Genomic DNA, 57,671 nt, shown 5'->3' with positions numbered 1-57,671 from the left:
TTAACCTTTGTTATTGGTGGGAGTTTAGGGCTCTCTCATCAAGTAAAAAAGCGTGCGAATCTATTTCTTAGCTTTGGTCGTTTAACTCTCCCACATCAATTAATGCGCCTCGTTCTTATAGAGCAAATATACCGAGCTTTTACTATCCAACAAGGTTCTCCATATCATAAATAGGATTGACTATTCTCGATTATTTTGATAAGATAAACTAGTTAGGTCTCATAGCTCAGCTGGATAGAGCATTCGCCTTCTAAGCGAACGGTCGCAGGTTCGAATCCTGCTGGGATCATACACTAGATGTAACGCTGGGGCAACCCAGCGTTTTTTGTAAAAAATGACAGTTCAGGTACAAAAATGTACAGTTGAGAATGAATTGTTTTAAAACAAACTCTGTTTTGTATAATAGGCTTGTAAGTTAATTTACAAGAAAAAAACAATAAAGGAGAATTTAATATGGAAAAAACAGTTAAATTAGAACAGTTCAAAAAACTTACAGAAAAAGAATTACAGGAAATTCAAGGTGGGGATAAAAGATTAACTTACTTTATTACTAACCTTTTTCCTAAAAGGAAAAAATAGAAAACATTGTAGATTATAGGGAGACATAATGGATTTATTAAAAATATTCATAGTTATTCTTCATATTTTTATTTTAACAAATAGCTATAAACTAATTTGTAGAGCAACAAAAAAAGAAAGATTTCTATTCATATGTTGGATTTTTATATTGCAGTCCATAGTTGAAATTTTCTTTTATTTTGTTTTTTTACATGGTTTAGGTTTAGAAAAACTAATGTTTCCCTTTATTATATATGTTTATCTAATAGGAATAAAAAAGTATGATAAGTACAAGGCTATTTTTATCAGTCTACTATTGTCTTTACTATATCATAGTACTCATACTTTTATAGCAGTAATCATATCCTCTATAACAGGTGATTCTTTTGTAACAAAATATGAAGCTCTCTTTTTTGTAGTAGTTTTATTGCTAACTTATTTTGTAATAAAAAAAATTATTACTTATTTTCACCTTGAACTTAATTATTTTGACAAAGACTACCTCTATCCATTTCTTAAGAAAGTTATACTTGCTTTCTTTGCTTTACATGTTCTATCATTCATTTCAGATATGGTGAGCACTCATACGCATTTTAACAGTTTTGGTAGTATTTTAGCAACAATTGTCTTTATTTGTTTACTGCTAATCTTCTTCGCAATGAATTCTCATAAGGTAGGAGTTGAAAAAGAAATAGCCCTAAAACAGAAAAAATTTGAACAAGAACATTTACAGACTTATACAGATGAAATTGTTGGTTTGTACAATGAAATCCGTGGATTTCGTCATGATTATGCAGGTATGCTTGTCAGTATGCAAATGGCTATTGACAGTAGAGATTTACAGGAAATTGACAGAGTTTACAATGAAGTTCTAGTTAAAGCTAATCAAAAATTACGTTCAGATAAGTATACATACTTTGATTTAAACAACATAGAAGATTCAGCTTTAAGAAGTTTAATTGCGCAATCTATTGTATATGCACGAAATAAGAACGTAGAGTTTACACTAGAAGTAAAGGACACTATCACAAAATTGTCAATCGATTTACTTGATCTTGTTCGTATGATGAGTGTTTTGTTGAACAATGCTGTTGAAGGTGCTGCAGAAAGTTATTTGAAACAAATGGAAGTTGCAGTGATTAAGATGGATTTGGAAACAGTTATCGTGATTCAAAATTCGTGTAAAATTACCATGACACCTTCAGAAGATTTGTTTGAACTAGGTTTTTCTACTAAAGGGAGAAATAGAGGAATAGGGCTTAATAATGTTAAAGAAATTTTAGGTAAGTATGAAAATATAATTTTAGAAACAGAGATGGAAGATAGTACGTTTAGACAGATTATTAGACTTAAGAGAGAGTTTGAATGAAAGTATTAATTTTAGAAGATGTTATTCAACATCAAGTCAGATTAGAAAGAACCTTGGATGAAATTTCAAAGGAATTAAATATTCCTATTTCTTATAAAACAACAGGTAAAGAACGAGAATTTAAGGAATATATCGAAAATGATGAATTAAACCAGCTTTATTTTCTAGATATTGATATTCATGGAGTTGAGAAAAAAGGATTTGAAGTCGCACAGTTTATTCGTCACCACAATCCCTATGCAATTATCGTATTTATCACTAGTAGATCAGAATTTGCTACCTTAACTTACAAATATCAAGTATCAGCCTTGGATTTTGTTGACAAAGATATCAATGATGAATTATTTAAGAAACGTATTGAACAGAGTATCTTATATACCAAGAATATGTTACTTGAAAATAAAGATGTTGTGGATTATTTTGACTATAACTACAAGGGAAATGATTTGAAAATTCCCTACCATGATATTTTGTATATTGAAACAACAGGAGTATCTCATAAGTTAAAGATTATTGGTAAGAATTTTGCCAAAGAATTTTATGGGACTATGGCGGATATTCAAGAAAAAGACAAAGATACGCAAAGATTTTATTCCGCTCATAAGTCATTTCTTGTCAATGTAGGAAATATTAGGGAAATTGATCGAAAAAATTTAGAAGTGGTTTTTTATGAAGATCATCGTTGTCCGATTACCCGTCTCAAGGTTCGGAAATTAAGAGATATTCTGGAGAAAAAATCTAAAAAGTGATTGACAATTAGTAAGAAATTGATATAATGGTTATATCTGCTACAGATAGATGGTCCGTTGGTCAAGGGGTTAAGACACCGCCTTTTCACGGCGGTAACACGGGTTCGAATCCCGTACGGACTATATTATCCGCCATAGCTCAGTTGGTAGTAGCGCATGACTGTTAATCATGATGTCGTAGGTTCGAGTCCTACTGGCGGAGTCAAATAAAAAAGAACACCAATGGTGTTCTTTTTTGTCTCTAGTTTGAATCTCCTAACATTTTCATAAGAAAGTCTGTTATTTCTTGCGGGCTTTCTTTTTTTCCATGAGCAATCCAAGTTTGGCATACACCAAATAGTGCATTTGTTAGATAGATACTACTATACTCTAACTCAATCTCGTTTAAATTTAATTGCATAAATCGTTTCTGGAGATCAGTACTGAGCAGAATGTGCAGTTTATTTCTCAGGAAATTTTGTATTTCTTTTGTACCATTTTCAGATAGAAGAGCAGCTAGTAGCGGTTCAGATTCTAAGTATTCAAATACTTCTAGGATAGCATCTCTTTTATGATTTGCGTGTTTTTGGAAAATGTACTCAAAAGTATGAAATAGCTTACTTTGGTAGTGTTCAATCATATCATACTTATCTTTATAGTGGGTATAAAAGCTAGAACGACTAATTCCGGCTTTTTCTGCTAGTTTAACAGTGCTAATTTGATCAAATGGCTGTTCAGTTAATAATTGAACCATGGCGTTCTCAATAGTACGTTTGGTTTTTAAGCGTTTGTTGCTCTCTTTCATATTTCCTCCTTATGAACAAAAATAGACAATGTGTCCAAATATAATTATTTTGACTTGTAAATCAGATTTTTTAATGTATAATCTATTATATCAAAATTTTAGACAATATGTGTAAAAAAGGAGACAATATGTTTAAAGAATGGAAAGCAATTTTTAAAAAACCAACCTTTATCATTGTAATGATAGGGATTTCTCTTATTCCTGCTTTATACAACATCATATTTTTATCATCTATGTGGGATCCATATGGGCAATTATCTGAGTTGCCTGTAGCGGTTGTTAATAATGATAAGGAAGCTTCTTACAATGGAACTACAATGACCATTGGAGAAGACATGGTGTCCAATTTAAAGGAAAATAAATCATTAGATTTTCATTTTGTCAATGAAGAAGAAGGTCAGAAAGGTCTAGAAGACGGTGCTTACTATATGGTAGTAACTTTGCCAAGTGACTTATCTGAAAAAGCAGCTTCTGTTCTAACAGACCACCCGGAACAAATGACCATTAACTATCAAACTTCTAGTGGGCATAGCTTCATCGCAAGTAAGATGAGTGACTCTGCCATGACACAGTTAAAACAGACTGTTTCTGCTAATGTAACCGAAACCTATACGAAAGCTTTATTTCAAAAGATGGGAGATTTAAAATCTGGTTTAACGAAGGCTGCAGATGGCAGTGAACAATTGGCCAACGGTGCTAGTCAGTTAGCTGTTGGAAGTCAGACATTATCTTCAAATCTTGATACTTTAGCCAACTCAAGTTTAACTTTTTCTAATGGCAGTGAACAATTTACAAAAGGGTTGACAACATATGTCACAGGAGTAAACCAACTAAATGTTGGGTTAGGAACATTTAATGATGGTTTACAGAACTATACAAGTGGAGTTTCACAGGTTGATAGTGGACTTAATCAATTATCTTCAAAAACTCCTGAACTAGTAGATGGTGTCAATCAGCTAAATACAGGAATGAAGACATATGCAGGAGGGGTTTCGCAACTGAATACAGGTCTCAATCAATTTTCAGTTGGTGTCAATGCATATACAAGTGGTGTTGACAAACTATCTGTTGGGACAAATCAATTATCTAGTCAATCAGATTCATTAAGAGATGGTATTACTCAATTAAATAAAGGGATAAAAGAAATTTCTACTCAATTGAATACGACATCTCAACAAAAAGAAGATATAACCCAGTTAACTACTAGTTTAGATGAGTTGAATAAAGCACTTCAAGCTGTAACTATATCAGATAATACTGAACTTAAAACGACAATATCTAATGACTTAGCAACTATATCTACTCTCGCTCAAACTATTGTAACTAATAGTCAATCAGAACAAGCGAGAACTCTTACCAATCTCCAAGCAACAGCAACTTATCAAACTCTCACTGACACTCAGAAAAAAGAATTGACTGAAGCTGTTTTAAATAATTCTAATTCTACGATTGATTCAGCAAAAGAAATTTTAACATCAGTAGGAAACTTAAAAGTAAGTTTGGAAAGTGTAAACCAACCAGTCTCCAACCTTTCTACTTTACAGACGAAAGCAAATCAAGTATTGCCTGTGGCTTCAAGTTCTTTGACATCGATGTCAAGTGGATTTACACAGTTGCAAAATGCTGTTGACAATCAGTTGGTTCCTGGAAGTCAATCAATTGAAAATGGAGTTAATGAGTATACTAAAGGGTTGGATACTATCTCTTTAGGTGTAAACCAACTAAGTGAAAAGAATACAACTTTAACAACAAGTTTAGATCAATTGGTTTCTGGATCAACCAAGTTGACAGAAAATTCTTCAACATTGACAACTGGTTTGGATTCGCTAGCTGGAAAAACTCCAGAATTAGTAATAGGTATTGAAAAACTCTCATTTGGTTCTAGTCAATTAAACAGTAAGAGTTCAGACTTAATTGCAGGTCTTGATAAAATACAGTTAGGTTCTAATCAATTAACAGATAAATCAAATCAATTACTTTCAGCTAGCTCTCAATTAGGAAGTGGTGCAGAAAAAATTGCAGACGGTGGTAGGAAATTAGCAGATGGCGGTGTAACTTTAACTGCTGGTATAGAAAGTTTACAAGTAGGAGCTACAGAGCTAGGAAAAGGATTAAGTAATGCTAGCAATCAACTAAAATCAGCATCAACAGAGTCCAATAATGCAGAAATATTATCTGAGCCTTTGAGTCTTTCAAAAACAGATAATGATCAAGTTCCTGTAAATGGAATTGCTATGGCTCCTTATATGATATCAGTCGCCCTCTTTGTTGCTGCATTATCAACAAATATGATTTTTGCTAAATTACCTTCAGGTCGTCATCCTGAAAGTCGCTGGGCTTGGTTTAAATCACGCTTTGAAATAAATGGAGTCATTGCTGTGTTAGCAGCTGTCTTAGTCTATGGAGGAGTTCATCTTATAGGTCTAACGGCAAATCATGAAATGAGAACCTTATTCTTAATCATTATCGCAAGTTTGACCTTTATGTCGATGGTAACTGCTTTAACGACATGGAATAGTCGTTTAGGTGCTTTTTTCTCTCTTATTTTGTTATTATTGCAATTAGCATCAAGTGCAGGAACTTATCCACTTGCTTTGACAAATGATTTCTTTAAAGCGGTCAATCCTTGGTTGCCAATGAGTTATTCAGTTTCAGGATTGAGACAAACCATTTCTATGACAGGAAATATTCATCATCAGGTAATTTTCCTTCTCGTAACTTTGGTTTTATTCATAGGATTAGGCATGTTAGCTTATCAACCTAAAAAAATGGATGAAGATTAAAAAAGTTTCACGTGAAACAATGAATGATTTACAAGTAATTAATAAAAAAACTCAGTTGGTTTAACCAACTGAGTTTTTTAAAGTTATACTTAATCTTTCCAAAGTTCTTTGACTTTCGCTTGAACTTCTTCATTTTCAAGGAATTCATCGTAGGTTTCATCGATACGGTCGATTACACCGTTTTTAGATAAGACAATGATATGGTTAGCCAAAGTTTGAATAAACTCATGGTCGTGACTGGCAAAGATGATCGATTCTTTGAAGTTTTTTAATCCATCGTTCAAGCTTGAAATAGATTCCAAATCCAAGTGATTTGTAGGATCGTCAAGTACAAGAACGTTTGATTTCAAAAGCATGAGTTTTGAAAGCATCACGCGCACCTTTTCTCCCCCTGACAAGACGTTTACAGGCTTGTTAACCTCGTCTCCAGAAAAGAGCATGCGGCCTAGGAAACCACGTAGGAAGGTATTATCATCTTCTTCTTTACTCGCAAATTGACGCAACCAGTCGAGGATTGATTCGCTACCAGCAAAATCAGCTGAATTGTCTTTTGGCAAGTAAGAGCGACTAGTTGTAACTCCCCACTTGACAGTCCCTTCATAGTCAATTTCACCCATAATGGCGCGAATCAAGGCAGTTGTTTGGATGTCGTTTTGTCCGATAAGAGCTGTCTTGTCACCTGGACGCAAGATGAAGCTGATGTTGTCAAGAATAGTTTCACCGTCAATCTTTACAGATAGATTTTCTACTGTCAAGAGATCATTACCGATTTCTCGTTCTGCTTTAAAGTTGATAAATGGGTATTTACGACTAGAAGGTACAATTTCCTCTAATTCAATCTTATCAAGCATTTTCTTACGTGAAGTTGCTTGTCTTGATTTAGAAGCATTGGCAGAGAAACGAGCAACGAATTCTTGAAGTTGTTTGATTTTTTCTTCTGCTTTAGCATTACGGTCTGCTAGCAATTTAGCAGCAAGCTCAGAAGACTCCTTCCAGAAATCGTAGTTTCCGACATAGAGTTTGATTTTTCCAAAGTCAAGGTCGGCCATGTGTGTACATACTTTGTTCAAGAAGTGACGGTCATGGGATACGACAATAACGGTGTTATCAAAGTCAATTAAGAAATCTTCTAACCAAGTAATAGATTGGATATCAAGACCGTTGGTAGGCTCGTCTAGAAGAAGAACATCTGGTTTACCGAAGAGGGCTTTAGCAAGGAGAACCTTTACTTTGTCACCATTTGCTAGTTCACTCATATTTTGGTAATGAAGTTCTTCTGGAATATTCAAGTTTTGTAAAAGTTGTGAAGCTTCACTCTCAGCTTCCCAACCACCTAGTTCAGCGAATTCTCCTTCAAGTTCAGCTGCACGAACACCATCTTCATCTGAAAAATCTTCTTTCATATAAATGGCGTCTTTTTCTTTCATGATGTTGTATAATTTTTCATTACCCATGATAACAACATCAATAACACGCTCATCTTCGTAGTCAAAGTGATTTTGACGAAGTACTGAAAGACGTTCGTCTGGTCCAAGAGAGATATGGCCAGTTGTCGGTTCAATATCACCAGCTAAAATTTTTAAAAAGGTTGATTTTCCAGCACCGTTGGCACCAATCAAACCATAGGTATTTCCTTCTGTAAATTTGATGTTGACATCATCAAAAAGTTTACGATCACTAAAACGTAGTGAAACATCAGATACTGTTAGCAAAGTTTTTCTCCTATTATATGTAATACTCTAATTCTACTAGAAAATCACTAAATATTCAAATTTTTATTTGTCAATTCTTTGTAAAGAAAGTTTACAAATGATTTACAGTTGAAAGGGGTAACAAGTCTATTGTTTGAATAAAAAAATTATCTGTCTTTTTATTAAAAAAATGCTATAATTGAAAGGACCATATCAAAGGAGAATCAAATGAATAAACCCATTATTTTAACAGGAGATCGTCCAACGGGGAAATTACATATTGGGCACTACGTTGGGAGCTTAAAAAATCGTGTCTTACTACAGGAAGAAAATAAATATGACATGTTTGTCTTTTTAGCTGACCAACAAGCCTTAACTGACCATGCAAAAGATCCTCAAACAATAGTAGAGTCTATTGGGAATGTCGCTTTGGACTATCTTGCAGTGGGGTTAGATCCTAATAAATCAACGATTTTCATCCAAAGTCAGATACCAGAATTGGCAGAACTTTCCATGTATTACATGAATTTGGTTTCTTTGGCCCGTTTGGAACGAAACCCAACTGTCAAAACAGAAATTGCTCAGAAAGGTTTTGGAGAAAGTATCCCAACAGGATTTTTGGTTTATCCAGTTGCGCAAGCTGCGGATATTACAGCATTTAAGGCTAACTTGGTTCCAGTAGGGAATGACCAAAAGCCGATGATTGAACAAACACGTGAAATTGTTCGTTCTTTTAACCATGCCTACAATTGTGATGTTTTAGTGGAGCCAGAAGGAATTTATCCTGAGCATGAAGGTGCAGGACGTTTGCCAGGTTTAGATGGTAATGCCAAAATGTCGAAATCACTTAATAATGGTATTTACCTAGCTGACGATGCGGATACTTTACGCAAAAAAGTGATGAGTATGTATACTGATCCAGATCATATTCGTGTTGAAGATCCAGGTAAGATTGAAGGTAATATGGTTTTCCATTACTTAGATGTTTTTGGTCGCCCAGAGGATGCACAAGAAATTGCTGAAATGAAAGAGCATTACCAACGTGGAGGTCTTGGTGATGTTAAGACCAAGCGTTATCTCCTTGAAATCCTAGAACGTGAACTTGGTCCAATTCGTGAACGTCGTATTGAATTTGCTAAAGATATGGGTGAAGTCTATAACATGCTTCAAAAAGGCAGTGAAAAAGCTCGAGAAGTTGCTGGTCAAACACTCTCTGAGGTCAAAACAGCAATGGGTCTGAATTATTTTCAATAATGGATAAAATATGAACTATAAAACTATTTCTTCTTTTAAATGAGAGAGATAGTTTTTTATTTGTTCTCTTATAAATTTAATTGACAAATTTTCATAGAATGGTATGATAGATACAATACAAAAAGCGTTAAGCTCAATAAAGAAAGAAAAGAGGAAACTTCAATGTCTAATTGGGACACTAAATTTTTGAAAAAAGGTTTTACCTTTGATGATGTATTGCTTATCCCAGCAGAGAGTCATGTGTTGCCTAATGATGCGGATTTAACAACGAAATTGGCAGACAATTTGACTTTAAATATCCCAATTATTACAGCTGCGATGGACACAGTAACAGAGAGCCAAATGGCGATTGCAATCGCGCGTGCAGGTGGACTTGGAGTTATCCATAAAAACATGTCTATTGAGCAACAAGCTGACGAAGTTCGCAAGGTAAAACGTTCTGAGAATGGTGTTATTATTGATCCATTCTTCTTGACTCCAGAACATACAATTGAGGAAGCAGACGAATTGATGGGTCGCTACCGTATCAGTGGTGTTCCAGTGGTTGAAACTCTCGAAAACCGTAAATTAATTGGTATCTTGACTAACCGAGACCTTCGTTTTATTTCTGACTATAACCAACCAATTTCAAAACACATGACTAGTGAAAACTTGGTTACTGCACCGGTTGGTACAGATTTAAAAACAGCGGAGAGTATTCTACAAGAACACCGCATTGAAAAACTACCTCTGGTTGATGAAGAAGGTCGCCTTTCTGGCTTGATCACAATCAAAGATATTGAAAAAGTAATTGAATTTCCAAATGCAGCAAAAGATGAGTTTGGTCGTCTTCTAGTTGCTGGTGCAGTGGGTGTTACTTCTGACACCTTTGAACGCGCTGAAGCCCTCTTTGAAGCAGGAGCAGATGCGATTGTTATCGACACTGCCCACGGACACTCTGCAGGAGTTCTCCGCAAAATCGCTGAAATCCGTGCACACTTCCCAGACCGTACATTGATTGCCGGAAATATCGCTACTGCTGAAGGAGCACGTGCCCTTTATGACGCAGGAGTTGATGTTGTTAAAGTTGGTATTGGTCCAGGTTCAATCTGTACAACTCGTGTGATTGCAGGTGTTGGTGTTCCACAAGTTACAGCAATTTACGATGCTGCAGCAGTTGCGCGTGAATATGGTAAAACGATTATTGCCGACGGTGGAATCAAGTATTCTGGAGATATTGTTAAAGCCCTTGCTGCTGGTGGAAATGCAGTAATGCTTGGATCAATGTTTGCAGGAACAGATGAAGCTCCAGGTGAAACTGAAATCTTCCAAGGACGTAAGTTCAAGACTTACCGTGGCATGGGTTCAATTGCTGCTATGAAGAAGGGGTCAAGCGACCGTTACTTCCAAGGTTCAGTTAATGAAGCAAACAAACTGGTTCCAGAAGGAATTGAAGGTCGTGTTGCTTATAAAGGTGCAGCGGCTGACATCGTCTTCCAAATGATTGGTGGTATTCGTTCTGGTATGGGTTACTGTGGTGCTGCGAATCTTAAAGAATTGCATGATAATGCTCAGTTTATCGAAATGTCTGGTGCAGGTCTAAAAGAAAGTCATCCGCATGATGTGCAAATTACTAACGAAGCACCAAATTACTCAATGTAATTAAAAAAAGCTCCTGTTTAACAGGAGCTTTTTTGTTTTAATATGCATGTAAAGTTTAGTTTACAGATAGTTGACCATCATTTACTGTAAAGACGCTTAGGTTATCAGGCAAGTTTTGAAGGTGGTCTAAACTTGTAGTTGTTATAAAGGTTTGAATGTTATGAGAGATAGTCTCTAATAATTTAAGTTGACGATTATTGTCAAGTTCACTCATAACATCGTCAAGTAAAAGAATGGGAGATTCCTTGGTAATGCTTTCCATCAACTCGATTTCAGCAAGTTTGATGGAAAGAACGAGGCTACGATGCTGTCCTTGACTGCCAAAACTTGCTTCTATACCGTTGATTAAGAAAACCATATCATCTCGATGAGGACCAACTCCCGTGTTCTTTTTAAATAAATCTCTAGATTTACTCTTTTGAAGTGCTATATAAAAAGAATCAGCTAAATGTTCTTTGTCAACAAAGTTTACAGAAGGTTGATAGCGTATTGACAGTTCTTCTAATTGGTCTGAAATATCAAAATGTTTCTTTTGACCAAAGAAATCCATTTTCTGTATAAAGTCAGCCCTGTGAATCATTACACGACATCCATATTCAACAAGTTGATCATCAAGAACGGATAAAAATGTTTCATCAATGTTTTGTGTAGTTTTTAGATAGGTATTTCTCTGTTTAAGAATATGGTTATAGCTTGACAAGTCTGACAAGTAAATCGGTTTGATCTGTCCCAACTCCATGTCAATGAATTTACGTCGAATGGCTGGCGCACCTTTGACAAGTTGTAAATCTTCTGGAGCAAACAAGACAACATTCATATGTCCAATATAATCAGAAAGACGAGCCTGTTTTAAATGATTCACTTTAGTAATCCGACCTTTTTGTGTTAAGTCGATTTCAAGTGGGATAGTTGCTGTTTTCTTCTGCAACAGTCCAGAAACTTGTAGTTGTTCTTCTTCAAACTGAATTAAATTTTTGTCTGTCTTTGTTCGATGACTTCTTGTTAAGGCTAAAAAGTAAATACTTTCCAGAAGATTCGTTTTTCCTTGAGCGTTTCGGCCAACAAATACATTTAATTTTGGATTAAAATCAACTTCGATATTATGATAGTTACGAAATTGTTTAATGGATAAGTTTTTCAACCACATGATTATCTACCTGGGAAACGTGGTGCAGGTTTTGTATTTGTTGGTTGAGCTTTTTTTGTAGATTTTTTTTGAACTTTCTTATTCATTTCCTTTACAAGCTTAGCTACACGTTCTTTCTCAAGTTTTTCTAGATGAAACTCTTCTAGTTCTTCTGGGGTTGGTTGAACTAGAACGATCTTGGTTTTTAAATCAGGGATTTCAATAGAATCCCCGATTCTAATTTTCTTGCCTCGACGATTTTCTAATTCTCCATTAAAATATACAAGGTGGTTAGATAAAAAAGATTTAATAGCACCGCCACTTTGTATGATTCCAAGGTCTTTCAAAAGAGATTGGAGAGTAATAAATTCTTCAAATAATTTGTATTCCATAGTTCACCTCAATCTTTGGTATTATACCATAATTTGCTCAAAATAGTTGAGAAGAAACCACTGATATGAAAACGATTTTAATTTTAAAAGAGTCAAAGAGAACAAGAAAAATTTTCGTTTTCATGGTATAATAGAACTCTATGTAAAAGGAGGTAAAAGATGGAGTTATTCCCTGGAATTGCAGTGCATTTTATCCAATCTAAAAAGTTTAAGACTAATAAAATAACCATGCGTTTCACAGCTCCATTATCTCTGGATTTAATTTCAGGTCGCATGTTAAGCGCTAGTATGCTTGAAACAGCTAATAAAAGTTATCCAACTGCTCAGATTCTTAGAAAACATTTAGCAGCATTGTATGGAGCGGACTTATCGACTCATGCATATAGAAGAGGACAAAGCCATATTGTAGATGTCAGTTTAACGTATGTTCGAGATGAATTCTTAAGTAAGAAAAATGTGCTAACTTCTCAAATTTTAGAATTATTGTATCAAGTCATATTTAATCCCTTGTTAGATGAGGAAGGATTTGAAAAGAACGCCTTTGAAATTGAGAAAAAACAACTCTTGGCAAGACTGAAATCAGAATTAGAGGATCCTTTCTTCTTTGCGCATAAAGAATTAGATCATTTGTTTTTCCAAGAAGAATCCATGCAGTTAGTCCCTAAAGATTTGATTTCCAGAATTTCTGAAGAGACTTCTAAAACTTGTTATTCAAGTTTCCAAAAAATGCTGAAAGAAGATAGGATTGATTTATTCTTTTTAGGGGACTTTAATGAAATTGAAGTTATAGAAAACCTGAAGAAATTGAACTTGACAGGTCGTAAAGTAACTGTAAACATTCAGTATCGACAAGAATATTCAAATGTACTTAGGGAAGGAATTGACAGGAAAAACCTAGGGCAGTCTATTCTAGAAATGGGCTATCATAGCACAATTGGTTATGGGGATGATCAAAAAATGGCTTTACTACTTGTAAACGGTCTGCTTGGAGCTTTCCCTCACTCTAAATTGTTTACTCAAGTAAGGGAAAAGGAAGGGCTGGCTTATACTGTATCCAGTCACCTAGATCTTTTTAGTGGATTTTTGCGATTGTTTGCTGGAATTAATCGTCAGAACCGAAACAAGGCAAGAAAATTGATGAATGATCAATTACTCAATATCAAAAATGGTAGATTTACAGATATTGAAGTTAATCAAACTAAGGAAATGATTCGTAGGACGATGTTGTTGAGTCAGGATAATCAAGATTCGATTATTGACAGAGAATACTTAAGCATCTTTTTGGGTAAATCGGTTTTAGACCTGGATACTTTGATAGAGACACTAGAGCAAGTTGACAAGGAGACAATCTGTAGGGCTGCGTCTAGCCTGAAATTGCAAGCTATCTATTTTATGGAAGGAGCAGAATGACTAGAGTTACTTTTGACGAGAAATACTATCCAGCTGTAAAGGAAACTCTTTATCAAGCAACATTAGAAAATGGCTTGACAGTTACTTTACTTCCAAAAAATGACTTTAACGAAGTTTACGGTGTAGTCACTGTTCAAATTGGTTCAGTTGACACAGAGTTTACAGTAAGAGATGGAAAAAGAAAAATATATCCAAAAGGGATTGCTCATTTTTTAGAACATAAACTTTTTGAAAGAGAAAATTCTGAAGATATCATGGCTGCTTTTACTGAATTAGGTGCAGATAGTAATGCCTTTACAAGCTTTACAAGTACAAGTTATCTTTTTTCAACGTCTGACCATGTTACTGAGTGTTTGGACCTGCTTGACGAGCTAGTTACAAGCTTTAATATTACTGAAGAATCTGTTGAACGCGAAAAGGATATCATTCAGCAAGAACGCGAAATGTTCCAAGACGATCCGGATTCCTGCTTATTCTTTAAAACACTTGCAAATCTATATCCAGAAAGTCCTCTGGCTTCAGATATTGTTGGAACTGAAGATTCGATAGAAAATATTAGATTAGAGGATTTACGAGACAATTTTGAAGAATTTTACACTCCTGTCAATAGTCATATTTTCCTTGTTGGGAACTTTGATTTAGAACTGATACAGAATTATTTCAGACAAAAGGATGTTGGAGACTGGATAGAAGAAACTTCGAGAGAAACAATCGCTTTAAACCCTGTAAAGAAGGTTGATAGCAGTCGTATGGATGTCGCCTCTCCTAAATTAGCTATTGGTGTTCGAACAAATTCCAATATGAGTAATCAGGATTGTTACCAATATAGTATTTTGCTAAGAGCTTTATTTACGATGATGTTTGGTTGGACTTCTAATAGATTTCAGAGTTTGTATGAAACTGGGAAATTAGATGCTTCATTAGCTTTAGAAGTTGAAATCAATCGACGGTTTAACTTTTTGATGCTGACAATGGAGACGAAGGAGCCTGTTGCAATTTCGCACCAATTTCGAAAGGCGATTCAGAACTTTGTGACTGATGCAGATGTTTCGGAAGAACATCTTGATTTAATAAAAAGTGAAATTTATGGAGAGTTTATCCATAACATGAATTCTTTAGAATTTATTGCGACTCAATATCAGTCGCATATTGAGGGATCAACCCTATTTGATTTGCCAAAGATTATACAGGAAATGACCTTGGAAGATGTTCTTGAGGTAGGACATCATTTTATCGACAATAGTGAAATCGTTGAATTTACGATTTTTCCACTATAGTCATTCAAGTAAAATAGACTAGAAAGAAGGAATGGTAAGTATGAGAAAAAAAACAATTGGTGAAGTTTTACGTTTAGCAAGAATTAATCAAGGTTTGAGTTTGGAGGAATTGCAACGTAAAACGGACATCCAACTTGATATGCTAGAAGCCTTAGAATCAGATGATTTTGATAAATTGCCTAGTCCCTTTTATGCTCGTTCTTTTTTGAGGAAATATGCTTGGGCAGTTGAGTTGGATGAAAACATTGTTTTAGACGCATATGATTCAGGGAGTATGATTACCTATGAGGAAGTTGATGTTGATGAGATAGAACTAACAGGTCGTAGACGTTCCAATCGTAAGAAGCGTTCCTTGCTTCCACTTTTTTACTTTGTTCTATTTTCCCTATCAATTTTAATTTTCGTAACCTGCTATGTTTGGAATTATATTCAAACACAGCCAACAGAAACAACTTCAGCTAACTATAATATTGTGACTACAACTACAAATGCACCAAGTAGTGAAACAACCAGTAGTAATCAAACCACTAATCCATCAAGTTCGACTGAAGCCTCAACTGTGACAGTCACAGGGCAAGGAGATGTCATATCAGTGGAATATAAAACTCCTAAAGAAACTGCCGAACTTCAATTATCTGTAACGGATGCAACAAGTTGGGTTAGCGTTTCAGATACTGATTTGGCTGGAGGGGCAACTCTAGATCCAAATAATAAAACAGTTAAAACAACAATTTCTAAAGGATCTCCAGTAACTATCACATTAGGTGTTGTTAAAGGTGTGAAAATAAAAATCGATAATCAGGAAATCGATACTTCGAAATTAACAGGCCAAACTGGTTGGATTACAATGAATTTGAGTTCAAATTAAATTAAGGAAGGATAATATGAAAAAAGAGAATATTCCTAACATACTTACGCTGGGTAGAATTGTATTTATTCCGATTTTTATCCTCCTTTTATCATTCGGGTCGTCTCCTTTATTGCATAAAATGGCGGCTGTTGTTTTTGCTATTGCTAGTATCACTGATTATCTAGATGGTTATTTAGCTAGAAAATGGCAAGTGGTTAGTAATTTTGGTAAATTTGCAGATCCGATGGCTGATAAGTTGTTGGTCATGTCAGCCTTCATCATGTTGGTTGGTTTAAACATGGCTCCAGCCTGGCTAGTTGCTGTTATCATTTGTCGTGAACTTGCAGTTACTGGTTTGCGCTTGCTCTTAGTCGAAACGGGTGGAACCGTTCTGGCTGCTGCTATGCCTGGAAAAATCAAGACATTCAGTCAGATGTTTGCGATCATCTTCTTGTTGCTTCACTGGAATTTACTTGGCCAGATAATTCTATATATTGCTTTGTTCTTTACAGTTTATTCTGGATATGATTATTTTAAAGGAAGCGCGTATTTGTTTAAAGGGACCTTTCGCTAGATATGGAAACAATTATTGAGATTAAAAATCTGTCATTTCGATACCAGGCAGATCAGGAACATTATGATGTTCATAACATTTCGTTTCACGTGAAACGTGGAGAATGGTTGTCTATTGTTGGTCATAATGGTAGTGGGAAATCAACAACTGTTCGCTTGATTGACGGTTTACTTGAGGCTGAATCTGGAGAGATTTGGATAGACGGTGATTGCCTAACTCCAGAAAACGTCTGGGAAAAAAGACGTCAGATTGGCATGGTTTTTCAAAATCCTGACAACCAGTTTGTAGGTGCAACTGTGGAAGATGACGTTGCTTTTGGTTTAGAGAACCAAGGAATTCCACTTGAAGAGATGAAGCATCGAGTTGCTGAAGCTTTATCATTGGTTGGTATGGCTGAATTTTTTAAAAAGGAACCAGCTCGCTTATCAGGAGGCCAGAAGCAGAGGGTTGCCATTGCAGGTGTTGTCGCCTTACGGCCAGATATTTTAATTTTGGATGAAGCTACAAGTATGTTGGATCCAGAGGGACGTCTAGAGTTGATTAAGATAGTCCAGAAGATTCGCCAAGAACACCAAATGACAGTCATCTCCATAACGCATGATTTGGATGAGGTGGCCATGAGTGATCGTATTTTGGTGATGAAAAAAGGAGAAATCGAATCAACTAGTACTCCTAGAGAATTATTTTCTAGATTAGATTTAGAACAAATTGGCCTCGATCAACCGTTTGTAAATAAATTAAAAGATTCACTACGTGCCAGTGGTTTGAATTTACCGGAACTCTATCTTACTGAAGAGGAGCTTGAGGAGGCTTTATGGGAATTATTCTAGACAATGTTAGTTATACGTATCAGGAAGGAACCCCCTTTGCTTCAGCAGCCTTGTCAGATGTTAGTTTGACGATAGAGGACGGCTCCTATACTGCAATTATTGGGCATACAGGAAGTGGAAAATCCACAATTCTACAACTCTTGAATGGTTTGTTGGTTCCCACAAAGGGGAGTGTCCGTGTCTTTGATACATTAATTACGTCAACATCAGTCAACAAGCAAATTCGTCAAATTCGCAAACAAGTAGGATTGGTATTTCAGTTTGCAGAAAATCAAATATTTGAAGAAACTGTCTTAAAAGATGTAGCTTTTGGTCCTCAGAATTTTGGAGTTTCTGTAGAAGAGGCCGAGGCTATTGCGCGTGAAAAATTAGATTTAGTAGGAATTGACGAGTCACTTTTTGAACGTAGTCCATTTGAACTCTCAGGTGGTCAGATGAGAAGGGTCGCTATTGCTGGGATTTTAGCAATGGAGCCAAGTATCTTGGTTTTAGATGAGCCTACAGCAGGACTAGATCCGATTGGTCGGAAAGAGTTGATGACTTTGTTTGAAAAGCTTCATCAAGACGGCATCACGATTGTTTTGGTGACTCACCTTATGGATGATGTAGCAGAATTTGCTGACCAAGTTTATGTGATGGAAAAAGGAAGATTGGTTAAGAGTGGAGCGCCTAGTCTTGTCTTTCAAAATCTGGAGTTTATGGAAAATATCCAATTGGGTGTTCCAAAAATCACAAGATTTGCTCAAAGACTAGCTGACCGAGGAGTTTCTTTTAAACAAATGCCGATAACGATAGAAGAGTTTAAGGAGTTCATTAATGGATAACATGATTTTAGGTCGTTACATACCAGGAAACTCGATTGTCCATCGTCTGGACCCTCGGAGTAAGTTAGTGGCAATGATTTTATTGATTATTATCGTTTTTTGGGCCAACAATCCAATTACAAACGTGATACTTTTTGTTGCAACAGGCATATTTGTAGCTCTATCAGAAGTTCCCTTATCTTTTTTCATAAAAGGTTTGAAGTCGATGTTTTTTCTGATTACCTTTACCACCCTTTTTCAACTTTTCTTTATTTCTGGTGGTCAGGTCCTATTTGAGATGGGGTTCATAAAAATTACTACTCAGGGGATTGAGCAGGCTGGAATCATTTTTTGCCGTTTTGTGTTGATTATTTTTTTCTCAACCTTGCTTACTTTGACTACAATGCCACTAAGCCTGGCAACGGCAGTTGAGTCCTTGCTTGGCCCTTTAAAAAGATTTAAAGTGCCTGTTCATGAAATTGGACTGATGTTGTCAATGAGCTTGCGTTTTGTACCAACCTTGATGGATGATACAATTCGAATTATGAACGCTCAAAAGGCGCGTGGTGTAGATTTTGGAGAGGGGAATATCATCCAGAAGGTTAAGGCTATGATTCCTATTTTAATTCCATTATTCGCTACAAGTTTGAAAAGAGCGGATTCTCTTGCTACAGCTATGGAAGCTAGAGGATATCAAGGTGGGAATGGACGTAGTCAGTATCGACAATTGAATTGGATGCATAAAGATAGTGTGGCCTTACTACTTGTATGTGTGTTAGGTGGAATCTTGTTTTTATTAAAATCCTAAAGTGAAGTATAGAATAATATAAGGTAAAGGCATGAATCGTTTTAAAAAATCAAAATATATCATTGTTCTATTTGTCGTTATACTAATGGTTTCTGTCTTTTTAGTAACGACACAATCCAGTGCAGTTGTGACAAAGGTTGGAGATGGCATTTCGCTGATAGATAGAATTGTACAGAAACCATTTCAATGGTTAGAATCTACAAAGTCAGATTTAGGAAATTTGACGAGAGCTTATAATGAGAATGAGACTCTTAAAAAAGAACTCTATCAAATGGAAAAAGAAACAAATGAAGCAGACAGATTAAAAGAAGAAAATGAACAACTGCGTCAATTATTAGATATGAAGTCAAAATTGAACGCGAGCAAGCTAATTACTGCAGATGTCATTATGAGAACTCCAGCAACTTGGAGACAGGAATTGACAGTTAATGCCGGATCAAAACAAGGTTTAACAACTAGTATGCTCGTTGTTTCTGGTGGAGGGCTTGTTGGAAGCGTTGAAAAAGTAGAAGACAACTCATCCGTAGTCAATTTATTAACAAACGCTGAAAACACAGAGAAGATTTCTGTTAAAATCCAGCACGGATCTAGTAGTATTTATGGTATTATCATTGGTTATGACAAGGAAAAAGAACTACTAAAAATCAGTCAATTAAACAGCAGTGGCGACATTAGTCAAGGTGACAAAGTGGTAACTGGCGGCTTAGGAAACTTTAATGCTACAGATATCCCTGTAGGGGAAGTCGTATCAGTGACACATAGTACGGACTATCTAACAAGAGAAGTCATGGTTAAATTGCATGCTGATCCAATGAACCTTAAAGTTGTAGAGTTAGTGGGGAATCCATCATGAGACTTTTTAAGCAGATAGGAATGTTTGTACTATTGCCCTTGATTGTCTTGATTGATAGCCATTTAGGGCAGTTTGTAAATAGTTTTTTTCCACATATACAAATTGTTAGCCACTTTATTTTTATCTTCTTATTATTTGAAACGATAGAAGTATCTGAGTATCTGTTTTTAGCTTATTGCCTAGTTGTAGGACTTGTATACGATATTTATTTCTTCCATTTGATTGGAATAGCTAGTCTACTATTTGTAATTATTGGAGCAATAGTGTATAAAAGCAACTCAGTTATTTTGTCAAATAGATGGACTCGAGTACTTGCCGTTTTAATGATGACTTTTACATTTGAATTTGCTAGCTTTATCCTAGCACACTTGGTAGGATTAACTGCAGAAAATTTATCTGTGTTTATGGTTTATAGTCTTGTTCCTACTATGATATTGAATTTTATATGGATGTTAGTTTTCCAATATATTTTTGAAAAAATATATCTATAAGAAAGAAACAAAACTGTAATAAAGGCGTAATATTTATTAGGCCTTTTTTTGATATACTAGTATTGTCTTTTTAAAGAAGGAGTATTTACACTATGAAGAAAAAAATTCTAGCATCACTATTATTAAGTACAGTATTAGTTTCACAAGGAGCTGTGCTTTCAAGTGTTAAAGCTAACACAACAGATGAAAAAATTGCAGCTCAAGATAGCAAAATTAGTGAGTTGACAACACAACAAAAGGAAGCTCAAAAACAAGTAGACGAAATTCAAACTAAAGTTTCAGCTATTCAATCAGAGCAAGAAAAATTACAATCTGAAAACGAAAAGCTTCAAGAAGAGTCTAAAAAACTTGAAGGAGAAATTGCAGAGCTTTCAAAAAATATCGTAGCTCGTAATGAATCGCTTGAAAACCAAGCTCGTAGTGCACAAACTAACGGAACTGCTACAAGCTACATTAATACAATTATTAACTCTAACTCAATCACAGAAGCTATTTCTCGTGTAGCAGCTATGAGTGAAATTGTCTCAGCAAACAATAAAATGTTGCAACAACAAAAAGAAGATAAAAAGGCTATCTCTGAAAAACAAGTTGCTAACAATGAAGCAATCAACACAGTTATTGCCAACCAACAAACACTTGCTGATGACGCTCAAGCTTTGACAACAAAACAAGCTGAATTGAAAGCAGCCGAGTTGAATCTTGCAGCTGAAAAAGCTACTGCAGAAAGTGAAAAAGCAACCTTGCTAGAGCAAAAAGCAGCGGCTGAAGCAGAAGCGAAAGCAGCAGCAGAAGCAGAAGCAGCATACAAAGCGAAACAAACAAGTCAACAACAAACGGTTGCTGCTTCAGCAAACACAACTTTTGCTGCACAAGTACAAGCAACTTCAAGTTCTTCATCATCAGATGATGATTCAAGTTACACTCCTGCAGCAACTACTGTAAGTCAACGACCAACTTATAGCTCAAATGCTTCAAGTTACCCTGTAGGTCAGTGTACATGGGGAGCAAAAACTTTGGCGCCATGGGCTGGTGATTATTGGGGTAATGGTGGCCAGTGGGCTACTAGTGCAGCAGCAGCAGGTTTCCGTACAGGCTCTACACCACAAGTTGGTGCAATCGCTTGTTGGGATGATGGTGGCTACGGACACGTGGCGGTTGTTACTGCTGTTGAGTCAACAACGCGTATTCAAGTTTCAGAATGTAACTATGATGGTAGCGGTACTCAACCAATCGGAAATTACCGTGGATGGTTTAATCCTACAGCATCACGTGGTACAGTAAGATACATTTATCCAAACTAATATACTGATTATTATTCAATTTAGGGTGAGGTTTTATGAATCTCACCCTTTGTATAGTGTTTAAAAATAAATTTCATAATATCATTAGTTGTCATTGACATATTATTTTCGTATTCGTTTAGGTAAAGCAATACGAAATATAGAGAATTAGCACATAAGCAAGCTAATGAAGATAAAATAGATTTTAAGAGAGTTGGTACTGGAATTATGTTTACGTATAAAATGAATGTTGATGCTCAAGAGTGGGATTTATTTTTGCAAAATCATCCTCAAGGAAATTTATTGCAGAGTAGCGATTGGTCCAAGATAAAGGATACTTGGGGGAATGAGAGAGTAGGATTTTATAAAGATAATCAATTGGTTGGGGTAGCGAATATCTTAATTCAGCCGCTACCATTAGGGCTTTCTATGTTCTATATTCCACGAGGCCCAGTAATTGACTATGAAGATAAAGAGCTTCTAAAATTTGTACTTTTAACGTTGAAAAAACTTGCTAAAAAAAGCCATGCAATAATGGTTAAATTTGATCCAAGTCTATTTTTCAGTAGAGGTCTTATTGGCCAAGAAGTTGTCCAAAATTCTATGACTTTAGAAATTGTTGAAGAACTGAAAAAAAATAAAGTTCATTGGACTGGCTTAACAGAGAATATGGCAGAAAATATACAACCACGTTTTCAAGCTAATATTCATAAAGAAAATTTCTCACTGGATCAACTTTCTAAGTCTACTAGACAGGCCATCCGAACTGCAAGAAATAAAGGATTGGAAGTAAAATTTGGTGGGCTCGATTTATTAGATAAATTTTCGTTTTTAATGAAGAAAACAGAGTCTCGCAAGAACATTAGTTTACGAGACAAAGATTATTATCAAAAGTTACTGACTACTTATCCTAACAACTCCTTTATCACACTAAGCTATTTAGATTTACATAATAGATTGAAAGAAGTTGAGAAGCAACTTGAAAAGAATCTAAAAACAGCGCAGAAGTTTACAGATAAAACAAAAGAAGGCAAAGTAAAAGATAATCAGCAAGAGAGAAACCGATTAGAAGAAGAAATTTCTTTTCTTAAGGGCTATATTGATAAAGGAGATAGTGTTGTCCCATTGTCTGGCACTTTAACTATCGAATTTGGGAAAACTTCTGAAAACTTATATGCTGGAATGAATGAAGAATTTAGACACTATCAACCAGCTATTCCTACATGGTTTGAGACAGCTCAACATTCTTTTGAACGAGGGGCTGAGACTCATAATATGGGTGGAATTGAAAACAACTTAGAGGGTGGGTTAATTAACTTTAAATCCAAATTTAATCCTACTATCGAGGAATTTGTTGGTGAGTTTAATTATCCAACCAGTTCATTATACTTCTTGTTTAATCTAGCTTATAAAATTCGTAAGAAACTTCGAAGTAGATAGGATAAACTAATTATTTTGCCACTACATTAAATTTAAAAAAATTTAGCTATTAGAACATCTCAGCAATATATGTTGAGATGTTTTAAATTTAGAGTTTTTAACGAGTAATTTAATAAGGAGAAAATAACAAAACTACTTGAAATAAAGCTCCAATTATGGTAGAATGAAACTTGTCGTGTGAACGATAATACTCATTCTTGATGAATTGTGAAACTGTTGCCTTCGGGTTGTTTTGCAAGTTGAAATTGAGGAGAGGAAAAAACAAAAAAGGAGAAATACTCATGGCAGTAATTTCAATGAAACAACTTCTTGAGGCTGGTGTACACTTTGGTCACCAAACTCGTCGCTGGAACCCTAAGATGGCTAAGTACATCTTCACTGAGCGTAACGGAATCCACGTTATCGACTTGCAACAAACTGTAAAATACGCTGACCAGGCATATGACTTTATGCGTGATGCGGCAGCTAACGATGCAGTTGTATTGTTCGTTGGTACTAAGAAACAAGCTGCTGATGCTGTTAAAGAAGAAGCAGAACGTTCAGGTCAATACTACATCAACCACCGTTGGTTGGGTGGAACTCTTACTAACTGGGGAACTATCCAAAAACGTATCGCTCGTTTGAAAGAAATTAAACGTATGGAAGAAGAAGGAATCTTTGATGTTCTTCCTAAGAAAGAAGTTGCACTTCTCAACAAACAACGTGCACGTCTTGAAAAATTCTTGGGTGGTATCGAAGATATGCCTCGTATCCCAGATGTAATGTACGTAGTTGACCCACATAAAGAGCAAATCGCTGTTAAAGAAGCTAAAAAATTGGGTATCCCAGTTGTAGCGATGGTTGACACAAACACTGATCCAGACGATATCGATGTAATCATCCCAGCTAACGATGACGCTATCCGCGCAGTTAAGTTGATCACAGCTAAATTGGCAGATGCTATCATCGAAGGTCGCCAAGGTGAAGATGCTGTAGCAGCAGTTGAAGCAGAATTTACAGCTTCAGAAGCTCAAGCAGATTCAATCGAAGAAATCGTTGAAGTTGTTGAAGGCGACAACGCTTAATTCGTATAAATAGTAATTACCTAGGAGGGCGGGGCTTAGCCCGGCTCTCCTATTTTTTAAAAAATATAGGAGAATCAAAATGGCAGAAATTACAGCTAAACTTGTTAAAGAGTTACGTGAAAAATCTGGTGCTGGTGTCATGGACGCTAAAAAAGCATTGGTTGAAGTTGAAGGTGATATCGAAAAAGCGATTGAATTGCTTCGCGAAAAAGGTATGGCTAAAGCAGCTAAGAAAGCTGACCGTGTTGCTGCAGAAGGTTTGACTGGTGTTTATGTTAATGGTAACGTTGCAGCAGTAGTTGAAGTAAATGCTGAAACTGACTTCGTTGCGAAAAACGCTCAATTCGTTGAATTGGTAAATGCAACAGCGAAAGTAATCGCTGAAGGTAAACCAGCTAACAACGAAGAAGCTCTTGCATTGACAATGCCTTCAGGTGAAACTCTTGAAGCAGCATACGTATCTGCAACTGCTACAATCGGAGAAAAAATCTCATTCCGTCGTTTTGCTTTGCTTGAAAAAACAGATGCACAACACTTTGGTGCTTACCAACACAACGGTGGACGTATTGGTGTTATCTCTGTTATCGAAGGTGGAGACGAAGCACTTGCTAAACAAATTTCAATGCACATTGCTGCAATGAAACCAACTGTTCTTTCATACAAAGAATTGGATGAGCAATTTGTTAAAGATGAATTGGCACAATTGAACCATGTTATCGACCAAGACAACGAAAGCCGTGCAATGGTTGGTAAACCAGCTCTTCCACACTTGAAGTATGGTTCAAAAGCTCAATTGACTGACGAAGTAATCGCTCAAGCTGAGGAAGATATCAAAGCTGAATTGGCAGCTGAAGGTAAACCAGAAAAAATCTGGGATAAAATCATCCCAGGTAAAATGGACCGCTTCATGCTCGACAATACTAAAGTTGACCAAGCATACACACTTCTTGCACAAGTTTACATCATGGATGACAGCAAGACAGTTGAAGCATACCTTGAATCAGTTAACGCTTCAGTAGTTGAGTTCGCTCGCTTTGAAGTTGGTGAAGGTATCGAGAAAGCTGCGAATGACTTTGAAGCTGAAGTTGCAGCTACAATGGCAGCAGCCTTGAATAACTAATCATACAAAAGGAAGCAATTTGCTTCCTTTTTCTTTTATAAAAATTTAAAAGCCCTTTAACAAGGGCTTTGTGTATTTAGGAGACTACACTTCAAATTCATAGAGCGCTGTAGATAGGTAACGTTCTCCGTTATCTGGTGCAAGCGCAAGGACTTTTCTACCTGCCCCAAGTTTTTTAGCAACTTCGATTGCTGCATAGATAGCCGCAGCAGAAGAAATACCTACCAAGAAGCCTTCTTTTCCGCCAATCTCACGGCCAAGTGCAAGGGCATTGTCTGATGTTACACGAACAATCCCATCGTAAGCTTCCGTATCAAGTGTTTCTGGAATAAATCCAGCTGAGATACCTTGAATTTTGTGTGGTCCAGGTTTTTCACCTGACAAGATTGCTGATTCGTCTGCCTCAACTGCAAAAACTTGAATGTTTGAATTAGCAGCTTTAAGGGCGTGAGAGACACCAGAAATAGTTCCTCCAGTACCAACACCAGCAACAAAGGCATCTAAACCATCAGTTCCGAAATCAGCTAGAATTTCAGCTCCTGTTGTTCTTTCGTGAACTTCTGGGTTAGCTTGGTTGACGAATTGTAAAGGTAGGAAACCATCGCGCTCAGCAGCAATTTCTTGCGCTTTCGCAATCGCACCTTTCATCCCTTCGCTACCAGGAGTAAGGACTAGTTCAGCACCATAAGCTTGGATGATCTTACGACGTTCAACACTCATTGTTTCAGGCATAACGATGACAACTTTATAGCCTTTAGCAGCACCAACCCATGAAAGGCCAATACCAGTATTACCACTTGTTGCTTCTACAATAGTAGAGCCCGGTTTCAGTTTCCCTTCTTGCTCTGCTTTTTCAATCATGCTAAGAGCAATACGGTCTTTAACCGATGAACCTGGGTTGAAAGCTTCCAGTTTTACATAAACATCTGCTGCACCTTCTGGTACAATGTTATTCAATTTAACAATCGGTGTTTTTCCGATGAGTTCAGTGATATTGTTATAAATAGCCATGTTAGCACCTCTTTATATAAGATGCTTCTAGTATAACGCTAACTTTGCCTTTTGTAAAATATAGAAATCCTATCAAAGTGATAGGATTTTTTTATATCAATAATCAAAACTGTTAATTCTCAGACGGTTTTGTTCGCTAAAATTTCCAGCGACTCCATTGCTTCATTTCCGAAAACTATATTTTTTTTCCTGTTTAAGCTAAGTCAACAGGAACTTCAACTTCTCGTAAACCTTGGTCTGTTAAGGTGACTTTCCCATTGAAAAATTCGATAAGGGCTGCTTTGATACCTTCTTTATCCTCTTTATCAACAAAGATCATCGTTTCAACTTGATCTGTAAAGTTGCTTTCAAGTTCTATAAGATGATGTTCTTTAAGAAAGTTCCCATATTCTTGATATTGAGCATAGGTCATGTGAATCTGAATGCCTGCTTGCTCTTTGATTTCGATAATGCCAATTTCTTTGACTGCCAATGCGACACTTCCTGCATAAGCACGAATGAGGCCTCCGGTTCCCAGCTTAATACCACCAAAATATCGGGTAACAACTACACAGACATTGGTCAAATTGTGATTTTCTAGAACTCCCAGCATAGGTACACCAGCAGTTCCACTTGGCTCACCATCATCACTGGTTCGTTTAATTTCGCTACGTTCCCCGATTATAAAAGCAGAGCAGTTATGAGTTGCTTTGTAGTGTTCTTTCTTAATAGCTGTAATGAAAGCACGAGCCTCTTCTTCACTATAGACACGCTTCGCACGGCAAATAAAGCGAGATTTTTTTATTTCTTCTTGGACTTGTCCGTCCTCTTTAATTGTTCTAAATTCCATGGTTTAATTGTACTAAAAAATCATATAAAGCGCTAGTTTTTCCGAACATATAAGTATGAAAGTAAATCCAAATTATCTAGGCCGACTTTTTACCGAACAGGAATTAAGTGTAGAAGAACGACAACTGGCAGTAAAACTGCAGAGTATGAAAAAAGAGAAGGGAAAGCTTGTTTGTCAACGATGCGATAGTATGATTCAAGAGGAATGGAAATTACCCATTGATGCATACTACTGTCGCGAATGTTTGTTAATGAAGCGAGTAAGGAGCGATCAAGCGTTATACTACTTCCCTCAGGAAGAATTTCCTAAGCAAGATGTTCTTAAATGGCAGGGACAATTAACTCCTTTTCAAGGGAAAGTATCAGAAGGTTTGCTTCAATCAGTAGAAAGTCAGCAACCGACCTTAGTTCATGCCGTGACTGGGGCAGGAAAGACAGAGATGATTTATCAAGTTGTTGCCCAGGTTATTAATGACGGCGGGGCAGTTTGTCTAGCCAGCCCCCGTATAGATGTTTGCTTAGAATTACATAAGCGATTACAGAACGATTTTGATTGTGAAATTGCGTTACTGCATGGCGAGTCTGAACCATACTTTCGAACACCCCTAGTTGTTGCAACAACGCATCAATTATTAAAGTTTTATCACGCTTTTGATTTATTAATAGTAGATGAAGTAGATGCATTCCCCTATGTTGACAATAGGATGCTTTACAATGCTGTAAAGAGTTGTGTAAAGAAAAATGGTCTCAGCATCTTTCTTACAGCAACTTCTACAGATGAGTTGGATAAAAAGGTTCGCTTAGGAGAGTTGAAAAGGCTGAACTTGCCAAGGCGGTTTCATGGAAATCCTTTGATTATTCCCAAACCAGTCTGGTTATCAGAATTGGACAGTTGCTTAGAAAAACTTCGTTTACCAGCAAGGCTAAAAAGCTATATTGAAAAACAAAGAAAAACTGGCTATCCTTTACTCATTTTTGCATCCGAGATCAAAAAAGGGGAAAAGTTAAAGGAAATCTTGCAGCTACAGTTTCCAAATGAGAAGATTGGTTTTGTATCTTCAGTTACTGAGGACCGATTAGAACAAGTTCAAGCATTTAGGGATAAGGAATTAACGATATTGATAAGTACAACCATATTGGAACGAGGAGTTACCTTCCCTTGTGTAGATGTAGTTGTAGTTGAGGCTAATCATCGCCTCTTTACAAAATCAAGTCTCATTCAAATTGGAGGGCGTGTAGGTCGAAGTATGGATAGACCAACTGGAGATTTAATTTTCTTTCATGATGGATTAAATCGTTCGATTAAGAATGCTATAAAAGAAATTAAACTGATGAACAAGGAGGCTGGATTATGACTTGTTTACTATGTGGACAACATTTGAAAAGCAATCTAACCTTTAGCAATCTCCTCTTGTTGAAAAAAGAGGAGATTGCAGTCTGTGTAACTTGTTCCGAAAGTTTTGAAAGGATTGGGGAAGAACATTGCCCAAACTGTCATAAAGAAGGGCTGTCAACTTCGTGTAAAGACTGTCAACTTTGGTGTAAAGAAGGGATTGATGTAGAGCACCAAGCAATTTTTGTTTATAATCAAGCAATGAAAGACTTTTTTAGTCGTTATAAATTTGATGGTGATTATATATTACGAAAGGTTTTTGCGTCGATTTTGAGGGATTTTCTAATCAACTATAGGGACTACCATTTTCTTTTAATCCCATTAAGTCCTGAGAGATATGCAACAAGAGGTTTTAATCAGGTTGCAGGTTTAATAGAAGCTACAGGTCTTTCCTATGAGAATCTTTTAGAAAAAAGAGAAGAGAGAGCGAGTTCTTCAAAAACTCGTTCAGAACGTTTAGCGACTGAACTTCCGTTTTTTATTAAGAATGACGCCACGGTTCCTAAAAAGATTTTATTGATTGATGATATATATACTACAGGAGTGACACTGAATCGTGTGAAAAAACTACTTGAGAATGCTGGAGCAGAAGAGGTTAGAACATTTTCCCTCGTAAGATGAGGAAAAAGATTGCAATAATTTTTTGAAAGCGTTATAATAAATATAGAAAAACAAATATGTTTAGAAAGAAGGTACTTATATGATTAAATATAGTATCCGTGGTGAAAACCTAGAAGTAACAGAAGCAATTCGTGATTATGTAGTTTCTAAACTCGAAAAGATCGAAAAATACTTCCAAGCAGATCAAGAACTAGATGCACGTGTAAACTTGAAAGTATATCGTGAAAAGACTGCTAAGGTAGAAGTAACGATTCCGCTTGGATCTATTACCCTTCGTGCAGAAGACGTTTCTCAAGATATGTATGGATCTATTGATTTGGTGACAGATAAGATTGAGCGTCAAATCCGTAAGAATAAAACTAAAATTGAACGTAAAAACAGAAACAAAGTTTCTACTAGCCAATTATTTACAGATGCTTTGGTTGAAGAGGCAGATGTAGCTCAAGCTAAAGTTGTTCGTTCAAAACAAATTGATTTAAAACCAATGGATCTTGAAGAAGCACTTCTTCAAATGGACCTATTGGGTCATGATTTCTTCATTTACATTGATGTTGAAGATGAAACAACGAATGTCATTTATCGACGCGAAGATGGAGACATTGGTCTTCTTGAAGTAAAAGAATCATAATTCTTAGTATGATTAGATTAAAAAGGTGGTTTACACTAGTGTAAACCACCTTTTGTATTCATGTGCACTACATCTGAGCACAAGTGCTATTCCTTCTTTAAAGGTCGCTTTTTTAGTGCAAATATGGTATAATATTTCGCAAGAGGTTTGTAATGAAAAAAAATGAAATGAATCCCTTTTTTGTATACTTATTTGTCGGGATTGCCTTTATAATCATGACTGTATTAGTTATTTTTCTTCAAAATAACCTAGTCACAATAGCGTGCTTATTTTTATTGATGGTGGCATTTCTTTTGCTATTTTATTTTCAAAAGAAATCTTATCAGAAAACAGAAATTGAACAAATCCAGTACGTAAACCATCAGGCGGAAGATAGTTTAAGTTCACTTTTAGAACAGATGCCTGTTGGAGTTGTCAAGTTAAACATGGAAAGTAGTGAGATTGAGTGGTTCAATCCCTACGCAGAGTTAATGTTGACAACGGAAGATGGAGAAATTGACCTTCCTCAAGTTCAAGAAATTATAAAAACATCCATATCTTCGCCTGGTATTTATGCTAATGTAGGAGAAAAACGTTATGCGGTGCATCTAGATAGAAATTCTGGCGTGCTTTACTTTTTCGATGTTTCTGGAGAGTACGAAGCCACAGTAGAATTGGTAACGAGTCGTCCTGTAATTGGTATAATTTCAGTAGATAATTATGATGATTTAGAGAACGAAACATCTGAATCAGATATCAGTCATATTAATAGTTTTGTCGCGAATTTTGTCGCAGAATTTACCGGAAAACATAAAATGTTTTCTCGACGAGTTACGATGGATCGTTTTTACTTGTTTACTGACTATACGGTATTGGAACATTTGATGCAGGAAAAGTTTTCTGTGATTGATACCTTCCGTGAAGAAGCAAAGCAGAGAGATTTAGCCTTAACCATGAGTATGGGCTTTTCATACGGTGATGGCGATCATGAGAGTATTGGTAAAGTTGCTTTATCCAATCTCAACCTTGCAGAAGTTCGGGGCGGAGACCAAGTCGTTGTAAAAGAAAACGATGAAACGAAGAATCCAATTTATTTTGGTGGTGGCTCTGCAGCTTCTATTAAGCGAACAAGAACACGTACTAGAGCAATGATGACGGCAATCTCTGAAAAATTGAAGAGTGTCGATTGTGTATTTATTGTTGGCCATAAAAACTTAGACATGGATGCTTTGGGATCTGCCGTCGGTATGCAATTGTTTTCTAGTAACGTCTTGGACGAAAGTTATGTAGTCTATGATCCAGAACAAATGTCTCCGGACATCCATCGTGCCATTCAATTTTTAGAAAATGAGGGAGTTACAAAACTTCTTCCTCTAAATCAGGCTATGGAAATGGTCACGAATCGTTCCTTGCTAGTGATGGTGGACCATTCAAAGACGGCCTTGACCTTGTCAAAAGAGTTTTATGATTTATTCACACAAACGATTGTTATTGACCATCATAGACGAGATCAGGATTTTCCAGAAAATGCTGTTATCACCTATATCGAGAGTGGGGCAAGTAGTGCGAGTGAGCTTGTAACCGAGTTGATTCAATTCCAGAACTCTAAGAAATCACGTTTAAGTCGTATCCAAGCTAGTGTTCTCATGGGTGGTATAATGCTGGATACTAAGAATTTCACCTCTCGCGTGACTAGCCGAACCTTTGACGTGGCAAGCTATCTAAGAACACGTGGTAGTGATAGTATTGTAATCCAAGAACTTGCAGCAACTGACTTTGAAGAGTATCGATTGGTGAATGAGCTTATCTTGCAAGGACAGGCCGTACAACCTTCTATTCTCGTGGCTCAAGCTAAAGATAGTAAGGAGTATGATACTGTAGTGATCAGTAAAGCAGCTGATACGATGTTAGCCATGTCGGGTATTGAAGCTAGCTTTGTCATTGCAAAAAACAGCCAAGGTGATATTTCCATTTCTGCACGAAGTCGAAGTAAAATCAATGTGCAACGGATTATGGAAGAATTAGGTGGTGGAGGCCACTTCAACCTGGCAGCTGCCCGACTTACAGATATGAGTCTGCAAGAAGCAGCTGATAAACTAAAAACCGTTATTTCTAATGAAATTAGAGAAGAGGAGACAGAAGAATGAAAGTAATCTTTTTAGCAGATGTAAAAGGTAAAGGGAAAAAAGGCGAGATTAAGGAAGTTCCAACAGGTTATGCACAAAACTTTTTGATCAAGAAAAACCTTGCTAAAGAAGCAACTTCACAAGCTATTGGTGAGTTGCGTGGTAAGCAAAAATCTGAAGAAAAAGCACATGCTCAACTTCTTGCAGAAGCACAAGAAATCAAGGCAAAACTCGAAGCAGAAGAAACAATCGTTGAGTTTGTTGAAAAAGTTGGCCCAGATGGCCGAACTTTCGGTTCAATTACTAGCAAGAAAATTGCGGAAGAACTCCAAAAACAATTTGGAATTAAGATTGATAAACGTCATATTCAAGTTCAATCTCCAATTCGAGCAGTTGGCTTGATTGATGTTCCTGTAAAAATTTATCAGGATGTAACTAGCGTCATCAATCTTCGTGTAAAAGAAGGTTAAGCTAGATTTGAGTAATGATTTTGTAAAGGGAAGGGAAATCTGATGGCAGAATTAGAAGAACTACGAGTTCAGCCCCAGGATATCTTGGCAGAACAATCTGTATTGGGAGCTATATTTATCGATGAGAGTAAACTCGTATTTGTTCGAGAATATATTGACTCTCGAGACTTCTTTAAATATGCTCACCGTTTGATTTTTCAGGCCATGGTTGACTTGTCAGATCGTGGCGAAGCCATTGATGCAACGACTGTTCGCACGATATTAGATGATCAAGGTGATTTGCAAAATATTGGTGGCTTGTCCTACCTTGTTGAGATTATCAACTCTGTACCAACCTCTGCAAACGCTGAATACTATGCAAAAATTGTAGCAGAGAAAGCCACACTTCGTCGTTTAATTGCTAAGTTAACAGAGTCTGTAAACCAAGCTTACGAAGCCTCTAGCCCTGCAGATGAAATCATTGCGCAAGCAGAAAAAGGTTTGATTGATGTTAGTGAGAATGCAAATCGTAGTGGTTTTAGAAACATTCGTGACATTTTAAATCTTAACTTTGGAAACCTGGAAGTTCGATCGCAACAAACGTCGGATATTACGGGGATTGCGACGGGTTATCAAGATTTGGATCATATGACAACTGGGTTGCACGAGGAGGAGTTGATTATTCTTGCGGCTCGTCCTGCGGTTGGTAAGACTGCTTTTGCCTTGAATATTGCTCAAAATATCGGAACCAAGCTAGACAAGACGGTTGCAATTTTCTCCCTCGAGATGGGTGCTGAGAGTCTGGTCGATCGTATGTTGGCTGCCGAAGGACTAGTGGAGTCTCACTCTATCCGTACAGGGCAACTTACTGAGGAAGAGTGGCGTAAATATACGATTGCTCAAGGAAATCTTGCAAAAGCAAGTATCTATATTGATGATACCCCTGGAATTCGAATTACGGAGATTCGTTCACGCGCCAGAAAATTGTCTCAGGAAACAGGCAATCTTGGATTGATATTGATTGACTACCTGCAGTTAATCACAGGGACTGGTCGTGAGAACCGTCAACAAGAGGTGTCAGAGATTTCACGTCAGTTGAAAATCCTAGCTAAGGAACTGAAGGTGCCTGTTATCGCGCTAAGTCAGTTGTCACGTAGTGTTGAGCAACGTCAAGATAAAAGGCCGGTATTATCAGATATTCGTGAGTCTGGATCTATCGAGCAGGATGCGGATATCGTAGCCTTTCTCTATCGAGATGACTATTATGAACGTGGTGGCGAAGAAGAGGAAGGACTTCCAAATAATAAGGTAGAAGTTATTATCGAGAAAAACCGTAGCGGTGCACGTGGAACGGTAGAATTGATTTTCCAAAAAGAGTATAACAAGTTTTCAAGTATTTCGAAGAGAGAGGAACAAAGATGACAGATGCATTTACAGATGTAGCCAAGATGAAAAAAATCAAGGAAGAAATCAAGGCGCATGAAGGACAAGTCGTGGAAATGACCTTAGAAAACGGTCGTAAACGTCAGAAAAATCGTTTGGGAAGACTTATTGAAGTTTATCCATCACTCTTTATCGTTGAATTTGGGAATGTTGAAGGGGACAAACAGGCCAATGTCTATGTTGAATCCTTCACCTATTCAGATATTTTAACAGAAAAGAATTTAATTCACTATTTGGATTAATGTTGAAAGTGGGAGTTTTCTCACTTTTTTCTTTTTCTTTCGAATGATATAAATGAGGTCAACCTCAAAAATTTATCTATTCGAAGGAGAATGAATGACAGATAGTAAAAAGGGAACTTTTCTTAAGAGAACGACAGTGGGTACAGCTTCCCTACTGTTAGCAGGTGCTTTTTTGTTTGGTGGAGGAGCTGTTCATGCCAATCAGGCAAACAATGGCTCACTGGCACGAGGAGATGATTATCCCTATTATTATAAAAATGGAAGTCAAGAAATTGATAAATGGCGTCTATACTCCAGACAGTGTACATCTTTCACTGCCTTTCGTTTAAGTAGTGTTAATGGATTTGAACTACCAGCTGCTTATGGGCATGCGAAGGAATGGGGATACCGTGCTCAAAAAGAAGGATATCGTGTAGATCAGAGACCAGCGATTGGAGCTATTGCTTGGAGTACGAGGGGAACACATGGTCACGTAGCTTGGGTTTCTAACGTAATTGGAGACATGATTGAAATTGAGGAGTACAATTATGATTATACAGAAACGTATCATCGTAGAATAGTAAAAGCAAGTTCTATGACTGGTTTCATTCACTTTAAAGATGTGGGGAATGCTAGCGTAGGAAAACATCAATCTGTACTAGCTCTTAGTGGAACTCATTACTTTACAGAAAAAGCAGCTATTATGAATCAGCCATCATTGACATCTACTATTATTGATTACTACGAACCTGGAATGAGTGTTCATTATGATCAAACTCTTGAAAAGGATGGCTATAGATGGATTAGTTATATTTCAAGAAGTGGGAACAGACGTTATATCCCCTTAATTAAAACGGTAACCTCGAAGAATGGATGGGAAAAACAGGGAACAATCTGGTACTACTATGAAAATGGCAAAGTCGCACTTGGATGGAAAAAGATAAACGGCAGTTGGTACTATTTCCAAACTAATGGTTCAATGAGAACAGGTTGGCTAAAAGACGGTTCCAAGTGGTACTACTTGAAATCATCTGGAGAAATGCAGACAGGATGGTTGAAGGATAAGGGCATTTGGTATTATCTCGAAAGTTCGGGTGCTATGAAAGCTAGTCAGTGGTTCCAGGTTTCAGGGAAATATTATTACGTGAACGCATCTGGAGAATTGGCAGTAGATACGACTATCGATGGTTTCCAAGTTGATAGCAATGGTGCGCGAGTAGAACAAGCGTCCCAATAAGCTTCCCCGATAATCTAACTCTTAGCAATGGTATTTTTCCCTGCTTTCCTTTATAATGGGTGTATGGACAAGAAAAAATTATTATTGATTGATGGATCTTCAGTTGCTTTTCGAGCTTTTTTCGCTCTTTACCAGCAACTAGATCGTTTCAAAAATGACAATGGACTACATACCAATGCAATCTACGGATTTCATCTGATGCTAAATCACCTACTGGAGCGTGTTCAACCGAGTCATATTTTGGTTGCTTTTGATGCAGGGAAGACGACTTTCCGAACAGAGATGTATGCAGACTATAAGGGTGGCCGTGCTAAGACACCAGATGAGTTTCGGGAGCAATTTCCTTTTATCCGTGAGTTGCTAGACCATCTGGGGATTCGCCATTATGAGTTGGCCCAGTATGAAGCAGATGATATCATTGGTACCCTGGGTCGCTTGGCTGAAAAGGAATCTTTTGATGTAACTATCGTCAGTGGAGACAAGGATTTAATTCAGTTGACGGATGAACATACGGTGGTTGAGATTTCCAAGAAAGGTGTAGCTGAGTTTGAGGCATTTACACCGGATTATCTCATGGAAAAGATGGGCATCACACCAACTCAATTTATCGATCTTAAGGCTCTCATGGGAGATAAGTCGGATAATATCCCTGGCGTAACTAAGATTGGTGAAAAGACAGGTATTAAGCTTTTGCTTGAACATGGCTCACTTGAAGGGATTTATGAAAATATCGATAGTATGAAGGCTTCTAAGATGAAGGAAAATCTTGTCAATGACAAGGAACAAGCCTTCCTATCTAAAACACTAGCAACTATCGATACGAAAGCACCGATTGAGATTGGACTGGATGATTTGGTTTATCGCGGTCCAGATGTGGAAAACCTTGGTAAATTCTACGATGAGATGGGCTTCAAACAACTGAAACAGGCCTTGAATGCTTCTCAGACCAATCAAACTGAAGCATTGAACTTTACTATGGTTGATAAAGTGAGCGAAGATATGCTTAACGCCGACTCCATTTTTCACTTTGAGCTCTTTGGGGAAAACTACCATACAGATGAATTGATTGGTTTTGCATGGTCATGTGGGGATCAGCTCTACGCTACAGATAAGTTGGAACTGCTGCAGAATCCGATTTTTAAAGATTTTCTAGAAAAAACACCTCTAAAAGTGTATGATTTTAAGAAAGCAAAAGTTCTCTTAAATCGTTTTAGTTTGACTTTGCAGGCCCCTGCTTTTGACAGTCGTTTAGCCAAATATCTTCTATCGACAGTAGAGAACAATGAAATTTCAACCATTGCTAGTCTTTATGGCCAAACTTACCTAGTCGATGATGAAACCTTCTACGGTAAAGGTGTCAAAAAAGCTATCCCAGAGCGAGGGAAATTCTTGGAACACTTGGCTCGTAAGGTTGCTGTATTGGTTGAGACGGAGCCTGTCTTACTTGAGAAATTAAGTGAAAACGGGCAACTAGACCTCCTCTATGACATGGAGCAACCTCTGGCCTTTGTCCTTGCTAAGATGGAAATCGCTGGGATTAAGGTTAAAAAAGAAACCTTAATGGAGATGCAAGCTGAAAATGAGCGGGTCATTGAAAAACTGACGCAAGAAATTTATGAACTGGCTGGTGAAGAATTTAATATCAACTCACCAAAACAGCTGGGGGAATTGCTTTTCGAAAAGTTAGGGCTCCCACTCGAATACACCAAGAAAACAAAGACAGGTTACTCGACAGCAGTAGATGTCTTGGAGCGTCTAGCTCCTATTGCACCAATTGTCAAGAAAATTCTTGATTACCGTCAGATTGCTAAGATTCAATCTACTTATGTGATTGGTTTACAGGACTGGATTTTAGCTGATGGCAAGATTCACACGCGCTATGTACAGGATTTGACTCAGACAGGGCGTTTGTCTAGTGTCGATCCAAACTTGCAAAATATTCCTGTTCGGTTGGAACAAGGTCGCCTCATTCGTAAGGCTTTTGTACCAGAGTGGGAAGATAGTGTCCTTCTCAGTTCGGACTATTCACAGATTGAGTTGCGAGTTTTGGCACATATCTCTAAGGATGAACACTTAATCAAGGCCTTCCAAGAGGGAGCTGATATCCATACCTCGACAGCCATGCGTGTCTTTGGAATTGAACGTCCTGAGGATGTGACTCCAAACGACCGTCGCAATGCCAAGGCTGTCAACTTTGGAGTGGTTTACGGAATTTCAGACTTTGGTTTATCCAATAACCTAGGTATCAGCCGTAAAGAGGCTAAAGCATACATCGACACTTACTTTGAACGCTTCCCTGGTATCAAAAATTACATGGATGAAGTCGTTCGTGAGGCGCGTGATAAGGGTTATGTGGAGACTCTCTTCAAACGTCGTCGTGAGTTGCCAGATATCAATTCGCGTAACTTTAACATTCGTGGTTTTGCAGAGCGTACTGCAATCAACTCACCTATCCAAGGATCGGCTGCAGATATTCTCAAAATCGCTATGATTCAGCTAGACAAGGCCTTGGTAGCAGGTGGTTATCAAACGAAAATGCTGTTGCAAGTACACGATGAAATTGTTCTTGAAGTGCCTAAGTCAGAATTGGCAGCCATTAAAAAACTCGTCAAACAAACCATGGAAGAAGCCATTCAACTCAGTGTTCCCCTGATTGCTGATGAAAATGAAGGCGTGACTTGGTATGAGGCCAAATAAAAAATAGACTATTAGACAAAAAGAAATCCCCTTGAACGTTACTGTTCAAAGGGATTTTTTTCAGGAAAAAACAAAAGTAGAACTATCTAGCAAATAGTAGAGATTATTTGACTTGTTTCTTTTGTTCTTTTTTGGCAAGTATTGGTAGAATAACACCTAAACCAATCAAAATAATTGGTGTCAAGATGTTTGTAAGAAGAGAGAATTGCCAAGCAGTTGGATTCTCAGCATAGCTAATTTTTGGAACCATACCTAGGATACAAGCAAAGGCAGTGAAGAGGAAGCACCAAGTACCGATAATAAAGCCAAGTTTAGGATTGTTCACAAACTTGTATTCGGCATTTTTGTATGTTTTCCAAGCGCGATTGAGCATCATATAGGCAAGGAATACCCAGAGATAACGCATTGGCATTACAATAGAATTGAGGTTGGTCATCCATTTTACAAGTCCGTCAATTTCCTGAATACCAAAAATTGGAAGGATGATGATAAGGCTAACGAGGACGCCTGTAAGGAGGTAACCGTTAATAAGGACACCTTTTTCAGTCCGTTTACGAAGCCAACTTGGGATAAAGTTTTCGTCAGCATTATTGAGAAGGATTTGCAATGGTGCGTCGATAGAGAAGGCAAGCGCCGCGATTTGTCCGACCATGTTTGTAAGAGCATAGATTACGACAAAGAGGTTTCCAACTCCCCAAGAATTTCCTAACATCTGGAAGGCTTGATAAGCACCATTACGCATGAGGTCTTCAGGGATATTATTGCCATCAAATAGCATTCCCATGGCAACTGACCCGAGGATAGCAGAGAGACCTACCATGATTGCCATTACAATCATACCTTTTGGAAATTCTTTTGCAGGATTGCGAGTTTGATTCACATAAGGGGAAATTTTTTCACAACCCCCAACTGCAAAGACCAGTAGTGAGATCGTTGTGAAATAAGAAAAATCAAAGTTTGGAATATAGGTGCTCAGTTGATCCATGTGTGGTGTCGCAAACTGGATATCTGGTTTGATGAAAGGCAGACCGACAGCCAAAAGCACAAAGAGTAAAGACATGATCAGCATAGCACTTCCTGCCAAACTACCGATGACTTTAAGAGTTGTCAATCCTTTTGTAGAAAGGTAGAGGAAAAGTCCAAAGATTAGTAAGCAGAGAATAACAATCCAGTGGATGTCAATTTGTTTTAGAAACTGTCCGTTACCTTGCAAGGCCCATCCGAGCGGGATTAGGATTCCTTGAGGCTTTTGTGCGAGGTAAGGAATGTGAACAACCCAGTATGTCCAAGCAGCAAAGTAAGCTAGACGTTTGGTTGATGTTTTTTCAACCCAGTCACTAACACCGCTACCGCTTTCCTTGAAGGTAGAACCGAGTTGTCCGACGATGAGTGAGTATGGGATGAAGTAAAGCGCGAGGATTAAAATCCAAGATACGACGACTGAAATTCCCTGTTGAGAATAGTTATTGACGACGTTTCCTAGCCCCCAAACCATGTTGAAGGCAATCAGAGAAACCATCAGCCAATTCAGTTGGTGTTGATCTTTTTTCATAATGTCTCCTTTTCTGATAATTTCAGTATATCATGTTTTTTTGAAAGCGCCTAACAAAATTTAAAATTTACTATAAAAAATGTAAAAACTAGCTAACAGATAGGGAGTAGGGCTTGTTGGTTGAGAAAAGGTTATCCACAACGTGTGGATAACTCAAGGTGTCAACAACAACTGTCTCTTTCTAGTTTTGATGTGAGAAGTGGAGATAAAATTGATAGAATGGAAAACAATGAAGCCTTTGTAAACCTTGGTATAACAAGATTTGCAGACTGTGTTCGGTTGTAAATCCTATAGACTTGGATTGGAAAACATTTTGGAAAAACTTGAAACTATTTTCCAAAGAAAAGTTGAAAGTTATTCACAGCTTGTGGAAAACTTTATATGGATAAGAAAACCCCTTTGCGCCTGACAAAGGGGTTGAGTTATTACTGCTTTGGTAACCAGCCGAGATTAAATTCAAGAGTCTTGGCATTGAGCAGTTCCTGATGGCTGATGCTTTGTTTTTCTTTCCCGTCCAGTAGACAGTTATGGACAAAGTGGAAGTGTTCATGATTCTGTTGAGTACGAATCTCAAGCCATTTATCTTCTTGGGCTAGATAGACACGAAGGTGGTCAAAGAGCGGAATTCCAAGATCATAGCTTGCTTTTCCTGGGCAGGTTGGGTAAAGCCCAAGAGCAGACCAGACATACCAAGCCGAAAGACTACCATTATCCTCATCGCCCGGATAAGCCCCCCAGCTAGCTCGGAAGGCTTTTTGACGGAGGGTCTTGATTAAGAGACTAGTATATTGGGGATAACTACTGTAGCGGAAAAGATAAGGGATGTGGAAACTTGGTTGGTTTGAAATGGCTAGTTGACCAAATGGCGCTGTTGCCATCTCGCTCATCTCATGGATTTCATATCCATAGCCCGTCGTTTCAAAGAGTGGGAGACTTTGACAAGCTTTCAAAAGATAGTTGCTAAAGGCTTCTTTCCCTCCCATTAGTTGGCTAAGTCCAGAAATATCGTGTAAGACACCGAGACTGGCTTGAATGGCTGAACATTCGGCGTAGTCACGGCCCCAACTATAAGGAGAAAAGTCAGGACGGAAGTTGCCATCTACATCACGCGCCCTCATATAGCCTGTCTCAGGGTCAAATAGATTTTGATAATTCTTAGAATAGTGGGCATAGGTTTGGGCTAGCTCTTCTTGCCCTAATTTTGCTGCACAAGTAGAGATACAAAAGTCACTGTATGCATAGTCTAGTGTGTGACTGACACTTTCATGATAATCTGTGGATAAGTAGCCGATTTCTTGGTATTGAGAAAGGCCATGGCGTCCGTTGATAGCTTTTGGATCTGACTTGGTCGCAGTTTCGATCATGGCTTTGAGAAATTCTTCTTCAAGCTCAGGCGCCATGTCTTTGCAAGCACTATCTGCTAGTACACCATCAATCAAAGTACCAGGCATCATTCCTCTTTCGTCAGGAGCTAGCCACTTAGGCAGATATCCTGTGTCGTGATAGCTATTGAGGAAGCCCTCAAGAAACTGACGATAGTGCTCTGGAATAATCAAGGCAAAGAGTGGGAATGAAGTGCGGAATGTATCCCAGAAGCCATTGTTGGTAAAGAGCAGACCTGGTTTGCTAGTTCCTGAAGCAAGGTCTATATGAATGCTTTCACCCTGCTCATTTACCTCATAGAAGGTTTGTGGGAAGAGAAAGAGTCGATAAAGACAGTGATCAAAAAATGTTCTGTCTACAGGGCCGGTTTCCACGACATCAAAACGACCTAGAAGGTCTTCCCAACTTGCTTTAGCATCTGATTTTGTTTCTTCAAAGTCTTTGCTAGGTAGATTAAAGCGGGCTTGTTCTTTAGAAATAAAAGAAGTTGCCAGTTGAACTTGAACTTCCGCTCCAGCCAAGTCAATTCGCCAGTCTAGCCCCTCTTGTTTGATAGATAGGATTTCCTTAGAGAATGCGAGGGCAGTGAACATGACGAGAGAACTTTTGTTGGTTTCGGTTAATCCGCTTTGGCGAAGATTCAGAGTTTGCTTATCCACTTGCTCAACTGTCAAATCATCATTCGCATGTAGATAGATGGATAGGGATTTTCCTTGTATCTGTCTTAGTTGAATAGAAGCTCCATAGCAAGTAGGGCTTAACTGAGTTTCAATCTGGTAACGTTCAGAAAAAATTCTGAGATAATGGGGATTGAAAATAGCACGATCAAGGTTATAAGAAGATTGACGATGGAAGAGGGTGTCGCCACTGATTTCTCCTGTAACAGGTGTCAGTAGCAACCAAGAATAATCACCAATCCAAGGACTAGGCTGGTGGGTTAGTCGAACACCCTGAAATATGGGAAGATGGGGATCAAAAAACCAAGACCCTTCCTGGTCACTAGTTTGTGGAACAAAGTAATTCATCCCAAAAGGCACTCCGGCGTAAGGTAGGGTATTTCCCCGAGAAAAGGCATGCTTGCTCGCGGTGCCAAAGCGGGTATCAATGGTTTCAAGTATCGGTTTCATAGTGATTTCCTTCAGTAGTTTTCTACATTATATCAGAAAAAGACGACTTTTAGAAAACGGCTTTAAAATATAACAATTTTGTAGAATAATGACTAACATTTGTGTATATATTTTCTGAACTAAAAGCTATATACTGAAAATGAAAATTTGTTTGAAAGAGGCAAAATAGTTTATGGTTTATTCTAAAGAAATCGTCAGAGAGTGGCTAGATGAGGTAGCAGAGCGTGCTAAGGAACATCCTGAATGGGTGGATGTCTTTGAGCGTTGCTATACAGACACTTTAGACAATACAGTTGAAATTTTAGAAGACGGCTCAACCTTTGTACTAACTGGGGATATCCCAGCTATGTGGCTTCGGGACTCGACTGCTCAGCTTAGACCATACCTTCATGTGGCAAAAAGAGATCCTCGTTTGCGCCAGACCATTGCTGGTTTGGTTAAACGCCAGATGACTTTGATTCTCAAGGATCCCTATGCCAACTCTTTCAATATTGAGGAGAACTGGAAGGGTCATCACGAGACAGACCATACAGACCTCAATGGCTGGATTTGGGAACGTAAGTATGAAGTAGATTCGCTTTGTTATCCATTGCAATTGGCTTACCTTCTTTGGAAAGAAACTGGCGAGAATAGTCAGTTTGATGAAACTTTTGTTACAGCGACCAAGGAGATTCTCCATCTCTGGGCGGTGGAACAAGATCACAAGAACTCACCTTATCGCTTTGTTCGTGATACTGACCGTAAGGAAGACACTTTGGTTAATGATGGTTTTGGTCCTGACTTTGGCATGACAGGAATGACCTGGTCAGCCTTCCGTCCAAGCGATGACTGCTGTCAGTATAGCTACTTGATTCCGTCAAATATGTTCGCAGTCGTTGTCTTAGGTTATGTCCAAGAAATCTTTGCAGAATTGAATCTAGCCGATAGTGAGAGCATTATTGCTGATGCCAAACGACTCCAAGCTGAGATTCAAGAAGGAATCGAAAATTACGCCTACACTACAAATAGTAAGGGCGAGAAGATCTATGCCTTTGAGGTAGACGGTCTAGGAAATGCTAGCATCATGGATGATCCGAACGTACCAAGTTTGTTGGCTGCTCCATATCTGGGGTACTGTGATGTTAACGATGAAGTGTATCAAGCTACTCGTCGCACTATCCTGAGCCCTGAAAATCCATACTTCTACCAAGGAGAGTACGCAAGTGGACTTGGAAGTTCTCATACCTTCTACCGCTATATCTGGCCGATTGCCCTTTCTATCCAAGGATTGACAACAACGGATAAGGCAGAGAAGAAATTCTTGCTAGATCAGTTGGTTGCCTGTGATGGTGGAACAGGTGTGATGCACGAAAGCTTCCACGTAGACGATCCGACACTCTACTCACGCGAATGGTTCTCATGGGCCAACATGATGTTCTGCGAATTAGTCTTGGATTACTTGGATATTCGCTAATACTCTTCGAAAATCAAATTTAAACCACGTCAGCTTCGCCTTGCCGTATATATGTTACTGACTTCGTCAGTTCTATCTACAACCTCAAAGCAGTGCTTTGAGCAACCTGCAGTTAGCTTCCTAGTTTGCTCTTTGATTTTCATTGAGTATAAGGAGCACGCTTTAGCTTCACTGATTCTTGTTAGAATTACAAGTTTATATTTAAAACATTAAAAATTTAAGTTAGAATGAGGTTTTACTCATGGAAAATGTTGTTGTACATATCATCTCTCACAGCCACTGGGATCGTGAGTGGTATCTACCTTTTGAAAGTCACCGTATGCAATTGGTGGAACTTTTTGACAATCTGTTTGATCTTTTTGAAAATGACCCTGAATTCAAGAGCTTCCACTTGGATGGACAAACCATCGTCCTCGATGACTATTTAGAAATTCGTCCTGAAAACCGTGACAAGGTGCAGCGTTATATCGACGAAGGCAAATTGAAGATTGGGCCTTTCTATATCTTGCAGGATGATTACTTGATCTCCAGTGAAGCCAATGTCCGCAATACCTTGATTGGTCAAGCTGAATGTGCAAAATGGGGCAAATCTACGCAGATTGGTTACTTCCCAGATACCTTTGGAAATATGGGGCAAGCTCCTCAAATTCTTCAAAAATCAGGTATTCACGTAGCAGCCTTTGGTCGTGGTGTTAAACCAATCGGATTTGACAACCAAGTCCTCGAAGATGAGCAATTTACCTCTCAATTTTCTGAGATGTACTGGCAGGGTGCGGATGGTAGCCGTGTACTCGGTATCCTCTTTGCTAACTGGTACAGTAACGGGAACGAAATTCCGGTAGATAAAGACGAAGCTTTAGCTTTCTGGAAACAAAAATTGTCAGATGTTCGTGACTATGCATCGACTAATCAATGGTTGATGATGAACGGATGTGATCACCAACCAGTTCAACGAAATTTGAGTGAAGCCATTCGTGTGGCAAACGAACTTTTCCCTGACGTGACCTTTGTTCACAGCTCCTTTGATGAATACGTTCAAGCAGTCGAAAGTGCACTTCCTGAACACCTATCAACTGTTACAGGTGAGTTGACTAGCCAGGAAACGGATGGTTGGTACACCCTTGCCAATACCTCATCTTCACGTGTTTATCTCAAACAAGCCTTCCAGGAAAACAGCAACTTGCTAGAGCAAGTCGTGGAACCATTGACTATTCTTACAGGAGGGCATAATCATAAGGATCAGTTGACCTATGCTTGGAAAGTGCTTTTGCAAAATGCACCACACGATAGCATCTGCGGATGTAGTATTGACGAAGTTCACCGTGAAATGGAAACTCGCTTTGCCAAGGTCAACCAAGTTGGGAACTTCGTCAAAACAAACCTTCTCAATGAATGGAAACACAAAATAGCAACTCAGGAAGCACAAAGCGACCACCTCTTTACAGTCATCAACACTGGATTACATGACAAGGTTGATACTGCCAGTGTTGTGGTAGATGTAGCCACTTGTGATTTCAAGGAATTGCACCCGACAGAAGGCTTTAAGAAAATGGCGGCTTTGAGTTTGCCAGATTACCATGTTCAAGATTTGGATGGTCATGTCATTGAAGCCAAGATTGAAGACTTGGGGGCAGGTTTTGGTTATACCTTACCCAAGGATAAATTCCGTCAACCTTATATTGCACGTCAAGTGCGCGTGACAATTCCAATTCACCTTGCACCACTTTCTTGGTCAAGCTTCCAATTAGTCGAAGGGCCAGCAGCACAAAGCGATGGTATCTTCCAAAATGGAGTTATTGATACTCCATTTGTGACCGTAAGTGTAGATGAAGGTATCACAGTCTACGACAAGACTACAAACGAAGCTTACGAGGACTTTATCCAATTTGAGGACCGTGGCGATATCGGGAATGAGTACATTTATTTCCAACCAAAAGGAACAGAGCCAATTTTCGCTCAACTGAAAGGTTATGAAGTTCTGGAAAACAATGCTCGCTATGCTAAGGTCTTGCTCAAACACGACTTTACTATTCCAGTCAGCGCAGATGAAAAATTAGATGCTGAACAAAGAGGCATCATCGAGTTCATGAAACGAGATGCAGGACGTTCAGAAGAATTGACAACTATTCCTCTTGAAACTGAGATGACTGTCTTTGTGGACAATCCACAGATTCGCTTCAAGACTCGCTTTACAAATACAGCCAAAGACCACCGTATCCGTCTCTTGGTAAAAACTCATAATACTCGTCCAAGTAATGATTCTGAAAGCATCTATGAAGTTGTGACAAGACCAAATAAACCAGCAACTTCTTGGGAAAATCCTGAAAATCCCCAACACCAACAAGCCTTTGTCAGCTTGTATGATGATGTAAAAGGAGTGACCGTATCCAATAAAGGATTGAACGAATACGAAATCCTTGGAGACGACACAATAGCTGTAACACTTCTCCGTGCTTCAGGGGAACTCGGTGACTGGGGGTACTTCCCAACACCAGAAGCACAGTGCTTGCGCGATATCGAAGTTGAGTTTGCAGTAGAATGCCATCAGGCTCAGGATCGTTTTTCAGCCTTTCGTCGTGCCAAAGCCTTCCAAGTGCCATTTACAGCTCTTCAAGTTGCAAAACAAGAGGGTAGCGTTGCAGCAACAGGTAGTCTCTTCAACCATCCAGCACTCAACTTACCACAAGTCTGCCCAACAGCCTTTAAGGTAGCTGAAAATGAAGAAGGTTATGTCCTTCGTTACTACAATATGAGCCAAGAAAATGTTCGTGTGTCTGACAAACAACAAACCATTCTTGACTTATTGGAATGCCCATATCCAGTTCATTCAGGACTATTGGCACCACAAGAAATTCGTACAGAATTGATCAAAAAAGAAGAAATCTAATTTCAAAAAGATAACATAAAAAGAAAGGAGGAGCGAAAAGAGTAAGAACCGACTGCTTTTCTCGCTCCTTTTTACAGGTAAAAGCAATGACCATTGCAACGATTGATATCGGAGGGACTGGGATTAAGTTTGCTAGTCTCACTCCCGATGGAAAGATTTTAGATAAGGCCAGCACCGCAACGCCAGAGACTCTGGAAGAGTTGCTAGCTTGGTTGGACCAGCGATTGTCAGAACGTGACTACCGTGGGATTGCCATGAGTGTGCCAGGAGCCGTTAATCAAGAAACCGGGGTGATTGAGGGGATTAGTGCGATTCCATACATCCATGGTTTTTCATGGTATGAGGCCCTTGCTCATCACCAGTTACCTATCCATCTAGAAAATGATGCCAACTGTGTTGGACTGAGTGAATTGCTAGCTCATCCTGAGATTGAAAATGCAGCCTGTGTCGTGATTGGTACAGGAATCGGTGGGGCTATGATTATCAATGGGAAGCTTCACCGTGGACGTCATGGCTTGGGTGGAGAGTTTGGCTACATGACAACTATCGAGCCTGCACAAAAACTCAACAACTGGTCGCAACTAGCTTCTACAGGGAACATGGTTCGGTACGTGATTGAACAATCTGGTCAAACAGACTGGGACGGTCGCAAGGTTTACCAAGAGGCTGCAGCAGGTAATGCCCTCTGTCAAGAAGCCATTGAGCGTATGAACCGCAATCTTGCTCAAGGACTACTCAACATCCAGTACCTGATCGACCCAGATGTCATTAGCCTAGGTGGTTCTATCAGTCAGAACCCAGATTTTATCAAAGGGGTCCAAAAAGCAGTAGATGCTTTTGTGGAAAGATATGAAGAATATACAATTGCGCCAGTCATCCAAGCCTGCACCTATCACGCAGATGCTAATCTCTACGGTGCTCTTGTTAACTGGTTACAGGAGGAGAACCAATGGTAATTTTTACAGGACTTAGTTCCAAACAAGCACAAGCTATTGAAGTATTAAAAAATCACATTTCCCTACCAGATGTAGAAGTGGCAGTCGCTCAGTCTGATCAAGCCTCTATCTCTATCAAGGGTGAGGGCGGAAAGTATCAATTGACTTATGACAAACCTCACCAACTCTACCGCGCCGTATCCGTTCTAGCAACAGCTTTAGCAGAAGGTGATAAGGTAGAGATTGAAGAGCAGGCAGCCTATGAAGAATTAGCCTACATGGCAGATTGTTCCCGAAACGCTGTTTTGAATGTTGCATCTGCCAAGCAGATGATTGAGGTCTTAGCTCTCATGGGCTACTCAACTTTTGAACTCTACATGGAAGATACCTATCAAATCGAAGGACAACCTTACTTTGGCTATTTCCGCGGAACATACTCAGCTGAAGAGTTACAGGAAATTGAAGCCTACGCCCAACAGTTTGATATGACTTTTGTTCCTTGTATTCAGACCTTGGCTCACTTGTCAGCCTTTGTTAAATGGGGTGTCAAAGAAGTCCAGCAACTCCGTGATGTTGAGGACATTCTCCTTATCGGAGAAGAAAAGGTTTATGACCTGATTGACGGCATGTTTACGACCCTGTCTAAACTACAAACTCGCAAGGTCAATATCGGAATGGACGAAGCCCACTTGGTTGGTTTGGGACGCTACCTCATCCTAAATGGTGTGGTTGATCGGAGCCTCCTTATGTGCCAACACTTGGAACGTGTGCTGGATATCGCAGACAAGTATGGTTTCCACTGCCAGATGTGGAGCGATATGTTTTTCAAACTCATGTCAGCAGATGGCCAGTACGACCGTGATGTCGAAATTCCAGAAGAAACTCGTGTTTATCTTGACCGTCTCAAAGACCGTGTGACCTTGGTTTACTGGGATTATTATCAGGATAGCGAAGAAAAATACAACCGGAACTTCCGCAACCACCACAAGATTAGCCAGGATATCGCCTTTGCAGGTGGTGCTTGGAAGTGGATTGGTTTCACGCCTCATAACCATTTCAGCCGTCTCATCGCAGTCGAAGCCAATAAAGCCTGCCGTGCTAACCAGATCAAAGAAGTCATTGTGACGGGTTGGGGAGATAATGGTGGTGAAACAGCCCAGTTCTCTATTCTGCCAAGCCTACAAATCTGGTCAGAACTCAGATACCGCAACGATTTAGAGCGTTTGTCAGCTCATTTCAAGACCAATACAGGTCTATCCGTTGAGGACTTTATGCAGCTTGACCTGGCCAACCTCTTACCAGACCTACCAGATAATCTCAGTGGTATCAACCCTAATCGCTATGTCTTTTATCAGGATGTTCTCTGCCCAATCCTTGACAAGCACATAACTCCTGAGCAGGACAAACCACACTTTACCCAAGCAGCTGAGACTCTTGCTACTATCAAAGAAAAAGCAGGCATCTACGCTTATCTCTTTGAAACTCAGGCACAGTTGAATGCCATTTTAAGTTCTAAAGTGGATGTGGGCCGACGCATTCGTCAAGCCTATCAAGCAGGTGATAAAGAGAGCTTGCAACAAATTGCTAGGGAAGAATTACCAAAATTAAGAAGCCAGATTGAAACCTTCCATAGCCTCTTTAGCCACCAATGGTTGAAAGAAAACAAGGTCTTTGGCTTGGATACAGTAGACATTCGTATGGGTGGACTATTGCAACGGATCAAGCGCGCAGAAAGTCGCATTGAGGCTTATCTGTCTGATCAGATTGACCGCATCGACGAACTAGAAGTCGAAATCTTGCCATTTAATGATTTCTACGGAGACAAGGACTTCGCAGCGACAACAGCCAACCAGTGGCATACTATTGCGACAGCTTCAACTATTTATACGACATAAAGATTAGAACACCCTGCATGAAGCAAGATGTTTCTCGTGAAACACACTTCTTATATAAAAAAGTTCTCCACATAAAATAATTTGTGGAGTTTTTTCTATAATTTGTAGTTTAAACTGTCCTAAAAATAAGAGTATACTATTTTTGTAAACGTTATCAAATCTAAAAATGTGAGATTATGAAGCTTTAGAAAAATAAAAAGGGAGGAAATTATGAATAAGTTTTCAAAAACTTTAAGAGATAATTGGATTTTTCTCTTAATGGTTTTACCAGGAACAATTTGGTTGATTTTATTCTTCTACATTCCAGTTTTTGGGAATGTGGTTGCCTTCAAAGACTATCATATGACTGGTGAAGGATTCGTCCACAGTATTATAAATAGTAAATGGGTCGGACTAGATAACTTTAAATTCTTGTTTAGTTCGAAAGATGCCTTTGTCATCACTCGAAATACTGTCCTTTATAACCTTGGATTTATCTTTATCGGTTTGATTGTGTCAGTTGGTATCGCCATTATCCTTAGTGAACTTCGCTCTAAGAGAATGGTTAAAATCTACCAAACCTCAATGTTGTTTCCTTACTTCCTATCTTGGGTTATCATCAGTTTCTTTACAGATGCTTTCCTAAATATTGATAAAGGGCTTATTAACCACACCTTGGAAGCTCTTGGCATGAAGGGGATTAACTTCTACGCTGACGTCAGTATCTGGCCTTATCTTCTCCTCTTCCTAGGTATTTGGAAAGGGTTTGGATACAGTAGTGTTATGTACTACGCAACCATCATGGGTATTGATCCAACTTACTATGAAGCAGCGACAGTGGACGGTGCTAGCAAATGGCAACGTATCCGCAACGTAACGATTCCTCAGTTGACACCACTTGTGACAGTATTGACCATCCTTGCAGTCGGAAACATCTTCCGTGCAGACTTCGGTCTCTTCTATCAAATCCCTCACAACGCTGGTCAGCTCTATAGTGTAACAAACGTATTGGACGTCTATGTCTTTAATGGTTTGACTCAGACAGCAGATATCGGTATGGCTTCGGCAGCCGGTCTCTATCAGTCAGTCGTAGGTTTGATTCTGGTTATCCTATCAAACTTGCTTGCAAGACGTGTTGATCCTAACTCGGCACTATTCTAGAAAGGAGGAGCATATGGCAAAAAAAATTCAAAAAGAAAAAATTGATAATGTTGGCATACACTCCTTCAGCAAAAAAGCAGATATCTTCTTTAGTCTTATATCTGGTTTGCTGGCCTTCTCTTGTATCTTGCCTTTCATCTTTGTTATCATTATCTCAGTTACAGATGAGAAGAGTATTGTTCAATATGGATATAGCTTCTTTCCATCAAAATTTGGATTAGATGGTTTTGAGTTTTTGGCTCAATTCAAAGATAAAATTTTACAAGCGCTCTTTATCTCAGTGTTTGTGACAGTTGTCGGTACATTGACAAACGTCTTTATCACTACAACTTACGCCTATGCCATCTCACGTTCAACATTTAAGTATCGTAAATTCTTTACAATCTTCGCTTTGCTTAGTATGTTGTTCAATGCTGGTTTGGTACCAGGCTACATCGTGGTAACTCAGTTACTTCACCTTGGTGATACCATTTGGGCCTTGATCGTTCCGATGCTTCTATCACCATTCAACATCATGTTGATGCGTTCCTTCTTCAAGAAGACTATCCCAGAAGCAATCCTCGAATCAGCTCGTATCGATGGTGCCAGCGAGGCGCGGATCTTCTTCCAAATCTGTTTACCACTCTCTCTTCCAGGGATTGCGACTATCACACTATTGACAGCGCTTGGATTTTGGAATGACTGGTTTAACGCCCTTCTTTACATCAAGAGTGATAACTTGTATCCTTTGCAATATTTGCTCATGCAAATTCAAAACAACATGGATTACATTGCCAAGTCAGTTGGTATGTCTGGACAACTTGCAGTTGCCCTACCAAAAGAAACAGGACGTATGGCTATGGTTGTAGTTGCAACTGTTCCGATTGCGATTCTCTATCCGTTCTTCCAACGCTACTTTGTAAAAGGTTTGACTATCGGTGGTGTTAAAGAATAAAACATTGAGAAACAAGTTTTCTCTTCTCTATCTAACTTTTCATCATCAGGAAAGTTACTTATTAAAATTGTTTATAAATTAAAAAAAAAAAGGAGTTTTTATCATGAAAAACTGGAAAAAATATGCTTTTGCATCTGCTAGCCTTGTCGCTTTAGCAGCTAGCCTTGCAGCTTGTGGAAACCTTAAAGGAAACAACCAAAAAGCTGCTGACTCAGCTTCAGGTGACAAAACTGTTATCAAAATGTACCAAATCGGTGACAAACCAGATAACTTGGATGAATTGCTAGAAAATGCAAACAAAATCATCGGAGAAAAAGTTGGTGCTAAATTAGACATCCAATACCTTGGATGGGGTGACTACGGTAAGAAAATGTCAGTTATCACTTCTTCAGGTGAAAACTATGATATCGCATTTGCAGATAACTACGTAGTAAACGCTCAAAAAGGTGCTTATGCTGACTTGACAGAATTGTACAAGAAAGAAGGAGCTGAACTTTACAAAGCGCTTGACCCAGCTTACATCAAAGGTAACACTGTAAACGGTAAAATCTATGCAGTGCCAGTTGCAGCCAACGTTGCATCTTCACAAAACTTTGCTTTCAACGGCCCACTTCTTGAAAAATACGGCATCGATATCTCAGGTGTAACTTCATACGAAACACTTGAACCAGTCTTGAAACAAATCAAAGAAAAAGCTCCAGATGTAATGCCATTCGCTGTTGGTAAAAACTTTATTCCATCAGAAAACTTTGACTACCCAGTTGCAAATGGTCTTCCATTCGTCATCGACCTTGAAGGTGATACTACTAAGATCGTAAACCGTTACGAAGTTCCTCGTTTCGTAGAACACTTGAAGACTCTTCACAAATACTATGAAGCAGGATACATTCCAAAAGACGTAGCAACAAGCGAAACTTCATATGACCTTTCTCAAGATACTTGGCTTGTTCGCGAAGAAACAGTAGGACCAGCTGACTACGGTAGCAGCTTGCTTTCTCGTGTTGCTAACAGAGACATCCAAATCAAACCATTTACTAACTTCATCAAGAAAAACCAAACAACTCAAGTTGCTAACTTTGTAATCTCAAACAACTCTAAGAACAAAGAAAAAGCAATGGAAGTGTTGAACCTCTTGAACACTAACCCAGAACTCTTGAACGGACTTGTTTATGGACCAGAAGGCAAGAACTGGGAAAAAGTAGCAGGTAAAGAAAACCGTGTTAAAGTCCTTGATGGATACAAAGGAAACACTCATATGTCAGGATGGAACACTGGTAATAACTGGATCCTTTACATCAACGAAAACGTTACAGATGAACAAATTGCACAATCTAAGAAAGACTTGGAAACTGCAAAAGAATCTCCAGCGCTTGGATTTATCTTTAACACTGACAACGTGAAATCTGAAATCTCAGCTATCACTAACACTATGCAACAATTCGATACAGCTATCAACACTGGTACTGTAGACCCAGAAAAAGCTATTCCAGAATTGATGGAAAAACTTAAATCTGAAGGTGCTTACCAAAAAGTATTGGATGAAATGCAAAAACAATACGACGAATTCTTGAAAAACAAAAAATCTTAAGATAGATTGATTTCGTGTATTCATTCCTAAAAGATGCGATCACTGCCTTGTCTGGTTTTCCCAGATGAGGTGGTGATTTTTTGGTCAATACATATATTTATCTGTGTTTGTATCTAGATATCTGCTCTGACATATAAGATTGGACACAGTCACAGCTGAAAAAAGTTCTGAAATTGGGTCTTGTTTTCAATTATCGGTCAAATAAATTGCATTCGCTTTCTTGAGGGGTTATACTGTTATAGTTGAATAAAAAATTCTGATAATTTAATCTTAGAAAAGAGAAGCAAATGTCAAAAGATATTCGAGTTTTACTTTACTATAAATATGTTCCAATCGAAAACGCGGAACAATTTGCTGCAGACCACTTGGCTTTCTGTAAGTCTATCGGGCTCAAGGGCCGTATCCTAGTGGCTGACGAAGGGATCAACGGAACCGTTTCTGGTGACTACGAAACAACGCAAAAATACATGGACTACGTTCACAGCCTTCCAGGTATGGAAGACCTCTGGTTCAAGATTGACGAAGAAAGTGAGCAAGCTTTCAAGAAGATGTTTGTTCGCTACAAAAAGGAAATCGTCCACCTTGGTTTAGAGGATGATAACTTTGACAACGACATCAATCCTCTTGAAACAACAGGTGCTTACTTGTCACCAAAAGAATTTAAAGAAGCCATCCTGGATGAAGATACAGTAGTCCTTGATACTCGTAATGACTATGAGTACGATCTTGGGCACTTCCGTGGGGCTATCCGTCCTGACATCCGCAACTTCCGTGAATTGCCACAATGGGTCCGTGATAACAAGGAAAAATTCATGGACAAACGTGTCGTGGTATACTGTACTGGTGGAGTCCGCTGCGAGAAATTCTCTGGTTGGATGGTTCGTGAAGGCTACAAAGATGTCGGTCAATTACACGGTGGTATCGCGACTTACGGTAAAGACCCAGAAGTTCAAGGGGAACTTTGGGATGGGAAAATGTACGTTTTTGACGAGCGTATTGCAGTCGATGTCAATCATGTCAATCCAACTATCGTAGGGAAAGACTGGTTTGATGGAACACCATGTGAACGCTATGTCAACTGTGGAAATCCTTTCTGTAACCGTCGTATCTTGACGTCAGAAGACAACGAAGACAAATATCTTCGTGGTTGCTCACACGAGTGTCGTGTTCACCCACGTAATCGCTATGTTTTAGAGCATGAATTGACACAAGATCAAGTGATCGAGCGTTTAGCAAAGATTGGTGAGAGCCTAGATTATTCTGAAGTTGTATAATAAATATTGAGAGTGGGACAGAAATCGGTAATTCGTTAGAATTCGATTTCGTCGTTCCACCTCCGCACAGTTGAGTAGGGCTGTAAAAGCTGATGAAATCAGCGTAGTAGAGCCCACTCAACCACTGCGTCTTGCTCGACAATCCAAAGACAATTGAGAGGCTAGGACTTTTGTCCCAGCCTTTTTCTATGCTTTTGACCAAAAAATCTTAAATTTGTTTCTGCATCTTTCAGGAAAATGGTGTATACTATATGTAAACGATTTCAAAGGAGACCATTATGGTGAAGACATTTTTTATTCCAAATAAACAAAGTATTTTAGGACAACAGGAGATTCTTACAGCTAAATCAATTTTAGGCTTAGTAGAAGGCCTAGAGTCGCATAGTTATGATGCTATCTACCTCCGTCAACCTCTCAATCGCCTTGAGTATATCGAGTGTGGAATCGTAGGTAAGTCTCAATTTCTCTTTAAAGTTCGATATCTTGACTCTCAAAAAGGCTATCAAGTAATCATTCCTGACTTGATTACAAGAGCTGACTGGGAAATTGTAGAAGGGCTCTTGCGTGCTTTGTCTAGCAAGGTTGGTGAAGCAGTTGAAGGCTTGGCAGACTTTGATTTGGAAGACTATTTCCAAGAAACTGTTAAAAACTATCTAGCTGATAAAGCTGCTCGTTTAGGTTTCTGCCAAGGAATTCTTTCACCTGTTTACTTTGATAAGAAGGACTTAGAAAGCTTCCTAGAAGAAGATGGAGTGACACGTTTTGAAGAGCTAGTTAAGAGGGTTCAAGGGTCAGATGCTTTTCCTTCCAGCGCTAAATTTTATCCAGATGGTGAAGGGAAGGTTCATGGGGTCTATCACCTAGCTCAGGGAGTAAAAACCATTTTGCCAAAAGAACCGGTAATTCCTGCTCCTTACGTTGAGCAATTGGTAGGCAAGGAACTTATTTGGGAGATTGATTTGGTAAAAATCTCTGGAGATGGTTCAAAACCAGAAGACTATGAAGCAGTAGCTAGACTGGATTATCAAGCGTTTTTAGGAGCTTTGCCAAAAGAACTTTATCAGGACTTAGATGCTAACCAAGTAGAAGTAGGCCCTGTTTTAGGTGAAGATTTTGAGAACTTAGTAAAAGGTAACTAGAGGCATAAATGAAAGATATTGGTTTTAAATAATGTGAAAAGGCAGATCGTTTGATCTGCTTTTTGTGTACACAAAAAAACCTGTCAGAGTGACAGGTTTTTATCTTACATAAAAGCAAGGATTCGAAGATAGTCGAAAACAAGTGCCATTTCTGCTAGGAAGAAGAGAAATAGAACACCACCGTTGACTAGGAAAGCTAAGAGAAGGCGATAGAAGGGATCAGTTTGACTATCCTTGCTAGGTCTTGAGATGATATAGAGATTGGCCAAGATAGTCAGACCAATGCTAATGAGGCAGAGAAGAGCCGCAAAACGTAGACTATTAAAGAAGGCAAAGAAACTCGCAATACCCGTGAGCAGGATAGGAAGGGCGAAGAGCCTGCTGTATTCTTGCAAGTTTTTTTTCAGTGTCCAGTCACTGTCCTGGTCGACAAAGCGTTTGACTACAAATCCACCCATGAGGATTGAAAAGAAGAAGAGACTTGTCGCTACTAGGATGGAGAAGACCGAGAAGAGATTGAGAGACGGGAATTGTTCCATGAAGTGAGTATCGATGCTTTCCATACGACCATAGTAGCCTTGTTTGGCGTGATAAACTGTAAAGAGGAAACTTGTGGCAGAAAAGATAGTTAGTAGCGCAAAGGCGTTATAACTATGTTTTTTATCTGTATCAATGCTTGCTGTTGGTTCTTTCAGAGCACCTTGTAACCAGCCCCAAAAATCAGCCAATTCTTCTTTGAAGATTGCAGTTTTTGTAGGGACAGGGTCTGGGATAAATGGACTTTCCAAAGATTTGCTAGGCTGAGGTGCTTCCTTAACTGGTTTTTCTACTTGATCTGTCTTTGTTGCCAGTTCTTCTTGTTCTTCAGTCTCTACAGGTTCTTCTGACTTGTCTATCTTTTCTGTATTTTCCACGATTTCTTCGTGTTCGTCACTCTCTACTTTTTCTAGGTCAGCTTCTTGTTCTTCAGGATTGACTTGAAGACTTTCTTCAACCACTGGCAACTCTTCTTTTTCTTTTAACTCTTCTTGAGGAATGACTGGGTCAGATGGGCTATCTTTTTTATCATTGTTGGCTGTTTTCTCGAAATCAGCACTTTCAAACCATTCTTGAGTCATAATAGACCTCCCTTTTTTGATTAATTTTTGAGTAGTCACTACTAGTTATCTTTATTCATGATTTCTATAAGAAAGCATGCGATCTTATTATGGGAAATAGATACTTTGATTCGATTTTGCGACGAGGAGATCTTGCGTATCTTTTTTTTCTGTTTTGTAAGGGTTAGCTAATGCTTCACCTTTACTATCTCCCGTATGTATGTCACGTCTGTCTCGATGCCAGCGATAGATATCACCATGTTCAGCAGAAAACTCAACATTGATTCGCTCAAGTTCCTTTTGGGATAACTCGAGTGAGATATCTTTTCTTGCCTCGAGTTCTACCTTACCGTGCACTTTGATGTCGTCAGCAGAGATATGTTGATGTTCTGCTTGGATACGGCTATCTGTTAGACTGGTTTCAAATACATTGACGATTCCAGCTGTAGTCAATTGGCTATTTTTGATCTCGCTATTAGTGATACGAAGAAGATAGCCATTTGACTGAATCGTGGCATTGCTGACTTTTACATCGGCAATCGAAAGGACACCGTGGTCGACCTGGGCGGTTAGATTTTTTAATTCTCTTCCTTTTGGTAGCGATAGAACTACTTCATTATTGCGACTTGAGAATTCACTTGCGATAAATAGGATTCCCTCGATACTAGAACCCACAGAACGACGTGTAGTTGACTTGGTGTCTGAAATCTCAAGAGTTTTTTCTTTGATAGAATTTTGAAGATTTTCTTTTTCAGAGAAGGTTGGATGATACTGGATGTGGATCTTGTCATCGCTAGATTCTCTAATGACTAACGAATGTTCTGTCAGTGACATGTGAAGATTTTCAATATCTTGATCAAAAACGAGCTCTTCCATTCTGCTCTCAAAAACTGGTTTTTGTGACATTGCAAGGAGGCTTCTGACACCGTCTGTTTGGATACCGATGATCATCATGGAAAAACCAATGATACTGGTAACAACACCAAAGATAAGAAATCCTTTTGTCCATTTACGCATGTCTTTCACCTCTCTTTCCTCTATTAAGAATCCATTGGATGAGTCGGAGGACTAGTAATCCAAAGAAACGTGTTACATAGGAAGTCGCCAGCAAGACTAGGGATGAAGCTCCAATAGCTAGCAAACCTCCACCAAAAATCAGCACAAAAGCAGATGTAGATTCAGCCAGAATGTAGAAGCTTTCAAATAGGAGAACGCCTCCTAGGATTAGTCCAGCTACTGATACAGCAAAGAAGGCTATAAGCACGCTGACAGCAGCAATAAAAATCCCGATGATAGCCATGAGAAGACCAATTCCGACCGGAATTCCGATAGGCGCAGCCAGAAGTGCGAGGATTGCGATTTGTAAAACCTGACGGTTGTTCTTATTGGAATTTTCTTCGTTAATTTTCTTATCAAGAAGTGTAGTCAGGACATCATGGGCAGCCTCTTTTGGACTACCAAGGCTAGCCATTAGCTCCTCCTCACCT

Annotated in this window: 49 protein-coding genes and 3 tRNA genes (2 of these 52 running past the window's edge); 41 read left to right on the top strand and 11 right to left on the bottom strand. The window is 38.5% G+C overall.

The features are described from left to right. The 7 genes from rlmH to KJR31_RS08125 all read left to right on the top strand — a co-directional run. On the top strand, nt 1-174 hold the 3' portion of the coding sequence (gene rlmH / locus KJR31_RS08155) for a 23S rRNA (pseudouridine(1915)-N(3))-methyltransferase RlmH (protein ID WP_214262869.1). 306 nt of this gene lie to the left of the window's left edge; the window shows 174 of its 480 coding nt (coding positions 307-480); its start codon lies off the left edge, out of view; its stop codon occupies nt 172-174. 41 nt (nt 175-215) lie between these two features. Further along, nucleotides 216-289 (top strand) — tRNA-Arg (locus tag KJR31_RS08150). Between the two features lie 164 nt (nt 290-453). Beyond that, nucleotides 454-579, top strand: coding sequence for a competence-stimulating peptide ComC (gene comC / locus KJR31_RS08145; protein WP_006149099.1), 126 nt, complete (start codon nt 454-456; stop codon nt 577-579). A 28-nt stretch (nt 580-607) separates the two neighbouring features. Next, the gene (comD, locus tag KJR31_RS08140) at nt 608-1,927 is read left to right on the top strand and encodes a GHKL domain-containing protein (protein ID WP_214262868.1); all 1,320 of its coding nucleotides are present in this window, start codon (nt 608-610) and stop codon (nt 1,925-1,927) included. Then, a complete protein-coding gene (gene comE / locus KJR31_RS08135) occupies nt 1,924-2,676 on the top strand; it encodes a response regulator transcription factor (protein ID WP_214262867.1) in 753 nt (250 codons plus the stop codon). Before comD ends, comE begins: the two co-directional genes overlap by 4 nt. A 51-nt stretch (nt 2,677-2,727) precedes the next feature. Continuing rightward, a tRNA-Glu gene (locus tag KJR31_RS08130) sits at nt 2,728-2,799 on the top strand. Nucleotides 2,800-2,804: 5 nt separating this feature from the next. Further along, a tRNA-Asn gene (locus tag KJR31_RS08125) sits at nt 2,805-2,878 on the top strand. A 39-nt stretch (nt 2,879-2,917) separates the two neighbouring features. Here the strand turns inward: KJR31_RS08125 and KJR31_RS08120 are convergent. Further along, nucleotides 2,918-3,460 (bottom strand): TetR/AcrR family transcriptional regulator, encoded by a 543-nt coding sequence (locus tag KJR31_RS08120; protein ID WP_214262866.1) that lies wholly within the window; start codon nt 3,458-3,460, stop codon nt 2,918-2,920. 128 nt (nt 3,461-3,588) lie between these two features. On the opposite strand from KJR31_RS08120, the gene KJR31_RS08115 reads away from it, so the two are divergent. Further along, nucleotides 3,589-6,243, top strand: coding sequence for a YhgE/Pip domain-containing protein (locus tag KJR31_RS08115; RefSeq protein ID WP_214262865.1), 2,655 nt, complete (start codon nt 3,589-3,591; stop codon nt 6,241-6,243). An 89-nt stretch (nt 6,244-6,332) separates the two neighbouring features. Here KJR31_RS08115 and KJR31_RS08110 read toward each other — a convergent pair whose 3' ends face one another. Continuing rightward, nucleotides 6,333-7,955: an ATP-binding cassette domain-containing protein gene (locus KJR31_RS08110; protein WP_214262864.1), complete on the bottom strand. Its 1,623-nt coding sequence runs from the start codon at nt 7,953-7,955 to the stop codon at nt 6,333-6,335. Nucleotides 7,956-8,162: 207 nt separating this feature from the next. On the opposite strand from KJR31_RS08110, the gene trpS reads away from it, so the two are divergent. Next, entirely contained in the window at nt 8,163-9,188 is a 1,026-nt protein-coding gene (gene trpS / locus KJR31_RS08105; RefSeq protein WP_214262863.1) for a tryptophan--tRNA ligase, read from the top strand. Nucleotides 9,189-9,350: 162 nt separating this feature from the next. Then, entirely contained in the window at nt 9,351-10,829 is a 1,479-nt protein-coding gene (gene guaB, locus KJR31_RS08100; protein WP_214262862.1) for an IMP dehydrogenase, read from the top strand. 55 nt (nt 10,830-10,884) lie between these two features. On the opposite strand, the gene recF is transcribed toward guaB, so the two are convergent. After that, entirely contained in the window at nt 10,885-11,976 is a 1,092-nt protein-coding gene (gene recF, locus KJR31_RS08095) for a DNA replication/repair protein RecF (protein ID WP_214262861.1), read from the bottom strand. Nucleotides 11,977-11,978: 2 nt separating this feature from the next. Continuing rightward, on the bottom strand, nt 11,979-12,347 hold the full coding sequence (gene yaaA / locus KJR31_RS08090; RefSeq protein ID WP_214262860.1) for a S4 domain-containing protein YaaA: 369 nt from the start codon (nt 12,345-12,347) through the stop codon (nt 11,979-11,981). A gap of 159 nt (nt 12,348-12,506) precedes the next feature. On the opposite strand from yaaA, the gene yfmF reads away from it, so the two are divergent. The 13 genes from yfmF to tsf all read left to right on the top strand — a co-directional run bounded on the left by yfmF (nt 12,507) and on the right by tsf (nt 25,147). Then, on the top strand, nt 12,507-13,757 hold the full coding sequence (gene yfmF, locus KJR31_RS08085; protein ID WP_214262859.1) for an EF-P 5-aminopentanol modification-associated protein YfmF: 1,251 nt from the start codon (nt 12,507-12,509) through the stop codon (nt 13,755-13,757). After that, the gene (gene yfmH, locus KJR31_RS08080; RefSeq protein WP_214262858.1) at nt 13,754-15,034 is read left to right on the top strand and encodes an EF-P 5-aminopentanol modification-associated protein YfmH; all 1,281 of its coding nucleotides are present in this window, start codon (nt 13,754-13,756) and stop codon (nt 15,032-15,034) included. Before yfmF ends, yfmH begins: the two co-directional genes overlap by 4 nt. A gap of 40 nt (nt 15,035-15,074) precedes the next feature. After that, nucleotides 15,075-15,902, top strand: coding sequence for a cytoskeleton protein RodZ (gene rodZ / locus KJR31_RS08075; protein ID WP_214262857.1), 828 nt, complete (start codon nt 15,075-15,077; stop codon nt 15,900-15,902). A gap of 16 nt (nt 15,903-15,918) precedes the next feature. Continuing rightward, nucleotides 15,919-16,458 carry a CDP-diacylglycerol--glycerol-3-phosphate 3-phosphatidyltransferase gene (gene pgsA, locus KJR31_RS08070; protein ID WP_214262856.1) on the top strand — a complete coding sequence of 180 codons (540 nt, stop codon included), beginning with the start codon at nt 15,919-15,921 and terminating at the stop codon, nt 16,456-16,458. A gap of 2 nt (nt 16,459-16,460) precedes the next feature. Beyond that, the gene (locus KJR31_RS08065; protein WP_214262855.1) at nt 16,461-17,288 is read left to right on the top strand and encodes an energy-coupling factor ABC transporter ATP-binding protein; all 828 of its coding nucleotides are present in this window, start codon (nt 16,461-16,463) and stop codon (nt 17,286-17,288) included. After that, nucleotides 17,273-18,112, top strand: coding sequence for an energy-coupling factor transporter ATPase (locus KJR31_RS08060; RefSeq protein WP_214262854.1), 840 nt, complete (start codon nt 17,273-17,275; stop codon nt 18,110-18,112). The genes KJR31_RS08065 and KJR31_RS08060 overlap by 16 nt, the downstream gene beginning before the upstream one ends. After that, on the top strand, nt 18,105-18,899 hold the full coding sequence (locus tag KJR31_RS08055; protein ID WP_214262853.1) for an energy-coupling factor transporter transmembrane component T family protein: 795 nt from the start codon (nt 18,105-18,107) through the stop codon (nt 18,897-18,899). Before KJR31_RS08060 ends, KJR31_RS08055 begins: the two co-directional genes overlap by 8 nt. Nucleotides 18,900-18,930: 31 nt before the next feature. Next, nucleotides 18,931-19,752, top strand: a complete 822-nt coding sequence (gene mreC / locus KJR31_RS08050) for a rod shape-determining protein MreC (protein WP_214262852.1) — start codon at nt 18,931-18,933, stop codon at nt 19,750-19,752. Then, on the top strand, nt 19,749-20,243 hold the full coding sequence (gene mreD / locus KJR31_RS08045) for a rod shape-determining protein MreD (protein WP_214262851.1): 495 nt from the start codon (nt 19,749-19,751) through the stop codon (nt 20,241-20,243). Before mreC ends, mreD begins: the two co-directional genes overlap by 4 nt. Nucleotides 20,244-20,335: 92 nt before the next feature. Continuing rightward, a complete protein-coding gene (gene pcsB / locus KJR31_RS08040) occupies nt 20,336-21,544 on the top strand; it encodes a peptidoglycan hydrolase PcsB (protein ID WP_214262850.1) in 1,209 nt (402 codons plus the stop codon). Between the two features lie 207 nt (nt 21,545-21,751). Continuing rightward, nucleotides 21,752-22,963 (top strand): aminoacyltransferase, encoded by a 1,212-nt coding sequence (locus tag KJR31_RS08035; RefSeq protein WP_214262849.1) that lies wholly within the window; start codon nt 21,752-21,754, stop codon nt 22,961-22,963. Nucleotides 22,964-23,244: 281 nt separating this feature from the next. Further along, nucleotides 23,245-24,027, top strand: a complete 783-nt coding sequence (rpsB, locus tag KJR31_RS08030; RefSeq protein WP_214262848.1) for a 30S ribosomal protein S2 — start codon at nt 23,245-23,247, stop codon at nt 24,025-24,027. A 79-nt stretch (nt 24,028-24,106) separates the two neighbouring features. Continuing rightward, on the top strand, nt 24,107-25,147 hold the full coding sequence (gene tsf / locus KJR31_RS08025; RefSeq protein WP_214262847.1) for a translation elongation factor Ts: 1,041 nt from the start codon (nt 24,107-24,109) through the stop codon (nt 25,145-25,147). Between the two features lie 84 nt (nt 25,148-25,231). Here tsf and cysK read toward each other — a convergent pair whose 3' ends face one another. Next, nucleotides 25,232-26,158 carry a cysteine synthase A gene (gene cysK / locus KJR31_RS08020; protein WP_214262846.1) on the bottom strand — a complete coding sequence of 309 codons (927 nt, stop codon included), beginning with the start codon at nt 26,156-26,158 and terminating at the stop codon, nt 25,232-25,234. Between the two features lie 193 nt (nt 26,159-26,351). Beyond that, nucleotides 26,352-26,987: a YigZ family protein gene (locus KJR31_RS08015; protein WP_214262845.1), complete on the bottom strand. Its 636-nt coding sequence runs from the start codon at nt 26,985-26,987 to the stop codon at nt 26,352-26,354. 55 nt (nt 26,988-27,042) lie between these two features. On the opposite strand from KJR31_RS08015, the gene KJR31_RS08010 reads away from it, so the two are divergent. The 9 genes from KJR31_RS08010 to polA all read left to right on the top strand — a co-directional run bounded on the left by KJR31_RS08010 (nt 27,043) and on the right by polA (nt 37,780). Then, entirely contained in the window at nt 27,043-28,341 is a 1,299-nt protein-coding gene (locus tag KJR31_RS08010) for a DEAD/DEAH box helicase (RefSeq protein ID WP_214262844.1), read from the top strand. After that, nucleotides 28,338-29,000 carry a ComF family protein gene (locus KJR31_RS08005; RefSeq protein WP_214262843.1) on the top strand — a complete coding sequence of 221 codons (663 nt, stop codon included), beginning with the start codon at nt 28,338-28,340 and terminating at the stop codon, nt 28,998-29,000. Before KJR31_RS08010 ends, KJR31_RS08005 begins: the two co-directional genes overlap by 4 nt. Before the next feature lie 79 nt (nt 29,001-29,079). Beyond that, nucleotides 29,080-29,628 carry a ribosome hibernation-promoting factor, HPF/YfiA family gene (gene hpf / locus KJR31_RS08000; protein ID WP_214262842.1) on the top strand — a complete coding sequence of 183 codons (549 nt, stop codon included), beginning with the start codon at nt 29,080-29,082 and terminating at the stop codon, nt 29,626-29,628. Between the two features lie 152 nt (nt 29,629-29,780). Beyond that, nucleotides 29,781-31,754 carry a DHH family phosphoesterase gene (locus KJR31_RS07995; protein ID WP_214262841.1) on the top strand — a complete coding sequence of 658 codons (1,974 nt, stop codon included), beginning with the start codon at nt 29,781-29,783 and terminating at the stop codon, nt 31,752-31,754. Beyond that, nucleotides 31,751-32,203 carry a 50S ribosomal protein L9 gene (gene rplI / locus KJR31_RS07990; RefSeq protein WP_004250991.1) on the top strand — a complete coding sequence of 151 codons (453 nt, stop codon included), beginning with the start codon at nt 31,751-31,753 and terminating at the stop codon, nt 32,201-32,203. The genes KJR31_RS07995 and rplI overlap by 4 nt, the downstream gene beginning before the upstream one ends. 42 nt (nt 32,204-32,245) lie before the next feature. After that, nucleotides 32,246-33,604 carry a replicative DNA helicase gene (gene dnaB, locus KJR31_RS07985; protein ID WP_214262840.1) on the top strand — a complete coding sequence of 453 codons (1,359 nt, stop codon included), beginning with the start codon at nt 32,246-32,248 and terminating at the stop codon, nt 33,602-33,604. Continuing rightward, nucleotides 33,601-33,867 (top strand): Veg family protein, encoded by a 267-nt coding sequence (locus KJR31_RS07980; RefSeq protein ID WP_006154753.1) that lies wholly within the window; start codon nt 33,601-33,603, stop codon nt 33,865-33,867. The genes dnaB and KJR31_RS07980 overlap by 4 nt, the downstream gene beginning before the upstream one ends. A 94-nt stretch (nt 33,868-33,961) precedes the next feature. Then, nucleotides 33,962-35,083: an SH3 domain-containing protein gene (locus KJR31_RS07975; protein ID WP_214262839.1), complete on the top strand. Its 1,122-nt coding sequence runs from the start codon at nt 33,962-33,964 to the stop codon at nt 35,081-35,083. A gap of 63 nt (nt 35,084-35,146) precedes the next feature. Further along, nucleotides 35,147-37,780, top strand: coding sequence for a DNA polymerase I (gene polA / locus KJR31_RS07970; RefSeq protein ID WP_214262838.1), 2,634 nt, complete (start codon nt 35,147-35,149; stop codon nt 37,778-37,780). 103 nt (nt 37,781-37,883) lie between these two features. Here polA and KJR31_RS07965 read toward each other — a convergent pair whose 3' ends face one another. Then, nucleotides 37,884-39,332: an APC family permease gene (locus tag KJR31_RS07965; RefSeq protein WP_214262837.1), complete on the bottom strand. Its 1,449-nt coding sequence runs from the start codon at nt 39,330-39,332 to the stop codon at nt 37,884-37,886. Nucleotides 39,333-39,757: 425 nt separating this feature from the next. Next, nucleotides 39,758-41,842, bottom strand: a complete 2,085-nt coding sequence (locus KJR31_RS07960; RefSeq protein ID WP_214262836.1) for a GH92 family glycosyl hydrolase — start codon at nt 41,840-41,842, stop codon at nt 39,758-39,760. 172 nt (nt 41,843-42,014) lie between these two features. On the opposite strand from KJR31_RS07960, the gene KJR31_RS07955 reads away from it, so the two are divergent. The 9 genes from KJR31_RS07955 to KJR31_RS07915 all read left to right on the top strand — a co-directional run bounded on the left by KJR31_RS07955 (nt 42,015) and on the right by KJR31_RS07915 (nt 55,087). After that, nucleotides 42,015-43,295: a glycoside hydrolase family 125 protein gene (locus tag KJR31_RS07955; RefSeq protein WP_214262835.1), complete on the top strand. Its 1,281-nt coding sequence runs from the start codon at nt 42,015-42,017 to the stop codon at nt 43,293-43,295. Between the two features lie 241 nt (nt 43,296-43,536). Further along, nucleotides 43,537-46,182 carry an alpha-mannosidase gene (locus KJR31_RS07950; protein ID WP_214262834.1) on the top strand — a complete coding sequence of 882 codons (2,646 nt, stop codon included), beginning with the start codon at nt 43,537-43,539 and terminating at the stop codon, nt 46,180-46,182. A gap of 86 nt (nt 46,183-46,268) precedes the next feature. Continuing rightward, nucleotides 46,269-47,138: an ROK family protein gene (locus KJR31_RS07945; protein WP_214262833.1), complete on the top strand. Its 870-nt coding sequence runs from the start codon at nt 46,269-46,271 to the stop codon at nt 47,136-47,138. Beyond that, complete coding sequence (locus KJR31_RS07940; RefSeq protein ID WP_214262832.1) at nt 47,132-49,012, top strand: beta-N-acetylhexosaminidase; 1,881 nt, start codon at nt 47,132-47,134, stop codon at nt 49,010-49,012. Before KJR31_RS07945 ends, KJR31_RS07940 begins: the two co-directional genes overlap by 7 nt. 210 nt (nt 49,013-49,222) lie before the next feature. After that, complete coding sequence (locus tag KJR31_RS07935) at nt 49,223-50,152, top strand: ABC transporter permease (protein WP_006153360.1); 930 nt, start codon at nt 49,223-49,225, stop codon at nt 50,150-50,152. A gap of 13 nt (nt 50,153-50,165) precedes the next feature. Further along, nucleotides 50,166-51,086, top strand: a complete 921-nt coding sequence (locus KJR31_RS07930) for a carbohydrate ABC transporter permease (protein ID WP_214262831.1) — start codon at nt 50,166-50,168, stop codon at nt 51,084-51,086. A gap of 103 nt (nt 51,087-51,189) precedes the next feature. Continuing rightward, nucleotides 51,190-52,674 carry an ABC transporter substrate-binding protein gene (locus KJR31_RS07925; RefSeq protein ID WP_214262830.1) on the top strand — a complete coding sequence of 495 codons (1,485 nt, stop codon included), beginning with the start codon at nt 51,190-51,192 and terminating at the stop codon, nt 52,672-52,674. Nucleotides 52,675-52,961: 287 nt separating this feature from the next. After that, the gene (locus tag KJR31_RS07920) at nt 52,962-53,948 is read left to right on the top strand and encodes a rhodanese-related sulfurtransferase (RefSeq protein ID WP_214262829.1); all 987 of its coding nucleotides are present in this window, start codon (nt 52,962-52,964) and stop codon (nt 53,946-53,948) included. A 278-nt stretch (nt 53,949-54,226) separates the two neighbouring features. Then, the gene (locus KJR31_RS07915; protein WP_214262828.1) at nt 54,227-55,087 is read left to right on the top strand and encodes a DUF4299 family protein; all 861 of its coding nucleotides are present in this window, start codon (nt 54,227-54,229) and stop codon (nt 55,085-55,087) included. Between the two features lie 104 nt (nt 55,088-55,191). Here KJR31_RS07915 and KJR31_RS07910 read toward each other — a convergent pair whose 3' ends face one another. The 3 genes from KJR31_RS07910 to KJR31_RS07900 all read right to left on the bottom strand — a co-directional run. Beyond that, the gene (locus tag KJR31_RS07910; protein ID WP_214262827.1) at nt 55,192-56,205 is read right to left on the bottom strand and encodes a DUF6574 domain-containing protein; all 1,014 of its coding nucleotides are present in this window, start codon (nt 56,203-56,205) and stop codon (nt 55,192-55,194) included. A gap of 87 nt (nt 56,206-56,292) precedes the next feature. Beyond that, nucleotides 56,293-57,201 (bottom strand): DUF4097 family beta strand repeat-containing protein, encoded by a 909-nt coding sequence (locus KJR31_RS07905; RefSeq protein ID WP_214262826.1) that lies wholly within the window; start codon nt 57,199-57,201, stop codon nt 56,293-56,295. Continuing rightward, on the bottom strand, nt 57,194-57,671 hold the 3' portion of the coding sequence (locus KJR31_RS07900) for a DUF1700 domain-containing protein (protein WP_214262825.1). 116 nt of this gene lie beyond the right edge of the window; 478 of the gene's 594 nt are visible here — the last part of the coding sequence; the start codon falls outside the window, past its right edge — the gene reads right to left on this strand; it ends in the stop codon at nt 57,194-57,196. The genes KJR31_RS07905 and KJR31_RS07900 overlap by 8 nt, the downstream gene beginning before the upstream one ends.

The organism is Streptococcus infantis (genome assembly GCF_018499575.1).
Taxonomy (GTDB): Bacteria; Bacillota; Bacilli; order Lactobacillales; family Streptococcaceae; genus Streptococcus; species Streptococcus infantis_K.
This window is presented reverse-complemented; position numbering and strand designations above follow the sequence as displayed.

Coding starts and splice junctions, on each gene's coding strand:
- pgsA (WP_214262856.1), top strand. CDS start 15,919: ATGAAAAAAGAGAATATTCCTAACATACTTACGCTGGGTAGAATTGTA.
- KJR31_RS07950 (WP_214262834.1), top strand. CDS start 43,537: ATGGAAAATGTTGTTGTACATATCATCTCTCACAGCCACTGGGATCGT.
- KJR31_RS07925 (WP_214262830.1), top strand. CDS start 51,190: ATGAAAAACTGGAAAAAATATGCTTTTGCATCTGCTAGCCTTGTCGCT.
- KJR31_RS08060 (WP_214262854.1), top strand. CDS start 17,273: ATGGGAATTATTCTAGACAATGTTAGTTATACGTATCAGGAAGGAACC.
- KJR31_RS07945 (WP_214262833.1), top strand. CDS start 46,269: ATGACCATTGCAACGATTGATATCGGAGGGACTGGGATTAAGTTTGCT.
- KJR31_RS07940 (WP_214262832.1), top strand. CDS start 47,132: ATGGTAATTTTTACAGGACTTAGTTCCAAACAAGCACAAGCTATTGAA.
- mreD (WP_214262851.1), top strand. CDS start 19,749: ATGAGACTTTTTAAGCAGATAGGAATGTTTGTACTATTGCCCTTGATT.
- KJR31_RS07920 (WP_214262829.1), top strand. CDS start 52,962: ATGTCAAAAGATATTCGAGTTTTACTTTACTATAAATATGTTCCAATC.
- yfmF (WP_214262859.1), top strand. CDS start 12,507: ATGGAGTTATTCCCTGGAATTGCAGTGCATTTTATCCAATCTAAAAAG.
- KJR31_RS07995 (WP_214262841.1), top strand. CDS start 29,781: ATGAAAAAAAATGAAATGAATCCCTTTTTTGTATACTTATTTGTCGGG.
- KJR31_RS07910 (WP_214262827.1), bottom strand. CDS start 56,205: ATGACTCAAGAATGGTTTGAAAGTGCTGATTTCGAGAAAACAGCCAAC.
- KJR31_RS08010 (WP_214262844.1), top strand. CDS start 27,043: ATGAAAGTAAATCCAAATTATCTAGGCCGACTTTTTACCGAACAGGAA.
- yaaA (WP_214262860.1), bottom strand. CDS start 12,347: ATGGAATACAAATTATTTGAAGAATTTATTACTCTCCAATCTCTTTTG.
- comD (WP_214262868.1), top strand. CDS start 608: ATGGATTTATTAAAAATATTCATAGTTATTCTTCATATTTTTATTTTA.
- KJR31_RS07980 (WP_006154753.1), top strand. CDS start 33,601: ATGACAGATGCATTTACAGATGTAGCCAAGATGAAAAAAATCAAGGAA.
- rodZ (WP_214262857.1), top strand. CDS start 15,075: ATGAGAAAAAAAACAATTGGTGAAGTTTTACGTTTAGCAAGAATTAAT.
- cysK (WP_214262846.1), bottom strand. CDS start 26,158: ATGGCTATTTATAACAATATCACTGAACTCATCGGAAAAACACCGATT.
- polA (WP_214262838.1), top strand. CDS start 35,147: ATGGACAAGAAAAAATTATTATTGATTGATGGATCTTCAGTTGCTTTT.
- KJR31_RS07935 (WP_006153360.1), top strand. CDS start 49,223: ATGAATAAGTTTTCAAAAACTTTAAGAGATAATTGGATTTTTCTCTTA.
- pcsB (WP_214262850.1), top strand. CDS start 20,336: ATGAAGAAAAAAATTCTAGCATCACTATTATTAAGTACAGTATTAGTT.
- tsf (WP_214262847.1), top strand. CDS start 24,107: ATGGCAGAAATTACAGCTAAACTTGTTAAAGAGTTACGTGAAAAATCT.
- KJR31_RS08120 (WP_214262866.1), bottom strand. CDS start 3,460: ATGAAAGAGAGCAACAAACGCTTAAAAACCAAACGTACTATTGAGAAC.
- trpS (WP_214262863.1), top strand. CDS start 8,163: ATGAATAAACCCATTATTTTAACAGGAGATCGTCCAACGGGGAAATTA.
- KJR31_RS07960 (WP_214262836.1), bottom strand. CDS start 41,842: ATGAAACCGATACTTGAAACCATTGATACCCGCTTTGGCACCGCGAGC.
- KJR31_RS07955 (WP_214262835.1), top strand. CDS start 42,015: ATGGTTTATTCTAAAGAAATCGTCAGAGAGTGGCTAGATGAGGTAGCA.
- KJR31_RS07975 (WP_214262839.1), top strand. CDS start 33,962: ATGACAGATAGTAAAAAGGGAACTTTTCTTAAGAGAACGACAGTGGGT.
- KJR31_RS08065 (WP_214262855.1), top strand. CDS start 16,461: ATGGAAACAATTATTGAGATTAAAAATCTGTCATTTCGATACCAGGCA.
- dnaB (WP_214262840.1), top strand. CDS start 32,246: ATGGCAGAATTAGAAGAACTACGAGTTCAGCCCCAGGATATCTTGGCA.
- comC (WP_006149099.1), top strand. CDS start 454: ATGGAAAAAACAGTTAAATTAGAACAGTTCAAAAAACTTACAGAAAAA.
- KJR31_RS08015 (WP_214262845.1), bottom strand. CDS start 26,987: ATGGAATTTAGAACAATTAAAGAGGACGGACAAGTCCAAGAAGAAATA.
- yfmH (WP_214262858.1), top strand. CDS start 13,754: ATGACTAGAGTTACTTTTGACGAGAAATACTATCCAGCTGTAAAGGAA.
- guaB (WP_214262862.1), top strand. CDS start 9,351: ATGTCTAATTGGGACACTAAATTTTTGAAAAAAGGTTTTACCTTTGAT.
- KJR31_RS07915 (WP_214262828.1), top strand. CDS start 54,227: ATGGTGAAGACATTTTTTATTCCAAATAAACAAAGTATTTTAGGACAA.
- KJR31_RS08115 (WP_214262865.1), top strand. CDS start 3,589: ATGTTTAAAGAATGGAAAGCAATTTTTAAAAAACCAACCTTTATCATT.
- comE (WP_214262867.1), top strand. CDS start 1,924: ATGAAAGTATTAATTTTAGAAGATGTTATTCAACATCAAGTCAGATTA.
- recF (WP_214262861.1), bottom strand. CDS start 11,976: ATGTGGTTGAAAAACTTATCCATTAAACAATTTCGTAACTATCATAAT.
- KJR31_RS08005 (WP_214262843.1), top strand. CDS start 28,338: ATGACTTGTTTACTATGTGGACAACATTTGAAAAGCAATCTAACCTTT.
- KJR31_RS07905 (WP_214262826.1), bottom strand. CDS start 57,201: ATGCGTAAATGGACAAAAGGATTTCTTATCTTTGGTGTTGTTACCAGT.
- KJR31_RS08055 (WP_214262853.1), top strand. CDS start 18,105: ATGGATAACATGATTTTAGGTCGTTACATACCAGGAAACTCGATTGTC.
- rpsB (WP_214262848.1), top strand. CDS start 23,245: ATGGCAGTAATTTCAATGAAACAACTTCTTGAGGCTGGTGTACACTTT.
- rplI (WP_004250991.1), top strand. CDS start 31,751: ATGAAAGTAATCTTTTTAGCAGATGTAAAAGGTAAAGGGAAAAAAGGC.
- KJR31_RS08035 (WP_214262849.1), top strand. CDS start 21,752: ATGTTTACGTATAAAATGAATGTTGATGCTCAAGAGTGGGATTTATTT.
- hpf (WP_214262842.1), top strand. CDS start 29,080: ATGATTAAATATAGTATCCGTGGTGAAAACCTAGAAGTAACAGAAGCA.
- mreC (WP_214262852.1), top strand. CDS start 18,931: ATGAATCGTTTTAAAAAATCAAAATATATCATTGTTCTATTTGTCGTT.
- KJR31_RS07930 (WP_214262831.1), top strand. CDS start 50,166: ATGGCAAAAAAAATTCAAAAAGAAAAAATTGATAATGTTGGCATACAC.
- KJR31_RS07965 (WP_214262837.1), bottom strand. CDS start 39,332: ATGAAAAAAGATCAACACCAACTGAATTGGCTGATGGTTTCTCTGATT.